This is a genomic window from Pseudoalteromonas xiamenensis (assembly GCF_017638925.1).
Lineage (GTDB): Bacteria > Pseudomonadota > Gammaproteobacteria > Enterobacterales > Alteromonadaceae > Pseudoalteromonas > Pseudoalteromonas xiamenensis.
In genome coordinates this window covers 403699-461369 of record NZ_CP072133.1, presented here as the reverse complement: position 1 = coordinate 461369, position 57671 = coordinate 403699, and the positions used below count along the sequence as shown (strand labels likewise).

Genomic DNA, 57671 nt, shown 5'->3' with positions numbered 1-57671 from the left:
GCAAGAGGAATAAGCATCAACATAGGTAAAAAGCCAACGCCTTTGGTCATGACCCCAATAGCCATGGCGATAAACGCGAGATAAAGCCATTTGTTATTTGGACCTAGAATATAGTGCCTAATCAATCCGTAGCAACCTATGGTCGTGAAGAAACACAAAACCATGTCTATTTGAGCTGCTTTTGCTTGTAACAAGAATTGTGGGCAGATGATCAGAATAAGCAGGGCAGTGATAGCGGTTTTTCTATCATAAAGCCGTTTTGTAATGTCGTAAACGAGGTAGGCAACACCAAGGCCAGCAAGTGCAGAAGGTAATAAAAAGGCGATTTTGAAATGTTGTGTTATTAAATAAGAGACTGAAATTAACCACATGAATACGGGTGGTTTGTCTGGGTAAAACTCGCCTGCACGGGTCGGAAATAACCATTGCCCTGACATCAGCATTTCTCTTGCTATTTGAGCAAAACGAGGCTCGTCTGCAGGCCATGGAAAACGAAGACCTAGGCCGGCGATAAGCGCAAGAACGAGTGCAGCGAAAATAAGTTTAACCCACGTGTCCTCAGATATTTTATTGAACATTTGGCATATCCTGTTGTTTTAACGCTATTATTTTATCCTTTACTCCATGTTTATAGAGGTAACTACCCATCAGGCTGGACACTATAAACAAAACAATACTCAGCCAAAGTTTGGTGGTATCTTCTTGTGCAACTCCTGCACCGATGAAACTAAACAAAAACATTTGTGGCAGATAACCGACAAAGCTGCCGAAGAGAACACTTGGCAGGGGCAAAAAGCTAACAGCAGCGGCAATGTTTGTTAATAGATTTGAACCGACAGGTAGTAGTCTAATTGCGCAAATCCACGCCCACGTGTGACTTTTTAGTAATTCAGAAAGAAACCAGATTTTTCGTTGGTATTTTTTGATAAACCAGTCACCGCCGAAGAATCGGATAAACAAAATGGTCAAAAGTGCGCCAATTGTTGTAAGAAGTGTCGAGATGAATGCGCCAGATACACCGCCAATTAACGCTCCACAGGCAAGAGCGACTATTTGCCTAGCGCCACCAATTGAAGTAAAAACAACACAAACGACGCAAAAAATTGGCCAACCCCAAATGCCTGCTTTAGCTTGTAAGACAAGCAGTTTTTCATGTAGATCAACGTTGCCAATCATGCCAAGCTGAAGAAGAGCAATAATGCTGATTATTGCAATCCCAAAGACAAAACTTTTAAGCAGCATTATTCTTTTGCTCTGTATTGATATGAGTATGTTGTTTTATAACGGGATGTTTAGTTCTCGCAATGAGCCATTTAACGGCAAACATATCAACAATACCAACCCAAACACGGTTCCAAGCGGTATATTTCGAGACTCCTGCAGTGCGGTCTCTATGTGCGACAGGAACTACGCGAATATCACCGCCAATACGTTTAATTAATGCTGGCAAATAACGGTGCATGTGATTGAAGTAAGGGAGTTTCACCCACGTCGACTTAGGGATAAGCTTGAGTCCACATCCGGTGTCTGGAACACCGTCATTCAGAAACCAATTTCGAACCCGGTTTGCAATCCGTGATTGAAAACGTTTCCATGGTGTATCTTTTCGTTTATGGCGATACCCAGCGATACAGAAATCCGAACTACCTTGCAGTAAATTTGCCTCAGACACCATATTTGGTATATCTGCGGGGTCATTTTGGCCATCACCATCGATTGTCACGAGCCATTTTGCTCTCGCATTATGACCCGCAATATACAACGCGGTGGATTGACCTACACTTTGCTCGGTTGAAATCAATTGAGCGGGCACGTTCAATGATTCGCAAGTTTCAGTAAATACTCGTGCTGTTTCATCAGTACTGCCGTCATTAACGAGAACCACTTCGAACGTAACGTGTTGATGCAAACTTTGGTGGATTTCGGTAACGAGAGAAGGGATATTTTCGGCTTCATTTTTTGCCGGGATTAAAACAGAAACCTCAAAATCATTAGAGGGGGTTTCTAAATTGGTCATATCTATATTTATCCTTACTGCACGCTGTAATATTGCGTATCTTGTTAGGGCATTAGTTCAGCAAACTAATGTTAAGTTTTCATGACCTTGATGACGAAGTCAACATAAAAAACCAGACCCAAAGAGGGTACGTTGTTGAAATTGCAATGAATTTCCCTATTTGAGGTATTTGTGTTGCTGATGAGCTATTTTAACTCGTCAGCAACTTCCGCAATTTTTTGCCTCAACCAGATGTGGCTTGCGTCTCTGTGTAATAACGGACTCCAAATCATATCGAGCCTCGAAAGGAGGAATTGGGAATGGAGGTTCCACGATGGCAAGATGTGGATCGTCTTTGTATATGTTTGCGGCCTTAGATGGTAGGGTTGCTACTAAGTTTTGCTCTTTTGCAAGATGGATCGCCACGTGGTAATTTCGCGTGAATGTCGCAATATTGCGATGCTTACCAAAATGCGCAAGTGCCTCATCAACCCAGCCCAGTTTTTGCACATCCGCAGGGTCCATACCAACACCGACTCCAAAGCCTGTTTTACTGACCCAGATGTGCCTAGCGTTTAAATACGCTTCCAAACTAAATTGATGAATAATCGGATTGTCAGCTTTTACCAAACAACAAAAGCTGTCTTTCCAAATTCGTTTGTGATGGAAAGACTGCGGCAAGTTTTCAAAGCGGTTGATGGCCATGTCCACTTTACCATTTTCAACATCGTGAAATGTAACGTCGCTTGGAGTTAAAATATCGAGCGTTGTATCAGGCGCTTCTTCATGCAGTTTATTAAGCAATTTTGGTGCAAGTGTACTCGCCGCGTAATCGCTCGCCATAATCCTAAATACACGTTTACTCTGTGATGGCGAAAATTCTCTATTTGGTGCGAGTGTCTCTTCCAGCGTCATTAATATTCCGCGGATCACGGGCTGAAGTTCTAGTGCGCGTTCTGTTGGTACCATGCCTTCAGAAGTGCGAACTAAAATTGGGTCGTTAAATAGATTGCGGAGTCGTTTAAGACCATTACTCATTGCTGGTTGCGTAATGCTAAGCTGATTCGCAGCTCGCGTTACGTTGCATTCTCTTAACAATGTATCTAAGTAAACAAGTAGATTGAGATCGATTTTACTGATGTTCACAACATTCCTTTTTTATGGTTATTTTGCTCATAAGCAAAAACGTTGCTCTTGAGGATAGGGATAGATGTGTTTCATCACCTTCTGGCGAATATCTGTTTGGGCTTGCTTCCAGAAAGCGACGCCAGCAAGATCTGGGTGGGCTTCTAAAAACAGCGCCCTTAGTTTAGGGTCTGGCAAAACAAAAGTACATAGCTGTTCAGGAAACACATCTTGAGGCGCAGAAGAAACTTCGCTGCATTCCAAATAATTTACCGCACTTTGTCTGGGCATTTCTCTAAAGTTCATTTCCGTTAAATATTGAACTTCGTCATAGTCGTAGAAAATCACGCGCTGATGTTTGGTGACTCCAAAGTTTTTAAGCAGCATATCACCTGGAAAAATATTTGCAGAAACCATTTCTTTCAGTGCTTGACCATAATCAGCCATAACGCCTTTTGCATCTTCATCGCTACAGGTTTGAAGAAACAAGTTAAGTGGTGTCATACGTCTTTCTATGTAAAGGTGTTTGATAATCAACAAGTCATTTTCTATTACCATACTACCGGCAATGCTTGATTGTAATTCGTTTAACAATTCGTCCGAGAAACGAGCTAGCGGAAAGACTACGTTCGAATACTCAATAGTATCCGCCATACGACCAACACGGTCATGGTTTTTAACCAATTGATATCGAGCAAGTACTGTTTCTCGTCCAAATGGTTTGCTTTCAGAAAATTGGTCTCTGATTACCTTAAATACGTAGGGAAACGAAGGCAGGGTAAACACCATCATTACCATACCTCGCGTTCCAGGAGCCGCAATAAACTGCTCTACGTTACTTTCGAGTTGATTTAGAAACTCGCGATAAAACTCGGTTTTGCCTTGTTTGTGAAACCCGATAGCGTTGTACAATTCGGCAGCCGTTTTACTCGGCATGAGTTGGTTTAAAAAGCCAACTAATGCTGACGGGGCATGTGTTTGTACAAAAAAGTAGGCACGTGCAAATCCAAAAATGACGCGCATTTGACTGGATTGAGTAATAAGTGCGTCGATGTGTATGCCACGCTCTTCAGTATTTAAAATGGCGATAATAAAAGGCTGAATACCAGACAACGAGACGACTCGACCAACAATGTAAGCTGCTTTATTGCGATAAAAAGGTGAGTGCAATATGTCAAAGCGCATTTGATGGCGTTGATGATGGGTGTCCGGGGCTTGTTTGATAAATGCTTTGACCAATTTCCGTATATCGCCATCAAGGTCGGTAAAGGGCGCACCAAATCCGAAATGATTGATGATGTTTCGAATTGTAGGCTTTAATCCGTCTGACACAGGAAAATAACTCCGATACTCGGCTTCAACGGGTACCGTGGAGGTTTGTTTCATGGAGGAGACGACAAAGATAAATTCATTGTTAAAATAGCGACGATGAAATAAACGACAAAAAACAGAGTTATAAAAGGTTTCGGCAAGCTCCGCTTGAGGATGAAACACCAAGCGTTCTTGAAATGCCTCTTTGACTGTACGCCAAAGGCACTCATTCAGTGGCTGAATGCGTTGTTTGGTTTTTAGGAGTTCAATTGTTTCATTTACACGCGCATCATATTGAGCGATACGCATCGAGCTAATCGATTGAATAGATTGCCAATCTCGGTTACCGAACGCGATAGGGGCCTTGGCTGTAATTGATTGGAAAATTCGATAATGTTTAGTAAACCCGGCTAAGATTATTTCCGCAATTTCCACTGCTCGCATAAAACAGGTCCTTTTTATGTTTGACTGTATTGCGTCAACAGCAGTTTGTCATGCGTTATCTGCATAAATATCATTTATTTTGAGAATTTTTTTAGCTGTTTTTCGAGTTCCAATAGGTTTTTACTGACCTCCTTCAAATTTCGCATGTATTGCTTATCAATTTGTTGAAGTTCACTTTTTACATCCCGAGTCATTTGGCGTTTTTCTTGGTCGCTCATCATGCGTTCGAGTTTGTCGAGGGCTTTTTGCTTTGCGCGGTCCCGTTCTCTGTCAAGTATGGCAACTTTTTGCTTGCTCGCGCGGATTTTACGCTCGAGTGTATGAATGATTTGCTTACGCTCTAGGGCATTAAGTAATTTCGTGTGTTGATCATCAGGGACAGCAACGTCAGGGTCTTGGTGTTCTAAGCGCTGCGCGATTGCGTTACTGCCACATGGAAACTGGCTATACATCACCCCACGCTCAGTGACACATTTATAATATTCGACTTTTTTGGCAAAACAGGTTGAAGTTAACACTAAACACAGGCAGAGAAAAAAAAGCTTCATTTACATTCCTTGTATCAAAAAGGGCTAAGTTTAGTCTGCGAAAATTACTTTGGAAACTATTGCGATGCACTTGGCCCAAATTGTTTAATTTGTTTAATGCTTTGTATTAAAAAAGGAATATCGAGTTTTTGCTCTATAACAAAGCCTTCGGCTGCAGACATTTGTTGATAGCTACCATCTGGTTTTATTAATGTAATTCTATCCTTTTTGAAGGCGATAAAAACACCTTGAGAATGGTTTACACCATGTGAAGATTCAGGGGAGGTAACTGTGTGTCCGAGCGTGGATTTAGCCGCGCGTTCTACACAATTAATGACCTGAGATAACACAGTCGCTAACAGATCCATTGGCTGAATCAGGCCTTCCGCTTTTTTGAATGCTTTAATATTGCTATAAAACGTAGAGGTCGCCACAACCGATTTTTCGTCATTAGCAAAACTGAGGGCGATAACTGGTGAAGTCGTCTCAATGTTTAATGTATTACCATTTACAAATTGTATTACAATTTTCGCGTCTTGGCGCTCAGGAATGTATTTAAATTCAGGGAATCCATGTACTGAGAGTAAGCCTCCTTTTGCCCATGCAGGCGACCGCTCTTCGTCAATCATAGAGCGTTTATAAATCGCAGGGAGTCCATAGATTAAATTAAATAAGCTATCCTCAATCGACGTTGGGTGCAACAGGGTTGAAAAAGGCTTTAACGTATCGTTGCTGCCGACAAATTCAAGTAGTTGAGCGTTATTGGCGAAAACTAAAATATGGGTTGTCGGTTTATCAACGGCACTACAAGAACCAGTTAATTCTGGTGTAACGAACTCAATATTCTTAGAGTCGAGATCAATTTGTGTTGATTTTTTATATTGATCAATGTCGATTAAGTTGTGTTTTGCCAATAGACTCTTGGCCGTAGTAGGGTAAGACATTGGCAACACATTATCTTGCTTAGTGATGTCAAAGTAAGAATTCGCATCGGCCCATATATGGATGCTGTGACTTGCTGCGAAACATGACACGATACACACGGCCGCATAACTTGGAAATTTAAGTTGCTTTAATTCAGCTAAATGTTTCCATGCAAAATTACTAATCACCAATTCAAAAGCGAAAAATGCACCAATGATTAAGGTTGCAATTGCGCTAACAAAAATGGGTCTAGCACTAAGAGTTTGTACGAAAACAGATAATATTTCACTTAATGAACTGAAATTGATGTGGTAGCCGAGTTGGTAATAAACAAACGCATCAAGACAAAGCCAGCTAAGCCCCAGTGTCGCTATAACAGCTGCCATTCCTCGGATATGGCGAGGATAAGGAAAAACCAGACTCAACGGGAAAACGGTTAACACAAACGCGAGGAATGTAATAAAACTTGTATGGCTTAACCAAGTTACGACCATGTAAAATCGGCCAAGCCACGTTGTAGGGGCACTATCTGCCCACAGATAACCAAGGCTAATTAACAGCACCAATGCAATATTTGCAAATGTGAACCAATGGCCCCAACTAAGAAGTTGGCTCGCTTTGGACGCAAAAGGACTCTGTGGGTTTAAGTTCATAGTTACTTAACAGATTGAATTAGTGCTTTTGCGAAGTTTTCTGCCACAGCTTCACGTTTGTTTGCTGGTACATGTTGGTTTATGATGTGCGTAATAGAATTACCTAAACACATTAGGCTTAAATCAACCGTTGCCTTGTCGTCAGATAGGACCTTTAAAAGCTGGTCTGTGATTTTTTCTACTTGTTCATTACTGTATTTAGATAAAATAGGCATCGATTGTTCTGTAACTAAATGATAATAATCTCAGATTTTAACACCAGAGGCGTGAAAAACAAACATGAGCATCGAGGTTAATAAGTTAGTCGTTCATTATGTCGACAAACAAGACGAAGAAACTCAAATACATCTTCGCAATGATGAAATGAAAGTCAATGAAAAAGTGAATGTTTTCATTGAACAATTGCACCACGCGTACAATGGGAAACCAGGAAAAGGCTTTTGTGCATTTTCTTCTAATAAAAATAGTGTCACAGCAAGCGCGTTGCAAAGCTACCGTAATAATGAATTAGGTTTTTGGCATTTTACGGAACAAGCAACTGAAGTCTTGAAAGAAGAGCTCAATAAGTATGCTTTCAATGAGACGGGTTATTTAGTTTTTTGCCACTATACCTACATTGCAACTGATTATGTGCTCATCGCCCTTATTAATATCAAAGAACATTATGCTATCACCTCTGAATTGGATTTAGCGGCTTCTAAACATTTAGATATTACGCGTATGCAGTTGGCTGCGCGGGTCGATTTAACTGCATGGGATGTCGAGCCTGAGCAAAATCGCTACATTTCTTTTATCAAAGGCCGAGCAGGGCGCAAAGTGGCTGATTTCTTCCTCGACTTTTTGGGTTGTGAAGAAGGCGTTGACGCTAAGCAGCAAAGTACCGTGATGTTGCAGGCTGTTGAAGAATATTTAAGTGAACAGCAATACGACAAGCACGAAAAAGACACTTTGAGAAAAGAGGTTTTTGATTACTGTAATGATTGTATATCGACTGGCGAGGATGCTCAGGTAAGTTCTCTGTCAGATACCTTATCAAAATCAGGTGAAACAGCGTTCAGCGATTTTTATAAAGATCAGGGTTATCAACTGGAAGAATCGTTCCCTATCGATAAGAAAACAGTGACGAGTATGGTTAAGTTCTCTGGCGTGGGTGGTGGCGTAAGTATTAGTTTCGAGCGCAAACATTTAGGAGAGCGAGTCATTTACAACAGCCACACTGACACGTTGACTATTAAAGGTGTGCCACCGAATTTAAAGGATCAGTTAATGCGTTTCTACGAAGACAATGAATCGTAGAGGTAGAATTTAAACTGCTTAAAAAGCCATTTTGAGTCTAATCAAATGGCTTTTTTGGTTTTTAGGTCCTGTCAAAGTAGAGCGTACGATTTCTTATTAAAATAAATATGAGTCGTTTGCGATTCGTTATCAATCTTGGTGTTAGACGTTAGACGTTAGACGTTAGACGTTAGACGTTAGACGTTAGACGTTAGACGTTAGGTATTAGGTGTTGTCTGAAGCTGCAAGTAATGTACGACTAGAAAAATAAAAACCCCGCAAGAAGCGGGGTTTTTCAATTGTATTACTCTTTATTGCATCGTCGATGCCATGGCTGCACTTGCGCGACCACCTTTTGACTTAGAGCCAACGCCCATTGCGCTGTGCACTAACGGCTCTCGTTGCTCGTCAGGCATCGCTGATGGTACTGGAGAATCAAGTTCTACATCTTGACTCGCAGTTGCTTTGGTCATCGGTGCAAAGCTCGTTCTCGTAAAACGAACTCGAGTCATTTTCGCTTTCTCGTCATGTGAATCTACTTTCGGTGCTGGCTCAATGACTGTTTCAACAGCGGTTTCTGAGGTTGCCACGATTGTTTCAGACGTAACTTGCTCTGAAGTGCTTGATAGCTCATCAGCAACATCAGTCGGTTCATTGACTGTTACCGCATCTGAAGGAGCTGCTTCTGAAGGTTCAACCTCTTGAGAAGACGAAACTTCCTCGCTAGTTGTCAGCACAGCGTCCACTTCAACGTCAGGTTCAGCGACCGTTACCGTCACAGATTCTTCAGTTTCGGTAATCTGCGATTCTGCAGTCTGCTCTGACATTTCCTGATTTACTAGAGGTGCTTCAATCGATACCTCAGCAGTCTGTGCGCTGGTCGCTTCAACAGAAGATACTTGAGCAACATCTTCTTGAGATGGACTTTCAAACACATCATCATGATCAGTTGTCTGTGTACGCTTTAACTCTTCTTCGTATTCCGCAGCAGCTTGGTCGGCAACTGGAACAAAAGCCATAGGTGTGTCTTTCTTTTCACCTTCTGGACGACGACGACGTTGACCTGCCGCACGAAGATGACGAGGAGAACGACGAGAACGTGTACGGGTCTCTTTGTCCCCAGATTCATCTTCATCGGATTGAACTACGTCATTTGACAGATCGTTCTCATCAACGGCATCTAAATTGATAGCTTCGTTTGGCGATTCAGCTGAAGCTACAAATTGAAGCTCTTCTTTTTGCTCTTCAAGTTGTTCGTCTGCTTTTTCAACGCGAGGAGTTCGAGGTTTACGAGGACCACGGTTGTTTTCACGGCGACGAGGTTTTTCCACTACCGTTTCAGCTTGAGTAGCGTCTGTAGCTGATTCAACATCTTGAGTTTCAACGTGTTGCAACGTTTCTTCAGATTGTTGAATTGTGGCGACAGTAACAGCTGTCTCTGGCGCTACGTTTGCCGAAGTTGATTCAGCGGCTGACACTTCAGTGTTTACTTCCACGTCGTTTTCAATACGGACCTTTTTACGAAGGTTACGACGTTGACGACGCGGTTTTACCTTCACTTCAGGTGCTTCAGCAGCTTCCGTTTTGACAACTTCAGGTGCGACCGTTTCAGTGTCTTGACGCTTACGATTATTTTGACGACGACGTCTATTCGGCGCATCGCTGTTACGTTCGCTTTGCTTATCAGCAGGTTTATCTTCACGAGCCGTTACATTATTTTGCTCGTCTTTCTGATCGCGTTGCTTGTTGTTACGGCGTTTTTGCTGGTTGCGACGACGGTTTTCGTATGGCTTACGTTGTTGCTTAGGTTTCTCTTCTTCCTTCTTTACTTCCTCAGCAGGAGCAAAGAGTGCCTTTAACCAGTTACCGATGCGTGCAAACAAACTTGGCGATTCTTTCTGCGCAGCGTTTGCAACACGTGAAGGTTGCACTGCTGGTGTAGCTTGTGCTTGTGCGGGGGCCGCAGGTAGGATAACACCTTTTAATGCTGGCTCTTCACGTTGCAAGACCACAGCAGGCTTCGCCATTTCAATAACTTCTGGCTCAGGTGTTTTAATTTGCTCGTAGCTTGCAAGTTCTGAGGTTTCATCTTTACGAACACGAACTACCTCGTAGTGAGGCGTTTCTAAATGTTGGTTAGGAATGATAACAACAGAGCACTCGTGGCGTTTTTCGATACGCTGTACTGCGCGGCGTTTTTCATTTAATAGATATGAAGCAACTGCAACAGGCACTTGCGCATTTACTTGAGCAGTGTTGTCTTTAATCGCTTCTTCTTCAATTAAACGTAAAATAGATAACGCTAACGATTCGTTCGAACGGATCGTACCTTGACCATCACAGCGAGGACATGAATGCTGACTTGCTTCACCTAGCGATGGGCGTAGGCGTTGACGTGACATTTCAAGCAAACCAAAGCGAGAGATCTTACCAATTTGTACACGTGCACGGTCAGTACGAACGGCATCTTTCAAACGATTTTCAACTTCACGTTGGTGACGTGGTGGAGTCATATCTATGAAGTCGATAACAATCAGGCCACCCAAATCTCGAAGGCGCAATTGACGTGCAATTTCTTCAGCCGCTTCAAGGTTTGTGTTCAACGCAGTTTCTTCGATGTCTCCGCCTTTAGTCGCTTTAGACGAGTTAATATCGATAGACGTCAAAGCTTCTGTAGGGTCGATAACAATTGAACCACCTGAAGGAAGGCGAACTTCGCGTTTAAACGCAGATTCGATCTGGCTTTCAATTTGATAATGCGTAAATAGAGGCACATCACCTTGATAAAGCTTTACACGGTTCAAGAAATCAGGGCGAAAGCGTTCAATATGTGCCTTTGCTTCTTCAAAAACTTTAGCTTTATCGATAAGGATTTCACCAATGTCACGACGTAAATAGTCGCGTATCGCACGGAAAATAACGTTACTTTCTTGGTGAATTAAGAACGGGGCTTTGCGGCTATCAGCTGCTTTTTGAATCGCATCCCAATGGATTAAAAGCGCTTTTAAATCATATTCAAGCTCTTCAAACGACTTGCCAACACCAGCAGTACGAACAATTAAGCCCATACCGCGTGGCAAATCTAGTCGACTTAATGTGTCTTTAAGTTCAATGCGTTCATCGCCTTCGATACGGCGTGAAATACCGCCAGCACGAGGGTTATTTGGCATGAGAACGAGATAACTACCAGCAACGCTAATAAACGTTGTTAGTGCAGCGCCTTTTTGGCCTCGTTCTTCCTTGTCGATTTGAACAATAACTTCTTGGCCTTCTTTGATGACGTCTTTGATGTTAGGACGTCCACTAAAAGAATAACCATCAGGGAAGTATTGTTTTGCGATTTCTTTAAGAGGAAGGAAGCCGTGTCGCTCAGCGCCGTAATCGACGAAAGCAGCTTCTAAAGAGGGTTCAATGCGGGTAATTTTGCCTTTATAAATATTGGCTTTCTTTTGTTCGTGACCAGGCTCTCGATATCTAAATCGTACAGACGTTGGCCATCAACCAGTGCAACGCGCATTTCTTCTTGCTGCGTCGCATTGATTAGCATACGTTTCATATATTTACTCTACTTTTTCAATTTTTATCGCTATTTCAACAAATTAAGAGTGTTCAGAGTTCCGTTTTGTTAAATGCAGTCTCACGACTGGGGAGATGGAACACTATTCTTTGCGCGATCTTCACTAAGTCCTCATACGCTCTTAAGCACGGGATGAGGCGTTACTCACGTTCACAAGGAATAATCTATAACGAGGCTTCTTAAAATATCGAACTTCGCGTTACTGTTTTTTTGCTTTTTCTTTATATCAACCGTGTTTGACGGTGGCTGCGACATAGTACGCGCATCGCAGTTGGTCACTCGCACGTGTTAGTGTTGGATTGATGATAAAAGCTTTGGAAATCTATCCTATTGAGCTGTATGATCACCAATTCAATGTGCATCACGATTCTATCAAGGCTTAAAAGCACCTGTTGCAAAAATTTGCAGTCGGATTATCCCACTAATAGCGTCGTGTTAGCAACATAATTATTACTCAAATCAGTGATTAGGCAATGTCAGAAAACACCGGATTAAAAGTTACTTTTGTTACCATCGACGAAGACCAAGCAGGTCAACGCATTGATAACTTCTTAATCACCTTTTTAAAAGGGGTTCCGAAGAGTGCGGTTTACAAGATCCTTCGTAAGGGTGAGGTTCGCGTAAATAAAAAGCGTATTAAACCGTTATATAAACTTCAGCTAAACGATGAACTCCGTATTCCGCCAATTCGAGTTGCTGAGAAAGAACAACAAGTACCAGACAGTATTCATCGTTTAGACAAAGTGGTTCAACTTCAAGACAACATCCTATACGAAGACAATTACTTGATGGTATTGAATAAACCTTCAGGCCTTGCTGTGCACGGTGGAAGTGGACTTAGCTTTGGCTTAATTGAAGCTATTCGAGCTTTGCGACCTGAAGAGCGCAGCCTTGAACTTGTTCATCGATTAGACAGGGATACCTCTGGTTGTATATTAATTTCTAAAAAACGCTCCATTCTAAAGGGACTTCACGAACAGCTTCGTGAGAAAACGATGGAAAAGAATTATTGGGCGTTAGTGAAAGGTGAATGGTCTGCCAAAAATAAGAATGTAACTGAGCCTTTGAAAAAAAATACGCTGCAATCTGGTGAACGCGTCGTGCGTGTTGATGTAGAAGAAGGTAAACCTTCTCATACTCGTTTCAGAGTACTTGAACGTTTTGATGGAGCGACACTCGTTCAGGCTTCGCCAGTTACAGGGCGTACGCATCAAATTCGTGTCCATACTCAGTGTAAAGGTCATCCAATTGCCTGTGATGATAAATATGGAGATGCCGAGTTTGACGGCAATATGAAAGCGACTGGATTAAATCGACTGTTTTTGCATGCTAGAGAACTTCGTTTTATCCATCCAAAACTTGAGACGACCGTTCACGTTGAAGCGCCAATCGATGCAAATTTAGAAATGTGCTTGGTTAATTTAAGGAAAGCCTAATGACTCGCAAACTTGTCATTTTTGATTGGGACGGCACTATCATGGATTCGATAGATAAAATCGTGAATAGCTTACAGTTGGCAGCAAGCTCCTGTGGGGTAGATGTACCAAACGCAGAGCAAGCGAAAAGCATTATCGGTTTATCTTTGGATATCGCTGTTCAAACATTGTTTCCCAATCACGAATCTAAATGGCAAGCGCTGAGTGAGGCGTACAAGCACCAATTCAAATATTTGGATTCAACCCCAACGCCGCTGTTCGAAAATGTCGAGCAAGTGTTAGCCGCCCTAAAAAAGAGTGGTGTCATGTTGGCCGTTGCAACAGGGAAAAGTCGCGCAGGTTTAGATCGGATGATGGAACAGAGTGGGTTAGGTCACTTATTTTCAACATCACGCACCGCAGATGAGGCGCAGTCAAAACCTCACCCGCAAATGTTGCATGATATTTTGGCTGAATTGAATATTGAAGCCGCGGATGCCGTGATGGTGGGCGATACAATTATCGATATGGAACTTGCAGCTAACGCGAATATAGCGGCTATCGGCGTTACCATGGGAGTCGATAAGCGTGAGCGTCTTGCCTCGAAACATCCGATTGCCGTTGTCGATAATTATTTAGAGCTCGCGACGGTATTAGGGCTTGAGCACATCGAGACCAAACTCGCGTAACAAAGAAAAGAGTCGAATTAGTGGGAGGCCGACCAAAGAATTTGGGTCATCTCCTTCTAATTTTTCGAACAAACAGATACCCAATCCTTCGCTTTTAAAACTGCCAGCACATTGGTATGGCATTTCTTTATCTAGATAAACACAAATTTCCTCTAATGAAAGAGACCTAAAATGGACATGAAACGGTTCGACTATAGTTTTGGCTGTATCGGTTGATATGTCGTAAACGGATAAACCAGTGAGAAAAGTGACCTTTTGACCACTGAAAAGCGTCAGCTGCTTTACCGCGTTTTCTTTGTTATGTGGTTTACCCAGTATATGACCATTAAACACTGCTACTTGATCAGACCCGATAGCTAAACCGGATTCATAAAGTTCTTTTGCTGATTGCGCTTTCAATTCACTCAATCTGAGCACTAATTGCTCAGGTGTTTCATCAATAAGTGGTGACTCGTCGATATCCGGTGAAAAAGAATGAAAATTTAATGAAAATTTTTGCAAAATAGACTGCCTAAAAGGCGAACTTGAGGCTAAAATAAGCTCGGTTTTCATACCTACAACCTAGTCGAAATAATTTTTCCGATAGGATAGAGCGGCAATCCGCTTAAAACAAAGGAAAAGTGCATTTTTATTTTGACTAACATGCTAACTATCTATATGATGCAGCCCCTATGCAAAAGGTGAAAATTCCCATCACGCTTGATCCCAGCAGGGCAGCGCGGCGCCGAAGTGATTACGAAGGCGTAGTAATGCTCGAAGAACTTTCTCGTTTAGAGCAAGTTGTGTTGGATGAAGCAGGTGAAATAGCGGTAACTGTCCGTTTCGAATTTGACGAACAAGGCCTTGCGGTCATTCGCGGAAATTTTTCTGCGAAAGTCCACGTGACCTGTCAAAGATGTAATGGGGAGTTAGGGTTGGATTTGGAACAAGACTTTGCTTATACGCCAGTCGGTTTGGGTGCAGAGTCGGATGATCTTCCTGAAAGCTACGATGTTGTGGAACTGGACGAACATGGAGAAATTAATCTTCGTCAATTGATTGAAGATGAATTGATTCTCTCTATTCCAATAGTACCTATGCATGATGAAGCTTCTTGTTCGTTCTCCGATAAGCCTACGCGCTTTGGTGAAATCGACGAGGAAGATAGCAAACCAAATCCATTTGAGATATTGAAACAACTTAAGAAAGATTCTTAGGAGAAGGCTAATGGCGGTACAACAAAATAAAAAGTCTCGTGCAAGACGTGGCATGCGTCGTTCACACGATGCTCTAACTGGTCCAGCGTTAACAGTTGATCAAGTTTCTGGTGAAACGCATCGTCGTCACCACGTAACTGCTGACGGTTACTACAAAGGCGAAAAAGTAATTTCTAAATAAGAGATTATTTGATGCTTACTCATCTAACCATCGCGTTAGATATGATGGGGGGCGATTACGGCCCCCGTTCATCTATTCCTGCTGCTGTAAAAGCGGTAAATCAAAATCCACATCTCTCTTTAATTCTTTGTGGCAATCACCAAGTTATATCTGAAGGACTCGAAAAGCTCGATTCTCTGCATCATCCTCGTTTAAAAATCAAACATTGCAATGAAGTTGTCACGAACAGCTGCGAACCTGCTCAGGCTTTACGTCGTAAAAAAGACGCGTCTATGCGAATAGCACTAGATCTTGTTAAGTCTGGAGAAGCTCAAGCGTGTGTTAGCTCAGGCAACACAGGCGCATTGTTTCTAATTGCTACACATGTCTTGAAAGTATTACCTGGTGTAAAACGACCTGCACTTATTTCTGCTGTGCCTACCGAAACGAAAGATCCTGTTTATTTACTGGATTTAGGCGCAAACGTTTATTGCGAACCTCAAACATTGTTTCAATTTGGCGTGATGGGTTCTGTTGTAGCAAGTCAGCGCTTGGGTATAGAAAGACCACGAGTTAGTTTACTTAATATTGGTTCTGAAGACATTAAAGGCCATGAAGGAATTAAACAAGCGGCAGAATTAATGCGTAAGTGCAATCAACTCAATTACATCGGGTACAGTGAAGGCAGTGACATCTTTACTGGCAAAGCTCATGTTATTGTGTGTGATGGCTTTGTTGGGAATGTTGCGCTCAAAACGTGTGAAGGTATTGCAAAACTTATCATGCATAAGTTCACTAAAGCGCTTAAAAAGCATGTTTTTTATAAAGCGTTGGCCTTTTTGCTCCGACCCGTTATAAAAAAGATGTATAAAAGGGTGAACCCCGACCAGTATAACGGTGCAAGTCTGGTAGGATTGCGCGGTATTGTGGTAAAAAGCCATGGAAATGCTTCGAACAAGGCGTTTTTAGCGGCGATTGAGGAAGCCGCTCGAGAAGTCGAAAGGCAAATCCCCGAAAAGATTCAAGCAGTGTTTGAACAAATTAACGCTGCTGCTGTTTTGCCGTCCAGTTCAAAAATCGAATAAGCGAAAAGTGACTGGACTGCAACGAGTTAAACTAATAAGAGCAGATTATGTCACAAAAAATCGCACTCATGTTTCCAGGTCAGGACTCACAAGCTGTGGGCATGTTAGCCGAACTTCTAGAAACAAATTCAATTGTTCAAACAACCTTCAAAGAAGCATCTGACGCGTTAGGGTATAACCTAACCTCGCTAGTGCTAACAGGTCGTGAAGCGGAACTTAATCAAACACACCGTACACAACCTGCACTTTTAACTGCGAGTGTCGCCATTTATCGTGCGTGGCGCGAGCACAATGCTGATGCGGATGTTGTTATGGCAGGTCACAGTTTAGGTGAATATTCGGCACTCGTGTGTGCTGGCGTGCTTTCTTTGCAAGATGCCGTCCGTTTAGTCGAAAAACGTGGTGAGTTCATGCAAGAAGCTGTGCCTGCAGGAACAGGTTCGATGGCTGCAATCATCGGTCTTGAAGATGAAGCGATTGCGAAAGCATGTGCTGAGAGCGCAAAAGATCAAGTTGTTTCACCTGTTAATTATAATTCTCCAGGCCAAGTTGTTATTGCTGGTCACAAAGAAGCGGTTGAACGTGCGTCTGAAGCGTGTAAAGCTGCAGGTGCTAAGCGTGCACTCCCATTGCCAGTTAGCGTGCCGTCTCATTGTGAATTGATGAAGCCAGCAGCGGAAAAGCTATCAGCATTATTTTCTAGTATTGAGTTCAAGACACCAGTGTTTGACGTAATTAATAACGTTGACGTTAAAGTCGAAACGGATGTTGCTGCAATAAAAGACGCACTGATTCGTCAACTATACAGCCCAGTACGCTGGACTGAAACTGTTCAGCAAATTGCAAGTCAAGGAATCAATCAGTCATATGAATTTGGTCCGGGCAAAGTTATTTCAGGTCTTGTGAAACGTATTGATAAAGCGCTCGCGTGTGAGTCAGTGAATACGCCAGACACCATCGCAGCAGCTAAATAAATAGAGAGTGACAATGAATCAATTATTTTCTTTGGAAGGTAAAGTAGCGCTAGTAACAGGTGCGAGTCGTGGGATTGGTAAAGCAATTGCACAAGCGTTAGTTGCGCAAGGCGCGATAGTTGCTGGCACCGCGACAAGTGAATCGGGCGTCTGCGAAAATTTCAGAATATCTTGGTGAAAAGGGTAAAGGATTCGTTTTAAACGTGTCTGAAGCAGCCTCTATTGAAGCTTTATTAGAAGCAGTAAAAGCAGAAGTAGGCGACGTTGATATTTTGGTTAATAATGCAGGTATCACGCGCGATAATCTTTTAATGCGTATGAAAGATGAAGAATGGGATGACATTATCACGACCAATCTTTCTTCAATTTACCGTTTGTCAAAAGCTGTACTTCGTCCAATGATGAAGAAAAGAAATGGCCGTATTATTAATATCGGCTCTGTTGTTGGAACAATGGGGAATGCTGGTCAAGCGAACTACGCAGCTGCAAAAGCGGGTGTAATAGGTTTTTCTAAATCACTTGCTCGCGAAGTTGCATCACGTGGCATCACCGTTAACGTTATTGCACCTGGTTTCATCCAAACAGATATGACAGATGAGTTAACTGAGGAACAAAAAGCGGCAACACTCGCGAACGTACCTGCAGGACGTTTGGGTCAACCGAGCGAAATTGCAGCTGCAGTGGTTTATTTGGCCTCTGATGCTGCAGGCTATGTTTCTGGCGAAACTTTGCATGTAAATGGCGCGATGTACATGGTTTAAGGCCTTGTCTTCGTACAATATTTTAATTGAATTTTTTGTGATCTTGCCGTAAACATACTTGAAATCGCACCTAAAATGAGCGATAAAAGAGTGAATTTGGGCCTCAGAGGTTTGACCAGACAAAAAAGTCTGCTCAAATAGTTGAATCACAGAAATATGCGCCGTAAACTACGCCGCAATCTGAAAATAACGCATTGCGTTTAAATAAAGGAAAGAAGAATGAGCGACATCCAAGAACGCGTAAAGAAAATCATCATTGAACAACTAGGTGTTAAAGAAGAAGAAGTTAAAAACGAAGCGTCTTTCGTTGACGATTTAGGTGCAGACTCTCTTGATACAGTTGAGCTAGTAATGGCGCTAGAGGAAGAGTTTGACACTGAGATCCCTGATGAAGAAGCAGAGAAAATCACTACTGTTCAAGCAGCGATCGATTACGTAACTGCTCACGCTGAGTAAGCAACGTATCATTAAGGGCAGCGTACGCTGCCCTTAATCTATCTATTCCCCTCAAAAAATTCAGAATTCCGTTTTGGAGGATACCGTGGCTAAACGTCGAGTCGTAGTAACAGGCTTAGGTATGTTGACGCCGCTAGGTAATGATGTAGCTTCTACCTGGCAGGGTTTGTTAGAGGGCCGTAGCGGCATCTCGAATATTACACATTTCGATACTACCAATTTCAGCACTAAATTTGCGGGCTTAATCAATAACTTTGATGTAACTGATTACATTCCAGCAAAAGAAGCCAAGAAAATGGACTTGTTCATCCAGTACGGTGTTGCTGCAGGTGGTCAAGCTCTTAAAGATTCTGGACTAGAAATTAACGAATCTAACGCGCACCGTGTTGGAGTTGCGGTAGGTTCAGGCATTGGCGGTTTAACGCTTATCGAAGATAACCATGTTAAGTTACTTAACAGCGGTCCTCGAAAGTTATCGCCGTTTTACGTGCCATCCACCATTATTAATATGATTTCAGGTCACCTTTCTATCATGCATGGCCTTCGTGGTCCGAATATTTCTATTGTAACGGCGTGTACAACAGGCCTTCACAATATCGGTCACGCTGCACGTATGATAGCGTATGGTGACGCAGACGCCATGCTCGCAGGTGGCGCAGAAAAAGCCTCAACACCTATCGGTATGGGTGGCTTCTGTGCGGCAAGAGCACTTTCTTCTCGCAATGACGACCCGCAAGCTGCGTCTCGCCCATGGGATAAAGACCGCGATGGTTTCGTCCTTGCAGATGGCGCAGGTGTTATCATGCTTGAAGAATATGAGCATGCTAAGGCGCGTGGTGCGAAGATTTACGCGGAACTTGTTGGTTTCGGTATGAGTGGCGATGCATTCCACATGACCTCTCCACCAGAAGATGGTTCGGGTGCAGCACTTGCGATGGAAAATGCGTTAAATGATGCACAAGTTAATGCAGAAGCAGTTGGGTACATCAATGCGCACGGTACCTCAACTCACGCAGGCGATAAAGCTGAAACACAAGCGGTTAAGTCTATTTTCAAGGACTCAGCTAAATCTGTCATGGTGAGTTCATCAAAATCAATGATGGGTCACTTACTTGGTGCAGCGGGTTCTGTTGAATCAATTATCACTATTTTGTCGTTACAAGAACAAAAAGTTACACCGACAATTAACTTAGATAATCCAGATGAAGGCTGTGACCTAGACTACGTACCGCATACAGCACGTGATGCTAAACTTGAGTATGCGCTATGTAACTCGTTTGGATTTGGCGGAACAAATGGTTCGTTGCTGTTTAAACGTGTATAGTTAGTCACAAGACTATGTAAATCAAAAGCCTGGCATAGCCGGGCTTTTTTATTGGGAGCGAACGAATGCAAATAGTATCGAGCGTCTCTGCGACGGACAGAGGCCTTGCCTACGGCGATGGTTTTTTTACAACGGCAAAAATTGAATTTGACGCTGTGATTGATTGGCCTTTGCATAAAGCAAGACTCGAAGAATGTGCAGCGCGTTTGTTTTTCCCTTCACTAGATTTCACGTTGATCGAACCTGAAGTCCAAAGATTAATAGCAGGGACACCGCTAGGTGTATTGAAAATCATAGTCACGCGTGGCTGTGGTGGTCGAGGCTACAGTTTACCAGCGCATGCCAATCCTCATCTATTGCTGCAGTTGCTTCCTTTTCCTGAACATTATCTATCGCTTCGTGATAGAGGTTTGAAATTGGGGACTAGTAGCGTCAAACTTGCGCCTCAACCCCTGCTTGCGGGATTAAAAACCTTAAATCGATTAGAACAAGTCTTCATTAAGCAGGAACTGGATCTTTTGCCTTTTGATGATGTTGTTGTTTGTGATAATAACGATATGGTCGTTGAAACAAGCATAGGCAACTTAGTTTGGATTGAGGGGAGCCGTGTCTTGACCTCGACACTCGATCTGTGTGGTATCAAGGGCGTTTACTTACAATCCCTAAAAAGTAAAATGGACATTACCGAGGCCCAAATTACACAAGAGGCACTGTTGAATGCGGACGCGGTATTTGTGTGTAACAGTTTAATGGGGGTTGTACCTGTGTATGCCATTCAAAACAAAGTGTGGAACAAAAACACCGTAACCCGATTTGCTCTGGAACATGGGTTGTATGATTAAGAAAATTTTACTCGCTGTCGTTTGCTGTGTTGTCTTGACGCTGATTTATCTTTGCCTCCTGATTAACACCGTTAAAACCGAGCGACTTAATGCCCCTCAAGGTTCATTATTTGACGTGCACGCAGGACAAGGTGCTTTATCAGTGTGCGAACGTTGGGAAAAGTTGGGTTGGATACAGCAATGCTGGCGATACCGCGTGTTTTTCAAGCTTTTTCCTTTGGAAGGTGGAATGCAAAAAGGCTTATACGAATTATCATCTATGCCCGTTTTTGAGGCGTACAATATGATTTTGAAGGGTAAGCAAAAACAATTTAGTTTCACCATCATTGAGGGAGAAACCTTTTCTCAAGTTTTACACAAGATGAAAAGCTCGCCATATTTAGAATTTGACTTTAATCCAGATGAAAGCGCGTCGGAATATGAAGGGTGGTTGTTACCTGAAACTTATCACTATGTTGCTTACACTAAAGCAACTGAGCTTGCCAAAAGAGCACATCAACAGATGGATAAGTTGCTCAAAACTACTTGGGCGAATAAAATGGATGACTTGCCACTCGCGACGCCCTATGAAGCATTAATATTGGCTTCAATCATCGAAAAAGAAACCGCGTTGGCTGACGAACGAGCGACAGTGGCATCGGTTTTTGTCAATCGGTTACGTAAAGGCATGCGTTTGCAAACGGACCCAACCGTGATCTACGGATTAGGTGAACGTTTCAACGGCGATATCACTCGGGCAAATTTGAAAGAAAAGACACCCTATAACACGTATCGAATTGATGGGTTGCCACCGACACCAATAGCAATGCCATCGGCAGGCGCGGTTACTGCGGCATTAAATCCTAGGCAAACAAATTATTATTATTTTGTTGCGGACGGAGAAGGTGGACATACGTTTTCGACAACGCTTGAAGAACATAATCAAGCGGTAAAATTATTTTTAGAAAAGAGCAAACATGCAGGGTAGATTTATTGTAATTGAAGGGCTGGAAGGCGCTGGAAAGTCAACCGCTATGGGTATTTGTGAGCAAGCCCTTAATTCTCGAGGTATCGACTTTGTTAAAGTTAGGGAACCTGGAGGTACACCGCTTGCGGAATCACTTCGTAGCCTTGTTAAAAGCCATCATGAAGAAAACGTTGCACCAGAAACAGAATTGCTCATTATGTACGCCGCGCGTGCACAGCTGATACACAACGTGATTAAACCCGCGTTGTCAAAAGGTCAATGGGTGCTTGCCGATAGACACGACTGGTCGTCACAAGCGTATCAAGGTGGTGGTCGCCAACTGCCTCAGACACATTTAGACGCATTGGCAACGATTGTGCTAAATGGACTCACGCCTGATTTAGTTCTTTATTTGGATATTGAGCCAAGTCTAGGGCTTTCCCGTGCAAGAGGGCGAGGTGAGTTAGATAGAATTGAACAAGAGGCTATAGAGTTTTTTGAACGAACGAGAGCTAAATACCTTTCATTGGTCGAAAACGCTAGTTTTGGAGTCAAAATTGATGCAAGTCAGTCAATGACGCAAGTGCATGACGACATTCACAACGCACTCTCACAATTTTTGGACAAGGTATGTTAGCCCCTTGGCTTGAACAACTTCAGCAGCAATTTAATCATACTTTTCAGCAAGGTCGGTTACACCATGCGATAATGCTACATGGCTTAAGAGGCACTGGAAAAAGTTTACTAGCAAGTTCACTTTCAGATGGTTTACTTTGTGACAAGCCAAGTAGCTTGGTAGCCTGTGGGACATGCAAAAGTTGTTTACTGATAAAAGCGGGTAATCATCCTGATAGACTCGATATCGGTGAAGCAAATTCATCTATTGGCGTGGACCAAATTCGAGAGTTGGGTGAATTTATTTATCATTCTGCACAGCAAGGTGGTAATAAAGTTGTTGTTATCCGATTTGCTGACTCAATGACGTCATCCGCTGCTAATGCGTTATTGAAAACATTGGAAGAACCAAATGCAAATCGATATCTCATTCTATGCTGCGATGACGTATCTCGTTTACCCGCAACAATTGCCAGCCGGTGCTTTAAGCAATTAGTTGTCGCAGAACAAAGTGCTAACTGGTTATGCAACCAGCTTAATTCGCATGAAATTGAACCTTGGCAGACTCTGTTTTTGCAGCAACCTTTTCTTGTCCTTGATTGGCAAGAAGAGGAAATAGAATCAAATATCAAAACGTTATATGATTGTGCCAATAGTGACGTAACTGCATGGCAATTAAACGAGCTGAATTCCATGCTGGCTAAAAGAACTGAACTTGTCGACACATTTTGTTTATTCTTAACTCAAAGAATCAAACAAGTAGCGTTGGCAGGCGCGCCCTTTGAGCGCATTTCAGAACAACTTAATTCAGTTACCTTGTTTGTAAAAAAGACAAAAACGTTAGCTGGTACGAATATGTTGTTAAGTTTAGCCATGTTACAACAATCACTACGCCAGTTATCGTAATAGGAGAACCGAGTGCAAGAATTACTCGCGGATTTTGAAGACCTAGATGAGCTTTACCGTTGTTATATGGCTTTCCTAAGAGAAGGTGGGCTATTTGTTAAAAGCAACATGCGTTTTGAATTGGGGACGACAGTATCGTCGCGCGTAACGTTACCTGATGCGTTGGAAGAAGATGTGATCCAAGGTAAAGTCGTGTGGGTTTCACCACAAGGTGCTCAGAATGCGAATCCGCCGGGCGTTGGCGTAGCGTTTGGAGAAAACAGCCAGCCTTTTAACGACAAAATTATTAAGCTTTTAGGCACGAGCCTAAATTCTGATAAGCCAACCTACACCATGTAAGAGAAGTTATGATTGTAGATTCGCATTGCCATCTAGACCGTTTAGATTGGGACAAACTCGGTGTTTCGCTTGATGAAGTACTGGATAATGCTCGTGCAAAGCAAGTTGAGCACTTTTTATGCGTGAGCGTTACGCTTGATCAATTCCCAACGATGCTTGAAAAAATCCTATCGTATAAGGATGTCTCCGCTTCGTGTGGCGTTCATCCACTGGATCAAAAATTTGAATTAGATAAAGAAAAACTAATCTCGTTGGCGTCGCATGAGAAAGTTGTTGCTATAGGTGAAACAGGACTCGATTATTATTATTCGCAAGACACGAAGCAAGTCCAACAAGACAGTTTCGTTGGCCACATCGAAGTTGCGAACCAGTTAGATAAACCGCTCATAATCCATACGCGTGATGCGAGAGAGGATACCATTGCATTAATGAAAGCGCATAATGCAAGCCAATGTGGGGGCGTGTTACATTGCTTTACCGAAGATTTAGACATGGCTAAACGAGCGCTTGATTTGGGTTTTTATATTTCTATTTCCGGTATTGTGACGTTCAAAAACGCGAAAGAGCCTCCAAGAGGTGGTGAAATATCTGCCGTTGGATAGGTTATTGATTGAAACAGATTCACCGTACCTTGCGCCAGTGCCACACCGAGGTAAAACCAATCAACCAGCCTATGTTCAAGATGTTGCCTATTTCATCGCTGATCTTAAAGGATTGAGTTATCAAGCTCTCGCTGAAGCCACGACTAACAACTTTTATTCGTTGTTTAAAGGCGTAAACAGGTAGAGGTCCGTGTTTGCAAGGAGCTAACCTACCAAAAATCCTTTTGAAGCCAATGGTGAGACGATTAGAAGCTCACCAGCTGTGCTTCCAACTGGTGACTACAACACGTTGTAAGCCAAAAATCGTTATTGCGGGATACAGCGTTCAACAGCATGACATCGAACTTCAACTCGGTGAACGTTGTGTGCTGTATATTTTGAGGCTTGTGCCGACCAAACAACCATTTCCTGTCGACCTTAAATTGCGCTATGAGCTTTTAGTTGACGATGAGCGAGTCGATTTGAGCCATCTCGCCTACGAAAATGATTATCTTGAAATTGTTATTCCAAATCGATTGGAAGAAGTTTTACATGGTTCATGTCGTAACCCACATCACGAAAGCCGCGATAGTTTACGTACCGCAGACGAATATTTAGAAACAGCAAGACAACGAGGCGATTTAGGACCGCAACTGCTTTTGATGTCCGGCGATCAAATTTACGCAGATGACGTTGCAGGTCCCATGCTACTTGCCATCACGCAATTGTCGGTACTTTTAGGTCTATATCCAGACAAACATGCAACGTTGGCGCTACCTGTGTCCATTCAGGAGCAACTGTATCATCGGCCGGACTATTTACCTAAAACGCCATGGCAAAACAGATCTAAACTATGCGTAGGGTATTGGTTTAAAAAAGATGAACCTCATTTCACAAGCATGAAAGCAGGTAATCATCTGATTTCACTTGCTGAGTTTATCGCGCTTTATTTACTAACATGGTCCTCTGAGGCGTGGCAATTGATTGATTTTTCTAAACTCAATTACATCGGCTCAAATGCAAAACATGCTAGTCAATTCAACCATGAGCTAACGTGGATAAAACGGTATGTCGACGATTTACCACGCGCTGAACGAATATTTGCCAACGTATCGACACTGATGATGTTTGATGACCATGATGTCACAGACGATTGGAATCTAACAGCAAAATGGGAACAGGCTGTATATCAAACCCCACAAAGTGCTCGGATCATCAACAATGGCATGACTGCCTATTGGTTATTTCAGGGATTAGGTAATGATGCAGGAGAAACAACGAACCAACTTACCGTAAATTTTGTCGAAGCACTAAAAGACCGATTTTGGGACTGGCAAACTTTTTCGAAACCGTTACAACGTTTTAATAGTTGGCACTATTGTCTTAACACGACGCCTAAAGTGGTAGTCCTTGATACTCGAACTCATCGATGGCGTAACGATGACCATTTCAACGAACCATCTGGTCTTATGGACTCGGATCGTTTGCTTGAACTCGAACAAAATTTAGTTAGTCACGATCAAGTCATCTTAGTGTCTCCAGCGCCCGTGTTTGGTGTTAAAGCCATTGAAGCAATTCAAGCGCTATTTAATGCGTGTGGCGAGCCATTGCTCGTTGATGTTGAGAATTGGATGGCGCATGAAGGTGCTGCGAAAAAACTGCTCGATATCTTTAGGCGTCCTGATACACCAAGTGAAACAATAATCTTGTCCGGAGACGTACATTACTCTTTCTGCTTTTCCGTGAAAGCGCGTTTTGGCAAGCACGATAATCGAATTTGGCAGTTAACGGCATCTGGAATCAAAAATGAATTCCCTAAAAAGCTTATTAAGGTTTTAGATAAACTTGATAGTTGGTTGTATGCCCCATATAGCCCGTTAAATTTATTTACCAAGCGATGGCAAATGAATGTTGGAAAACACTCTATTGTAGGTAGCAAAAAGACATACCTTGTCAGTGATTCTTCGATAAGCCTTGTATCTCTGCATAACGGAACGCTCGAGAAATACCAACTGTTACATGGTAACGGTGGATGGAGCCAATTCGACTTAGAAGAATAAGCGAGGCTTTTAAAGCTTAAGTGAGGCCTGTCATTATTGCTCATATTTGAGCAGAATAATTTCCGCTTGCTATAGTTATTAAAGGGTTAACTAGTCCTTTAAAACTTATGCGCCTAATCATCACCATCTTACTTACGATGCTGACGTTGCAAGCTTGGGGTACACCTAATTTTTCGGATACGTCTCAAGTTATGAAACGGTACGACTACGACTCAGGGCTTAGTCAGGTCAGCGTAACCGCACTTGCACAGGATCAGTTCGGCTACATTTGGATAGGGACGCAAGCGGGACTCAATCGCTTTGACGGACATGAATTTAAGCAGTTTGTTTCAAAACAACAAAATAAAAACAGTTTGGCGGGTGGTTTTATTACATCGCTTTGCCACGAAAGTAACAAATTGTGGATCGGAACTAGTACTGGACTCAGCGTTTACCATACAGATTTAGGTATTTTTCAAACCTTTTTGGCGTCTGAATATGAGGCTATCGCATCAGACCGCGTTGCACATATTGATTGTAAAACGAATAAAGTAATTGTGAGTACGGAAATTGGATTCCCCTACGTACTCGATGTGAAAACGCTTCAACCAGAAGTATTGCCATTCGAAAAGTTACAAGTCAAAAATGTCGTTCGCAAAGAATCCCAATACTTTTATTTGACCGACGATAGCTTGAGCTTTTTTGATTCTGTGTCCAACAAACATGAAATAGTACTCGAGGGAAATTTTCGCCGATTTGAAATCTCCGCGAGCCGAATTTATCTTTTTAATCAGCATAGTACGCTTATTGTTCTTGATACGAACTCTAAGAAAGTGGTTTGGCAAAAAGAATTCGATCCCGATGAAGGAGCAGTCTTAAACGACCTAACTGTGTCTGCAGATCAAATAACACTTGCGACGGAGAATGGCGTCTACTTGCTCAATCTCAGTGGTAAAGTAATTCGCCATTGGAAAAAAACGGAACAATATCAGCAGGGGCTACAAGACAATAACATTCTATCTGTCATGCGTGACAGCGACGATGACCTTTGGATAGGAACCGAAACACGTGGATTGCAGTTCTTATCTAAACTCAGTGATTCATTTGGTCATGTAGGTGAGTTCAATTACAACGAAAACCCAATTGGTTCCCCTGATGTACGAGGATTTGCTTTAGATGGCGACGGAACGCTTTGGATAGCAACATCAGATGGGCCGAAAATCTTTGATGGCTTTGGGTTTATAAAGCCCGCACAAATTTACCCGCAAATGGCTACATTGGAAAATGTATTTATCACCAAACTGTTTATTAACGGACATCATTTATGGATAACGACTCGAGGTGCGGGAATATACCGTTTAGATTTAAATTCCAGTGAGTTGTCAAATTGGCGACCAGAAATTGAATCAGCAACGGAATTAAACTTCAATGATGTCAATGTATACGATGGCGCTATCGTGACGAGTTCGCGAGGTAGTGGTTTACTCTTATTTGATGAGCGAACTCAACGTTTTGAACCATTTTTTAAAAATTTATCTATCAAAGCGCCAAATCACGTCACTTCTATTATGGTTCAAGGTCGTACTCTCTGGTTTGGTTCTGTTGGTGATGGTCTCTACCGTTTTCAAGATGGTCGAATTGAACACCTAACGACAGAACATGGTTTAGCGTCAGACATTGTGTTTATGATCATCGCCGATGACAAAGGTAAAATTTGGGTTGCAAGTGAAGCGGGCCTTTCCATTGTTAGTAACAGTTTTAGTGTTGAGCGAACGTTACGTCAAACGGACGGACTTGCAAATGATGCAATTTGGTCGGTCATATTTGATGGAAAGTCACATGTTTGGGTTGGCACTAGTGGTGGTTTAAGTCAAATAGACGTTAACGACTACACCATTTATAACTTTTTACCCGTTGATGGTGTACAGGACTATGAGTTTAATTACAACGCGGCGTGGCTTTCACCAGATGGCCGTGTTTTTATGGGGGGATCAAAAGGATTTAATCAGTTTTACCCAGAAAAAATCAACATAAAAGAATATCAAAACCCACTTATTATCAGCGAGATAGCGGTGCTTGGGGAACAGCTTCAACCCAGTGAAGCAGGATTAATTAACAGAGCGCCAGAATTAACGTCCAATATTGAGCTGCAGTATGATCAAGATATTATCTCTCTCCAATTCTCAAGTTTAGAATTTACTTCGGATAGACAACTTAAATATTTCTATCGAGTTATCGGGTTAAGTGACACTTGGTTGCGTTTGGCAAATGGTACTCGTCAGGTGAACTTACTTAAGTTGTCCGCCGGCGATTACCAAGTGGAGGTTTATACCGTCAATCGCTTTAATCAACATTCTCCAACCAAACGATTTGCAATCAAAGTGTATGCACCAATTTGGTGGAATTTTTGGTCCAAATCGCTCTACTCGATAGTTTTACTAGGATTAATCGCAATTTTCCTTCGTATGAGGCAAAAACGTTTCAAACAAGTAGTAGACGACAACAAGAAAATGACAGAGTTGCAAGAACGTTTGGAGTTGTCCCTTTGGGCCTCAGGAGATGAGCTTTGGGATTGGCATTTAAAAACGAAACAGATATTCAGGCACAGGGTAACGCCGCGTATCGAGTATGGGGATTCTTTCGAACGCCTAGAAGTAGAAGATATGAGCCGATATGTACATCCGAAAGATTGTATTTTGTTGGAGGATAAGCTCGAGTCTTGTATTAAAGGCATCGTAGATAGTTATGAAGTGCCATTGAGAGTTAAGGATATTGCAGGTAACTGGGTATGGGTGTTGGATAGGGGGAAAGTAGTTACTCGAGATAGTAACGGAATTGCAATTCGTATTGCTGGTGCACTCAAAGACATCACGGAATTAAAGTCGCATCAAGATGCATTGCAAAAACTCAATGAGCAATTGGAAATCAAAGTCGCGATGAGAACGGATGAACTGTATAAGAAAAACCAGAAACTTGAACAGGCTATGATGGAGTTAAAACGTACACAGCAAGATCTGATTGAAAGTGAACGAATGGCTTCTTTAGGTAATTTAGTCGCGGGTGTTGCGCATGAGATAAATACGCCGCTTGGCGTTGCCATTACTGCGTTAACTTACAACATGGAATGCCTCTCACAAATAGAGAAAAAGCTTGAAAACAAAACGCTAAAACAAAGTGATTTAGAGAAGTCTATCGTTGAGCAAAACAGCGGGTACGGACTTGTGATGCGCAACCTTGATCGTGCCCAAACACTTATCACAAACTTCAAGCAGGTAGCTGTCGACCAATCCAGTGAGACCGAGCGCGTTGTAAATATTAAGAAATACATCATGGATGTCTTTGATTCGTTGAGTCCAATGATTAAAGGTAAAGGCATCGAAGTCGAAGTGACCGGAGAAGATGGGCAAGATCTCCTTACTTATCCAGGTGCAATCTATCAAATTCTGACGAATCTGCTTAATAACTCAGTGATCCACGGTTTCGAGAAACAGGATAATGGGAAAGTAACGACAGAAATAAACCTAAACAACAAATATGTTGAAATTATCTATCGAGACAATGGCGTTGGTGTCAAACCAGAAATAATCGCCAATATTTTTGATCCTTTTGTCACCTCAAAACGCAATCAAGGTGGATGTGGGCTTGGTATGCACATTGTGTATAACCTAGTTACGCAACTCTTAAAAGGAGATATTAAATGTCACTCAAAACAAGGACAAGGTGTCGAATTTGTCATTAAGCTACCGATCCAAAAAGTTGAAGGTGAAGAAGTTGCTTAGTCCGCTAGTCTAAACATCCTGACCGCGAAAGCCTATTTCTGATCCAAAGCGGTCATTTCCATGTAGGTAAAGTGTAAGGTCTCTTTGACCTTTTATCTTGTACCTATCTTTATGTTTTTACGCATAAAAAAGACCCAGAATATAGATTCTGGGCTTAGGGGAAGGCTCAATGGAGCCATGCGCTAACTTAAACACCTTCAACTTTAAGGGAGAAGTAGAAGTTCTTTAATTGTAGTAAACAGGTCAGAAAATATACAAATATTTGAAACCTTTTAAACTTAAGTAAATTCAAGTAACTAAAATTTATTTTGAAATTTTATTCAGAATTTATCAAAAACTTGTATCCAAGTTATCCCCAGCTTATTAAGTTCCCATTTTGTACTAGGTCTCTTGGTAACGAGTTCTTAATTTTATGACCTTGCCATTTTCCTAAGCCAATCGGTGCTCCACAAAGCGTTAATATCACTTCGCCTTTGTTTTTGGTATTTTCTTCTAAGGTCACATCTTGACCTTTAAAGTATTCGATCGCCTGTGATTGAGACAAGGCATAGGTGTTTTTAGTGGCAAGGTGCCCGAAAGTGGTTGCCAACTCGTGTTCTAGTCGAATCCCATTCTTATGCGTCGTGCCGACGAGAATACCGATTCTTTGATATTTGATTTTTTCGAGCAATTCTGTCGCTTCATGTGGAAACAGCCACACTTCTTTATCACGCACGTATAAATTGCCGGAATAGGATTTTAGACCAAATTGATTTGATATAAGATTATCAAAAAACTGCTTTTCTTTTTTTGGCGCTGGTGAGAAGGGGAAGTTTCCCTTTTTAGTTTTTTGATTGCTATTTTCTACCCTTTCGAGTTTCTTGAATTTTGCAATAAAAAATCCTTCACTATCGAAAATTTGAGGCCATACGTGTAAGTAGCCTTCGTCTGTAGTTGCTTTCTCAGCGCCTTCAAACAGCGTATGCAAAGAAACTATCTCAACGCTCCCTGGAAATGAATCCAGTAGATATTGGCAGACTTGCTGATTCTCTATCGGCGTAAGCGTGCAGGTTGAATAAACTAGGTGCCCACCTGGTTTTAGGGCATGAAAAGCACTTACAATAAGCTGCTTTTGAACCGCCGCGATGTCTATGTTGGATTCGATAGACCAATTTTTTAAAGCGTGTTCGTCCTTTCGGACCGTTCCCTCACCAGAGCAAGGTGCATCCAACAATATTTCATCGAAACATTCCGACATGTAATCGCCAAATATTGCACCATCAAAGTGGGATAACGCCGTATTTACAACGCCCATTCTTTTTAAATTGGCAGCAAGTACTTTTACACGAGATGAAGAGAACTCGTTAGCGATGAGTAAACCTTGATTGTCCATAAGTGCGGCAAGTTGTGTCGTTTTTGAACCAGGTGCAGCTGCAACATCGAGTACAACTTTTGGATTGCCTGATAGCGCTTCTCTGAGTGCCATGGGCGGTAGCATCGAGCTTGCTTCTTGAACGTAAATACAACCACTTAGGTGCAAGTCGGTATTACCGATTGGAAGGGTTTGTTCTTCTTCTGCGGTTCTTTCAAGCCAAAATCCTTCTTCACACCAAGGTATGGCAGCAATAGTCCAGCCGCGTTCAAGACAAGATTGTTTGAAATCGTTTACTGACATTTTTAACGTGTTGACGCGAACGGAACGCCTCAAAGGGCGTTTGCAATATTCAATGAAATCGTCGATAGCCAAATGAGATGGGAGATAAGATTTAACGTCTTCAATAAAGTTATTCGGAATATAAAGCTTGTCGTTCACGCGTTTAGAGCCTCAAAAATCGTAAAATGAAATTTTAACATCTAATGAGCTCTAAGGATAATGTTGTGAAAACTAAGACTGCGTCACCTGTACCATATGGATCATAAGCCCAATCCAGAGCGTAAAAACACTGCAAGCGTTTAGGGTAAAAGCGAAGGTTCTTCTGCGTAAATTCATCGCAATAACATGCTCATAGGAATGCCAAAGTCGAGTAACAACAAATATCCAAGCGGAAACTTTCCAAAATGCTCCATCTAACAGCTCCAACTCTACAAAGAACAATCCAAGCAAAAAGAGCAGAGGTAATTGAAATTGGTTATCGTAGTTTTTTCCAAGCAAGATAGCGCGTTCGGACAAACTTTGGGTGTTTGCAAAGAAAAGGTCGTGCGGTGTGATCTGTCGACTTAGCACGGCCTTTAGTCGCAATTTAAATGTGGTTAACCATAGTGTTATCGTTAAGCAGAGTAGAACTAAAATTGGGTATTGAATCCACATTGTGTTTCTCCTTTGTTTGATGTTGTACATAATTTACATTGCTTATTACTCAGTCTAAACTGGCACTAATGACAAAAATATAGGTAATAGTGACAAGTGAAGATCGCGCTTATCGCATTGGATGAAGTCGTTGCGACATCAATCGCAGGGATCATTGATTACTTTAACTTCGCCAACCTCATCGCGAGGGATAAGAATTTGGCCGTTACGGTGACTTTATACAGCCCTCAAGGTTCGCAAATAAAAACGAGTATGGGTGTATCAATTCCTTGCGAACAGTTAAGCAATCTTGGAATAGATAACGAGGTTATTTGGTTTTTAGGTTCTCGTTATAGAGGTTCCGAGAACTTGATATTGGAAAGTCAGTCGGTAAGCCTCTGTAAAACGTCTTTAAATGACGCAATCAACAGTGCTCAAATTGTGGCTGGTTCTTGCACAGGCGTCGCGTTGATGTTGGCTTGCATTACCACGTTACCTGATACAGTCACGACAAGTTGGTGGTTAAGACGTTTCTTTGCGAAGCACTACCCGGGCGTAGAACTGATGCTAGATAAGCCAATTGTGCGTTCAGGTAAATTTATCACTGCAGGCGCGACCCACTGTTTCCAAGCGCTCGTCTTTTTCCTTGTTGAACGTCATTTTGGTCGGGATGTACTTTTACAACTTAAAAAATGGTTAGTGATACCCGACATAATGGTGAATCAAGAACAATTTATTGATTTGAATGTTTTAGACTTACATGCAGGTAAACGTTTGCATCCTGTCGTTCAGTTTATTCGTACTAATCTTGGCGGTGATTTGAGTAATGAATCTTTGGCAAATGTAGGCTCGATGAGTGTGCGTAACTTAATACGCACATTTAAATTATTGTATGGAATGACGCCATCTAAATACGTGTTAATCGCTCGATTAGAAGCTGCTATTCACGAAATAAAAGCATCACCGCACCGTAAACTGTACGATATTGCTTACGAAGTTGGCTACCAAGATGTCAGTGCATTCAGTCGTCAATTTCAAAAACATTTTGGCTTTTCTGCATCAAGTTTAAAACACAGTTGAACGTTTAGTTATTGCTATCAATCGCATAATTGCCATATTCAGCCTATAATTTGGGTTACAAATGTATCCCAAATTATCGTATCGCTGGGGGAGGGAGTTACTGATGATTAAGCTAAAACTCGTTATTTTAGGAACGCTACTCGTATTTATAACAGCATGTGGTAAGGGAAAAGGCCAACCAAAGCCGCCTGAGGATGACAATGTAGGTGGGGCAAGTTCAACCGTACTTGGCGAAATAACATTGATACAGCAAGTGGGCGATGAACAAACGCAAATTTGGATTCGACAACAATAACGTGTAGGTCAACTCCCACACATACCAAAGCGGTATAGTCTTTAGAACATCAGCTATGCTATATTTTCGTGAAATTTCACGAACATTATAGCTATACGATGAACTCACCATTAAAACAATTCTTATCTGACCCTGAAATTTTATTAAATTCAGTCGGTGAGGGCATATATGGCTTTGATTTAGAGGGCAATGCCGTATTCGTTAATCCTGCCGCAGAGAAAATGACAGGTTGGATGGCGTCTGAGTTGATAGGGAAACGGATACACGAATATCATCACCATAGTCATGCCGATGGTTCGGTATATCCGGCAGAACTCTGCAAAATATATCAAACACTTAAAGATGGAAAAGTCCGAAACGTTAAGAATGAAGTTTTCTGGCGAAAGGATGGTTCTCGTTTTCCCGTGGAATACACGACTACCCCAATAATGAAAGACAATACGCTTATTGGTGCGGTCGCGATATTTCGCGATATTTCAATTCAAACACAAACCGAACACGCATTGCGTGATGCTTTAACAAAAGTTCAGCAGTTGTCTGAGCAGCTCCAAGAAGAAAATGAATATCTGACCAACGAATTAAATGCAGATTGGCGTAGTTCCGGTATGGTCGGACAAAGTGAGCGCTTTTTAAAAGTACTGCAACAGGTGGAACTTGTTAGCAAAACGGAAAGTACGGTGCTAATTCAAGGTGAAAATGGTACTGGTAAGGAACTGATTGCTAGAAGTTTGCATCGTTTAGGTAATAGAAAAAATCAATCTTTTATCAGGGTGAATTGTGCGGCTTTTTCGGATTCCTTACTAGAATCGGAATTATTTGGCCATGAAAAAGGGGCTTTTACGGGGGCCGTGGAGCGACGGAAAGGGCGCTTTGAACTCGCCCATGGCGGCACTTTATTTCTAGATGAAATTGGTGAACTTTCTCTTGCAGCTCAAAGCAAACTTCTGCGCGTTCTTCAAGAGAGTGAATTCGAACGAGTTGGCGGGCAACAGACAATTAAAGTAGATATACGCTTAATTGCTGCAACAAACCGAGATTTACTGGATATGGTCGGTTCAGGAAAGTTTCGGATGGATTTGTTCTATCGGCTAAACGTATTTCCAATAATGTTACCGCCACTACGAGAAAGAATAGAGGACATCCCTTTACTTGCTACTGAAATTTTAGCGCTCACTAACCATAAACTTGGTACTAAACTTCGCGGGATTTCAAAGTCAGCATTAAAGAAATTCATGCAATACAGCTGGCCTGGAAACATTCGGGAATTGCAGAATGTTATTGAGCGTGAAGCCATTTTAAATCATGGCGGTATTTTAAAACTTTCAACGCCTTTGCTTGAAGCGTTCTCTGAACATGTTGTAACCAATCAAACGTTAGACGAAGCGATTGCACAACATATCATAAATGTTCTTAAATATTGTGATGGCAGGATCTCTGGACCGAAGGGGGCCGCGACAATATTAGACATGCCAGAAAGTACGCTGCGTTCAAAAATGAAGAAATTAGGTGTCAAATCGCGAAATATGGCGAATTCGTGATATGTCACGATCCAATATTTCTTGTTCTTTGATTAACCTTTTGAAATATAACAACATAAATAACATTTAGATTTGGCTTAAAACTTGCCATTAGGAGGTAAGTCTTTGTAGAAAAAGTAAAGCCAATGAAATTTGATATTAAAGAAGAAAACCTAATCATAAAGCCCTACAAGCAAGATTCGGCAATTTATGTACGCGAGCAAAAGGGTAAGTTCCAAAAAATACGTCGTTATTTAAGTTGGATACTTATGGCAAGTTTTATTTTAATCCCCTGGAAAAACTACAACGGTAGTCAAGCGTTCTTACTCGATGTGAGTTCACAACATTTCCGCGTGTTTGGCGCAACATTTTTACCACAGGATCTGATGATTCTCGCTTGGGTGTTTATGGCATCCGCATTTGGTTTGTTCTTTATTACAAACTGGCTTGGTCGAGTTTGGTGTGGCTATGTGTGTCCTCAAACCGTGTGGATGTTACTTTTTACTTGGGTTGAACACCGAGTAGAAGGAAATCGAAACCAACGGATTAAACTCGATAAATCAGGTTGGGATACAAAGAAAGTAACTAAAAAAACCATAAAACACGTCGCGTGGTTGTTAATATCGTTTTTGACAGCAACTACCTTCATGTCCTATTTCATACCGGTGCGAACTTTGTATAGCGAATTGCTCCATTTTGAATGGTCAGGTCTTGTCACTTTTTGGGTGGGGCTATTCATGTTTTGCACATATGGAAATGCGGGATTTTTACGCGAAAAAATGTGCACGGTGGCATGTCCATACGCACGGTTTCAGTCAGTGATGTTCGACAAAGACACGAAGCTTGTGACTTATGATGTAGCAAGAGGTGAAAATCGTGGCCCGCGCAAAAGAAAAGCTGATCATAAAGCTCAGGGTTTAGGTGATTGTGTTGATTGTAATTTATGTGTTGAGGTTTGTCCTGCGGGAATAGACATTCGAAATGGATTGCAATATGAATGCATTAACTGTGGCTTATGTATTGATGCGTGTAACGACACGATGGATAAATTCGGCTACGCGCGAGATCTAATTGCCTACTCAAGTGAAAACAGTGCGTTAGGTATCAAGAGTCGCAGTGGTAACTTAAAACTTATTGGCTATGCCAGTCTGACGGTGTTGACTTTGGTAGTCATGTTCGTGTGGTTAAGTTTACGTACGCCAATTGAAGTTTCTGTGATCCGAGATAGAAACGCACTTTATCGAATGGATTACATGGGGTATGCGGAAAATCCATATACACTTAGCATCGTGAATAAGACGCAACAACCGATGTCCTATACGGTTTCTGTAAGGGGATTGGAAGACGTTGAGGTAAGCGCGCCAAAACAAATTAATATTGATGCAGGCGCTATGGTGCTCGTACCTGTAACTTTGAAAGCAGATGCTAGTTTTATAAAGAGTAAAGCGCATCCAATCGAATTTATCGTTGAATCTCAGCAAAATGCTGAAATACAGATGGTTAAAAAAAGCTATTTCTATTCAAAGTAGCAAAGAGGAGTAAAGCGACTAGTGAAAGCTTGTTGCTTTACTCTAACCTTACCTTAAGTGGGTAAAGGAATACGCCAAAAAATAGCTTAGGTTACTTTTCTAGATGATAGTTCAGATTGGATTTCAAACCTTCTGGAAGCCAGCGCAACATAATTTCATGAAACCGATGATCATAATGCAGCTTGCGCAAAACTTCGTCTACTCTATTTAAATATTCGACAGAATCTTCATGACGCGAACATCCAACATAACCAAAACTGAGTTCAGGTGTTTCTGTAAGTGAAAGTTGGGTTAGCTCATCATCAGGGTCTTGTAGCTGCTTGGCATAAAAATGCTCACTTGCATAACCAAGCACGAGGTCTACACGGTCTTTTAACAACATCATTGTCAGACTTCTAAGGGCATCGCCACCAGGACGAGCTTCGAGTTGAGATTGTTCTGCTGACTTTAGTACGTTATCAATTTCTAATCCAAAAGCTCTGTTTTCGGTGAAACCCAAATGCAAGGCGTCATCTTTGAGGAGCATTTTTAACGAAATAGAGTTACTTTCTTTCAGTTTAAGTTTGTTCAATGTGGTTCGCTTTAATGCGACGGTAATTGGTAAGCCAACTGTGCTGTACTCGGAAGAAAAATTTAAATATTGGAACTCGGTCACGCGTTTTGTATAACGAGATTAAACAACGTAATTTATCAGTATCTCTCAGCGCATAAATGGCTCTACTTGCGGGCATCATAATTGTGCTAACGGTGTAGTCCTTCAAAGCCTGATTCAAAAGTTGGATCACGGCTTCATCTCGACCTAAGCCTTCACGTTTGTCATCTACAATATAGTACGGTGGAAAATCGAGCATGATCCACTCGACACTGTGTGCAAATGAAGAACGTGATAGTAGTAGGAGGAGAAGTAGTAAGATTACCCGCATAATACCGAGGAGTTTGAACGCATTTCCTCAGTTTAGCAGATTTAAAACAAACGGTTAGAATTCCAACATGAGCTGTAGCGATTTGGCATAGTTGCGAGCATCTTTTGTACTGGAAAAAGTGATGTTTTTAATGCCAAAATGATCTCGAACAATAACTTGTGACTTGTTCACCGATATATATTGTATCGGCATAACGTAATGGTTGTGTGGTTCAACTTTTTGTAGATTCATATTTATCTCCATAATTTGAACACAGTTTTGTGTAGCAATATGATCTTTTGATGACTATAACAAGAAAATTTTCCGAACTTCGCTTTTCATTTCGATGTGACCTGAATTCGATGTTTAAAAATTGTTATTAATTTGAAATAAAAACTTATTCTGCTAAGTTTTAGGTACTAATTAAAATAATAAAAAAGAGCACCCAAAGATGATGCTACTTGTTTCAGATCAATATGGTGACACAGCCGCGCTGAGCGCATTCTCGTCGCAGTTTCAATGTAAACTAGAAGTGTGTTCACCATTCAATGAAATTCTACATTTTAATTCCGAATCCGATGCAATAGACGCCTACAATCGACTTTGTGGTCACGATACCTATTGTGAGAAAGTCAAAGAAGCAATCATGCGGTTTCAGCCTTCGGCGATAGTTGCATTTGGTACTGGTGCGCTTGCGACTTGGCGGGCACTGTCTGAGCTCCCTCTAAAGCGTGTGCAACATTTCACGGGGTTTTATCCAGACCAAATTGAGAACTTTACGAATCTTAAACCAGCCTGTAAAACCGATTTGTATTTCGCTTATGATGAACCGTCAAATCTACAAGAAGTCATTTGCAAGCTTGGCAAAACGGCTGGTGTTCATTGTTATCGCACGCGTTATTCTGCAGGATTTATGAATCCTGAATCCTCTAAATTTGATGCAGCTGCATCTAAACATTTTTCCGAAATTTGCAAATGTTCAGCAATATTGCATTGCGAATCAAAAAAACATCATCAATTTGAACTAGCTTAACGATAAAGCCATCTCAAGGAATTCAAATGAGTGAAAATCCTCCATTTCAATACCAACATTTTTTAGGTAACCCTGTAGCGAAACCACCATGTAGAATGCTTAATGCATTGATGTATGGTTTCTTTGTGAAAGGTGACCTTGACGTGATCCAACGCTACATTGATAACACACTCAATGTTGTTCAATCGCCAGACTTCGAATTCAAAGCGATGTCTGATAATTTAATGTTGACCTTTACTGATATTGAAAACATTGCATCAAAAACACCGCCTTTTTCAAACTATGGTTGGATGCAAGAAACGGACATCATTTTTTGGCTTCCTGTTGCACAAGTGGACAAAGTTGATAACCGCATAACGAGATTATATTGGTTCCCCGCGTTTATTACGGTAAATAATATAAACGCGCTTATCAACGGGAGAGAGACGTGGGGTTACAACAAGTATTTGTGTCGATATGAAATGCCAAATCTATCGCAAGTGCCAACGCGTTTCAGCCTTTCTTTGGAAACCTTTCAACCTTTTACACCGGAAACCAAAATGGATTGGCATACTTTACTGGAGATTGATCGGATTGAAGGTGACGAATCTTGGTTTTCAGAAATTGCCGACCTGGGTGCGCACATTGCTGACTTTTTGCATGACGCGAACAAACAGGTTGACGTTTCATTGGCGTTTTTAAAGCAATTGTTGTCCGGTTTTGTTCATCCACAAATGGATCAAATTCTATTCAAGCAGTTTCCAGACGGAGAGGGCAAGAATGCAGTTTATCAAGCTGTTATGCATTCGCCTTCGGATGTTAAGCGAGTTCATAAGCTTGGCTTGTTAAAACATGACTTTAACCTAACGGTGAATCAAGTGGATGCCTATCCATTAAAAGATATGTTTGGAGTTCAATTAGGCACTCAGAAACTCGATTTTGGCTTTTATGTATTAATGGACTTTGACCAGCAAAGTGCGAAAGAAATCATTGAGCGAGGCATCTAGCCATGGCGAAAAAAATTGCTATTTTAGGTGGTGGTGTGTCAGCAATGACAGCCGCAGTTTATTTAACAACAAAACCAGACTGGCAAGAACACTACGAATTGACCGTTTACCAAATGGGTTGGCGACTAGGTGGTAAAGGAGCGAGTGGACGAAACGCTCAGTTTGGACAACGCATTGAAGAACATGGTCTTCACGTTTGGTTTGGCGCTTATGTGAACGCTTTTCGTACGATGGAATATGTCTATGATGAGCTGGCTCGACCTGCAACAGTACCGCTTGCGACTTGGCAACAAGCATTTCGACCACACAGCTATGTAGTCCTAGAAGAGCCAATCAACAGTGAATGGAAAACATGGCCTATCGAATTCCCTCTAATTGATGGTAATCCCGCCGACGGTACACTGGACTTACACTTTTGGCAAATTCTCAAAATGCTTCACGCATGGCTTCACCAATTCGTCAGTGAATTGGAGTCAAAAGCCAAAACTTTGAACAAGAAGACAAAAGTACAGACCAAGAAAGCACGAGATAGATCGTTGTTGCAGCATTTAGTCACAGAGGTTAAAGCAGCCTATAACCATTTTGAAGATGATGTTCATGGCTGGTTTGACTCTGTAAAAGACGAAGCTCAGGAAATTTGGAGTAGCCCGTCGATTCTAATGGAACAGCTTAACAATGTTGTCTCATTACGCGCACAAGATAAGCAACAAAAGAAATTAGACAATCTCAGTGTTTGGTATTTGGTCAGAAAAATACGTCGATGGTTAAAATCTGAAATTGTAGAACATCTTGATGATAATGATGACCTGCGTAGGTTGTACATTTGTGCAGACTTGGCAATAGCCGTCACTGTGGGTTTAATCCGAGACAAAGTCTATGACCGCGGATTTGGGTATTTAAACCAGTACGATTTTAAAGAATGGTTAGCACGAAATGGCGCAGATAAGCAATACGCCGTCGATTCCGCGCCAGTAAGAGGATTTTATGATTTAGTGTTCGGTTACGAAGACGGCAATTTCGATAAGCCGAACGTCGAAGCGGGCGTTTCTATCCTCGCCATGTTACGTATCATGCTGTGCTATCAAGGCGGTGTGATGTGGAAAATGCAAGGCGGTATGGGCGATGTGATCTTTTCTCCAATCTATGAGCTACTAGAAAAGCGTGGGGTTACATTTAAATTCTTCAATGAAGTTGAACAACTTCGTTGTGCTCAAGATGAATTTGGGCAATGGCAAGTTAATGAAATTGAAATACTAGAACAAGCACCATTAAAACACGATTCCTATCAACCGCTTGTGGATGTAAAAGGTTTGCCTTGCTGGCCCTCGGAGCCTGATTACAACCAGATTAGAGAGGACGTGGCTGAGTTTTTACAAAGTGAAAATATTAATCTCGAGTCTTTCTGGTCGGGTTATCGCGAAAAGTATCAAGCTTATTTTGATAAGGAAGCTCAAAGTAAAACACTCGTTAAGGGCCTCGATTTTGATGAGGTTATCTTTGGTATTTCGGTTGCTGCGATTAGGCATTTATGCCCCACATTATTAAATGTGGATCCTAAGTTTGAAGCACAGGCTACTCAAGTTAAAGCCGTTGCAACACAAGCGTTCCAATTGTGGTTAAATAAAACTGATTATGAACTGGGTTTTCAGAGTTCTTCAACCGGCGAACATCCAATTCTAAGTGGATATTCAGAGCCGTTTGACACGTGGGCAGGCATGGCTAATTTGCTCGATAAAGAACAATGGCCACAAGGAAACGAGCCAAGAAACATCGCGTATTTTTGTAGTGCACTTCCTTGCAGCGAGTATCCGCCACAAAATGATCTTAATTTTCCTAAGAAAATGAAAGAAATAGTAAAAACAAACTGGTTAAACAAAGTACACAATGATATGGCGCCACTGTGGCCAAACGCCTATGTTAACGGCGATTTTGATACGACTGTGCTGTTTACAAACGAAAATTCAACTGCGTTGGATTCACAATATTGGCGAGCGAATGTCGATCCCACGGAACGCTACGTGTTGTCAGTCAAGGGGTCAAGCCAATATCGGCTTAAAACCGACGGCACAATTTTCAATAACTTGTTTATAACTGGAGACTGGATTTCTACAGGGGTAAATGCAGGTTGCGTTGAAGCAGCTGTAATGGCAGGTATGCAAACGGCGCGTTTAGTTGGGGGCTTGGAGTTGGAAATATCAGGTGAAAACGGTTTTGAACCTTTTTCGTAGCCAAGTTGTTCTAAAATGAGCCAAAAACACTTAAAAACCTAAAAAATAACGACAAAATTGCTTTCATAAAATGCAATTGGTCTATAATCGAAAGCAGACAAAGTGATTAGGATTTCCTAATTTTAATAAAGAGGTGCATGATGCACCTCCTTTCTCAGCTGCGCGAGGGGGTACAATGTTTAAACTTTCTGCAATAACACTTGGTTTACTTAGTGTTTTCGGTTCGTTTGGTGCGTCTGCAAATATGGAAGCAGACAAATCAGATACAGCTCATGAACTTGAAGTGATTGAAGTTTATGCGCAAAAACGAAATCAACAGATTAGTGACGTGCCAGTTACCGTAACGGTAGTTAAAGGACTAATGCTAGACGACAATGGAATAAAAGACGTTACTGAACTTGGTCGTTTTTCATCAAATCTTAAGATTAGTCAAAATGCTGCTGAGGGTACAACCCCCACAATCAACATTCGAGGCGTAGGTCTCATCGACTACAACACGGCGAATACAGCACCGATTGGGATATATGTCGACGGTAACCCCGTTGGTTCAGGTAACAATCAATTGGTCAATTTGTTTGATGTTGAGCAGATTGAAGTATTAAAAGGCCCTCAAGGAACCATGTTCGGACGCAATAGTACGGGCGGTGCAATTTTGATCCGTTCAGTCAGGCCAACGTTTGAAAATGAAGGGTATTTTCAAATAGGTGCTGGTACCGATGCATATAAAGAAGCGGAAGGTGCGGTAAACCACGTTTGGTCGAAAGATCTTGCCATGAGAATGTCTTTTTCCCACAAAAAGTACGAATACACAACGGATAATTTATATGCAGCTTCGCCAGAAGCTGGTATGGAACAAAACAATGTTCGCTTGGGTATAAAGCAAGTTTGGGATAATTCAGAGCTGTATGTGCAAGCACGATACGGTCATTGGAATGGCATTGTTCAGCCGGTCGGAAATATAGGCGTTTATGCGGATCCGGTTAACTTGGTCTTGTGTTCGCCTCAAGATGCAGGCTCTTCGAAGTGTTATGACAGATTCGGTTTCAATGATGGCAGTGACTCATTTTGGGATGTTGCGGTAAATAATAATTCTCCACATCATACTCGGTCTAAAGGTCTTAGTATTGAATATCAGTGGTTTTTCAGCGATAGATCAACCGTTACGCTGCATTCGCAAATCTCAACGTTAGATAGGTTACACCATTTTAATTGCGATGGAAGCCCTGCAAATCTTTGTGAAGGGTATCTTGGGCTTGATAACGACTTTTACAGTAATGAATTACTGTTGCAGAGCCAGTTTGAATCAGGACATTTAACCGTTGGATTATTTCAGCAACACGAGGAAATTAATCAAGACAATGAAAATGACATACTAAGAGATTTACGTGGCATCGCGCCAGCGTCGCTTACCGCAACATTTAAATATGACAACGAAATTAAAAGTTCAGATTTTGGCGTTTTTACTCAGTATGATTGGTCGTTTAGTGAAAATGATGTCGTCACAATTGGCGCTCGTATCAGTCATGAAACGTTAGACTATGACAGTGTCGCAGACCTAAATGTGGTGCCAGTTCCACAGATGATAGAAGGTGTTTGGATTCCTTTCTATCACGTCAATGGCGATGAGAGCGATACAAAACTATCGGGCAAGCTTGCATGGAATCATCATTTCAACGAGTCGTTGAGTGGTTTCTATAGTTTCTCAACGGGCACAAAAAGTGGTGGGTATAATGGAGGATTTTTATCAAGCCTTGAGCAAGCTGAACTCGCGTATTATGGCCCAGAGTCGTTAAACGCCCATGAACTTGGTTTTCGATTCAACAGTCAAGATAAACAAACAAGCGCGAATGGTGCTGTATTTTGGTATGACTATAAAGACCAACAGGTCTTCATGAATCAACCATCTTCAGATCCTAATCAGTTACCTCTACAACTACTGGAGAACGTCGGTACATCGACGATTTACGGTGCGGAGTTTGAACTCCGTAACCAGATAACACCTCAACTGCAAACGGCATTAACACTTGGCTATATTCCTAAAGCTGAATTCGATGAATTTGTTGACCCAGCTGGAGTCGTGTTAACAAACAATCGTCTTCCATTTACTTCAAAGTTTAATGGCACGGCGGATTTGTACTATACATTAAGTATGTACCCAATAAAGTTTAACGTTGGTGTTGATTACCAGTCGGAGTACTTTTTCGATCAGAAAGAGAGTGACTATGCAAAACAAGACGGATTCGCGCTTTGGCATGCGAATTTGTGGTACACGAATGACAATTGGACTGTCGGTGTTTGGGGGAAAAACCTGTTAAATGAAGAATATAGTCATTTAAAGTTCGACTTGAGCAACTTTTTAGGTATGCTTGAAGACTTTAAAGGAGAAGGGCGCAGACTAGGGATAAGTGTGAAATATGCCTATTGATTATGTCGTTAAAATAAGAAGTTAATAACAAGGCGTCACATGCGAATTTTTTTATTGGTCTTTTGTCTCTTTTTGAGTGGAATAACATGCTTTTCAGAGGCGAAAGAGTTTGTCTACACCGAAGATAAACAAAGTGAAAATCTTCATACTGTGGCGACACTTTATGCGTCCGCTGAACATACGCGGTTTCCAAGCCAGTTTGAAGATGTCGCTACGTGGGCGTCTTCACTGCCTAAACTCCAGAATACAAGTTTGTTTGGCGGCCGATATTGGTTAGTTTTAGATTTAGTTAACGCGTCACCTTACGACGAACTCGTTTTATATCCCTACAATACTGTTGTATCAAAGATTGAAAGCCGGATTTATTCAAAGACTGGTGTTGAGCGATATGTGACAGGTGGGAATACACCAAATGAATTTGCTTTCCACTATGGAAACACGATTCGGTTAAAGCCAGGTGAACGTTATACCCTTGTCACACTTCTTGAAAGTGACTTCTTTTACACGCCAACCAAGCTGGTTATTATGCCAGTGGAACAGTTTAAGCAGCAGGTTATCGTTGAAAATCTCATCATGACGCTATGTTTTGGCGTAGGGATTGTGCTTGGACTATACAACTTACTAATTTACATTGGCTCAAAAGACACAACTCACCTGTATTACGCGGCATTTACCGCCTGTTGGGTTTTTGCGTGGAGCCACTTTTTCCATATTTCAGATCAACTCTTTAATGTTTACTCCGCCCATCTTCACTGGTTGGGTTTTGCGCTGACGCCAATCACCAATATCCTGTTTTACAATAATTTGCTTCGTTTGAAAGAGTCGCACCCAAATCTAGCGCAAGCTTCAATGCTGGTGGGTATTGTCGCTACGATGGGCGTTCCGTTTTGCATTTTATTCCCAGGGTTTGGCTTTTTATGGTCAACTTTGGTCACCGGCGTTGCCCTTTGCCTAGGTCTGTATATAGGCGTGCGCTGTATTTTAGATGGCTTTAAGCCCGCGCGTTATTTCGTATTGGCATACGTGGCGATGATGATCCCGAACATGGTCGGAAATTTGACTAATTTAGGTATTTTGCCACCACTAACCGTTAATTTGTATTTACTTGGTCTGATAGGTACAGCACTAGATGCCATGCTACTTGCATTCGCGGTGGCGGATAAATTCCGATTACTACATGATGACAATTTGGAATTAAATAAAAACCTCGAAGCAAAAGTTTTGAAACGCACTTTTGAACTTGAGCAGTTGGCCTCAGAACTGCGAGATGCGAGTGAAGCAAAGAGTCGCTTTTTGGCCAATATGAGCCATGAAATCCGTACCCCTATGACGTCAATTATTGGTTATGCAGATGGGATAGTGCTCGGAGACATAAAACCGAACGAACGTAACAATGCCATCGGGATTATTTTACAAAATGCTCGTCATGTACTCGGATTGATTAATGACATTTTAGATATGTCGAAGATTGAAGCGAATAGACTTGAAGTCGAACTAATAGAATCGAACCTTTTTGATACGATTGCTCAGGTAGAATCTTTATTGGGTAAACAGATAAGAGATAAAGGACTCGAGTTCGAGTTGAAATATCATTTTCCATTGCCTGATTACATCGTGATTGATCCTACACGTCTTCGCCAGATTTTATTGAACCTAACGTCAAACGCTATGAAATTTACTACTGTTGGGAAAATATCCATCGAAGTCAAACAGGCTGAGAATAGGTTGTTCATTAGCGTTAAAGACACCGGTATCGGCATGACCTCTCAAGAGCAAAAACAGCTATTCACTGCCTTTTACCAAGCCGATTCGTCTACGAGTCGTAAGTACGGCGGAACAGGTCTTGGACTTAATATTTCGAAGAGCTTAGCGCAGAAATTAGATGGCGATATTGAGGTTAAGAGCGAGGTTGGTTCAGGAACAGAGTTTACATTGACCTTGGGACTTTACCCAACAGATAAAACGCGTTGGATCAGTAACTTTGAAGAAATCCATCGAGATTATCAGGACCAGCAATACCATCGTGCAGAAGAACATAATACGGATCTGGAAGGCAAAGTATTATTAGCGGAAGACCATGAAGATAATCGCAAGCTCATTTCTAGGATTTTAGAACGAATGGGTCTAGAGGTTACGTGTGTTGAAAATGGTCAGTTGGCAGTTCAAGCGGTGTTAGATGATGAGTTTGATCTGATCTTAATGGATATTCAGATGCCCGTGATGGATGGCGAACAGGCGTTAAACTTTATCCTTGCCACAGGAAGCAGTACGCCAGTGATTGCTTTGACTGCAAATACGATGCGACATGAAATAGAACGCTATTTAAAACAGGGATTTATCGACCATTTAGCTAAACCAATCGATCGAGACGTTTTTGCTAAGAAAGTAAGCCATTATTTGAATGCGCCAGCTCCGAAAGAAGTTTCCTTACCGGAAGACGAGTTCGCTCGTTTGCAAGAAAAATACATTAGCGGATTACATGAACAAAAGGTTCAAATTCAAAATCAAGCAAAGTACCAGGATTATGAAGGTCTAGGACGTTCAATTCATGCCGTGAAAGGCACTGCGGGTATGTTTGATTGCAATGCAATCCAAGAAAAAGCGACTGCATTAGATTCTGCATTAAAAGAACAAGATTTAGCGCGTATCGACGACTTGGTGTCACAATTACTCAAAGCAATTGACAGCGCAATTGAACTTGGTTGTGAAAAGGCAAGCTAATGAGGTTTGCCTAAAAGACGGTAAGTGCGTAAAGGTCTAAAGACTTGTTTGACGAATTTGCTCTAGGGAGATTCTAGGGAAATCGGTTCTATTTTTGTATTTCACAAATAGCGTGGAGAAAACTGCGCTTTGGCTTAGGCTATCCAGTTGTTCGATAAAATGGGACTCCAGAATCGAATTTACGGCGGCAGCATGTTTGGTACTTCTGAATTACGTCAACTAATGTCAGATTGGTTTTAACTCGAAGTGCTAAATCAGCTTCTAAAAAGAAGGCTGCTCCACTCCAATAAACACGTTGATAGGCTTTGGTTGACCACATGCCGTCAGAGACTTTGTTTAACGCTCCTTTATGTTTGAGCATGGATTTTTCACCACGTTGAAAACCATCATTGAGTCTTTTTTGGTATTCTTGATTTGTCAGTATATTTGCTTTCAGCATTATGATGTTTTGCAAATAGGTCGCCAGTCCTTCACTTAACCAGAAATTTTTAGTTTCCAGACGAGGATGGTATAGGTGAACAATTTCATGGTACAAAGTCCAATCTTTCTTTAACCGTTCTAATGAAGCGTAGCGGTAAACTTGAAGCTCAATACTTTCGATGGGTTCCCTTTTTACAAATGCCCAAGGAACAGGTTCAGTTGCGAAATAGAGTCCTTTGACTGTTATATTTAACTCTTTAAGGTTTAGATTTCCGAGTACGGATTGATTTGTGTCCAGCGCAGCGTTGACCCAGTTCTGAAAGGTAGTTTTTTGCGTTGTCGATAAGTTATCTAATCCTTGCCAATTTAGTTCAACTGCCTGAGTAGACATGGATATAACTAAGAGGAGCGTGGAGAATAACTTCATGTAATTTCCTTTATGAATTAAGAATGTCGAGAACCCCTCGATGTAATAGCCAATGAAAATACTGAGGTGAGTTCGTCTACTCCCATGTTAAATATGACCTGAGATGTAGATTTTTAATTGCACCTTTTAACATCTTGATACATTTCTAAATTGGGCATCCTATACCGTTATGTTAGGTTACTGAAAGCAGACGCAAAATAAGTAATACGCAGTAATCCAAAATTTGGGCGAAAGATGATTTTTAATGCTAGCTGAAATTTGATGTTTTGATGATTTATAAATCATTATGCTCTTGTTTATGGAATGAGTTAGTTAACTGACCAAAACGGTGAAAGTGCACAACCCATTCGGCAGATCTGATTCGCGCAGAAAATAGGTTTGGTAAAATACAGCACTCACTACAAATAATGGACTTTATGCAAAGTACTTTGTGTTGACTGATTGGCCAAGGTGCTTAGGCCATCGTTCAGTTAGGCATTAATCGCTTTTAATGTCGAGACGACAAATTATCATTTTAAGGTGTTTCTAATGACAGAAAATCAGAAAAACAATGCCAAAAAATCCAAGTTGAACAACGTGGGGCTAGCAATTGCGATGGGGGCGGGGATTGGTATTATTTTTGGTCAATTTGTATTTGGAAGTGTAGGTACTGGTTTAGCTTTAGGCGCAGGGCTTGGCGTTATTGTGGGTAGCTTGAAATAAGCCGATTTATTCCCGCTAACATAAATGGCCGAATCATTTAGAGTTAAGCGGATTCTCTGCTTATTTTGTTGGCGCACCCAGTTGCAAAAAATGCAACGAAGAATTGGTTTTATTATACTCGTCAGTTATCTACACAAACCTTTCGATTTTAAATTCAAAAGTACAATAAAACGAAAGGGCCATTCGGCCCTTTCGTTTTATCGTGTTAGCACGCTCAATTACATAACGCGCATGCCAGGTTGCGCACCCGAATCAGGATTAAGGAGATAAATTTCTTTATCACCAGGGCCTGCAGCGAGCACCATGCCTTCAGACATACCAAATCTCATCTTACGCGGCTTTAAATTGGCAACCATGACGGTGAGTTTGCCTTCAAGTTGCTCTGGTGAGTAAGCGGATTTAATTCCCGAGAATACTTGACGAGTTTCGCCTCCTAAATCAAGCGTAAGCTTGAGAAGTTTCTCAGCACCTTCCACGTGCTCTGCTTTTGCTATTAAGGCAACGCGCAAATCAACTTTTGCAAAATCGTTAAATTCAATTTCGGCTTCAATAGGCTCTTTGGCAAGTGGGCTATTTGGGTCAATTGCAGGCGCTGCGTTCAAGCTATCTTTTGATTCATCAAGCATCGCGTTTACTTTGTCCATTTCTACACGTTGCATAAGCGCTTTAAACGCAGAGATTGGATGTGATACAAGCGGTGCGCTGACTTCGTCCCAGTTAAGCGTAGTACCAAAGAATGTTTCAACATTTTGCGCCATATGCGGTAGCACAGGTTTCAAATAGGTCATGATCACTTTAAAGAGATTTAAGCCCATTGAACAAACATCGTGTGCTTGTTTTTGAGTTTCGTCATTTTTTACTAAAACCCAAGGTGCAGCGGCATCGATATATTGGTTAGCTTTATCAGCTAAAGCCATGATTTCGCGAATTGCTCGGCTGTACTCTCTATTTTCATACATATCTGCAATAGTTGACGCTGCTGCGGAAAATTCTTCAAACAAGGCGGGTTCCGCAACATCTGCACTTAGTTTTCCATCAAAACGTTTGCTGATGAAACCGGCACAACGGCTTGCAATGTTCACAACTTTGCCTACTAAATCAGAGTTTACGCGCTGAGCAAAATCTTCAAGGTTAATGTCGAGGTCGGTAATACCGCTGTTTAACTTGGCTGCGTAATAGTAACGCAAGTACTCTGGGTTCAAGTGATCTAAATACGTACGTGCTTTGATAAACGTACCTTTAGATTTTGACATTTTGGCGCCATTAACCGTAATAAAACCGTGAGCAAAAATATTAGTCGGTTTTCTGAATTCAGCACCATCCAACATGGCTGGCCAGAAAAGACTGTGGAAATAAATAATGTCTTTACCGATAAAATGGTAAAGCTCAGCGTCAGAGTCTTTCGCCCAAAACGCATCAAAGTCGATGCCTTTTTTATTACATAAATTTTTGAAACTGGCCATGTAGCCAATCGGAGCATCTAACCAAACGTAAAAATATTTACCTGGTGCATTCGGAATTTCAAAACCGAAATACGGCGCGTCACGGCTAATATCCCACTGTTGCAGACCTTCAGCAAACCATTCGTCGAGCTTGTTAGCCATTTCTTGCTGAATACTGCCGCTACGTAACCAGCTTTTCAGCATGTCTTCAAATGCGGGCAAATCAAAGAAAAAATGTTCTGAATCTTTTAGTACTGGTTCTGCACCCGACATAACAGAACGTGGGTTAATAAGTTCAGTCGGTGCATAGGTCGCACCGCAAACATCACAGCTGTCACCATTTTGGTTTTCAGCTTTACAGCTCGGGCAAGTACCTGTTACGAAACGATCGGGTAAAAAGATGCTTTTTTCTGGGTCGAAAAGTTGCGAAATTGTGCGCTTCTTAATGTAGCCCGGCTGCGTTTAAGCGGTTGTAAATTAATTCTGCAAATTCGCGGTTCTCTTCACTGTGCGTTGAGTGATAGTTATCGAATTCGATGTGAAAGTCAGAAAAATCACGTTGACGCTCAACACTGACTTTAGCCACCATTTCTTCTGGGGTAATGCCTTGCTTCTGTGCATTAAGCATAATCGGCGTACCATGCGCGTCGTCCGCACAGACATAATAAGCTTCATGACCACGCATTTTTTGAAAACGTGCCCAAATGTCAGTTTGAATATATTCTAATAGGTGACCAAGGTGTGTTGGTCCATTAGCGTAAGGTAGGGCGCTAGTAATGAGAATTTTTCTCTTTGTCATACGAATTGTCCGTCGCTCATAATTTTGTGGGTTGCGTCTAATGTCTAATACCTTAAGACGTACGTCACAGATGACTGGTTTTAATGTGTTGAATGTTACATAATTCCCGTGCCTTTTTCACCACGAAAACGTGTTTTATTATCATGTTCAATATTAAAAAGTGGTTTTCGAGTGATGACTCGACAACTTCCGAAATTTATGCCGCACTGAGCGAGTTCAAAAGCGCTGAATGTCCCTTAGGAATTCCAAAAGAATGGGTGACTAATGTGTCTGCCAAATCGGATAGCGTCGAGATAAAATTAACTTTGCCATTTGCCGCGAAATCGCTCTCAGAGACGCTTTCTTCGTTTTTAAGTTCAACACTCGCAAAATCTACTTCAGTAGCCACAGTGGTTCACTTGCCAGACGCTCCCAAATTTAAACAAATTCAGCATATCGTGTTGGTTGCCTCTGGAAAAGGGGGCGTTGGAAAGTCAACGACGGCCATAAATTTAGCGTATGCGTTGAAACAGGAAGGCGCAAAAGTCGGTGTTCTTGATGGCGATATTTACGGGCCGTCTATTCCCAAATTGCTGGGTTTGGAAGACGCAAAACCAGTTGCGTCAGATGACAAAACACTGCTTCCGCTGCAAAAACACGGTTTGGTAGCTCAATCAATCGGGTTTCTGGTTCCAGCGAGTGAAGCAACGGTATGGCGCGGGCCAATGGCTTCTCAGGCTTTAAATCAATTACTAAATGAAACCGCGTGGGGCGAACTCGACTATCTTATCGTTGATATGCCACCTGGGACTGGTGACATACAGCTAACCATGTCACAAAAAGTGCCCGCGAGTGGTGCTGTTATTGTAACGACTCCACAAGATTTGGCGCTTGCGGATGCGCAAAAGGGCATCGCGATGTTTTCAAAAGTGAACATGCCAATACTCGGTTTAATTGAAAACATGAGCTACTTTATATGCGGCCATTGCGGACAAGAGTCAGACGTGTTCGGTCGTAACGGTGGTAAGCAATTGGCCATGCGCCATGGCGTACCGTTGATCGCCGAAATTCCACTTCATACTGCGATTCGAGAGCAAGGGGAAAAAGCGCAGGAAGCGCTCGCAGAAGTCCCTGATATCGAGCTAAACTACCGGACATGTGCGCGCATTTTGGCAAGTACACTTTATTATCAAAACTTGGCGAGTAACCAAGTAGAAATTCTTATAACGGATGACTAATTAGATGAGACTCTCAGATACTCATATCAAAGAAGCGATTGCGACAGACCGAATCATTATTACCCCAAGGCCTAGTGATGATATGGTTTCGGGTATTACGGTGGATTTAAGACTTGGTAACAAATTCAGAGTTTTCCAAGATCACGCAGCACCTTATGTTGATTTGAGTGGTAAAAAAGAAGAAATCAACGCAGCGATGGAAAACATCATGAGCGATGAAATTGAAATTGCAGAGGGGCAAGCTTTTTTCCTGCATCCGGGCGAACTTGCGCTGGCCATGACGTATGAATCTGTGACATTGCCAGATGATTTGGTGGGATGGTTAGACGGTCGCTCATCTTTGGCTCGCCTTGGGCTTATGGTGCATGTGACTGCTCATCGAATTGATCCAGGTTGGTCAGGAAACATTGTTTTAGAATTTTACAACTCAGGCAAATTACCTTTAGCTTTAAGACCCAAAATGAAGATTGGTGCGTTAAGTTTTGAAACGATGAGTAGTTCAGCTGAAAATCCATACAACAAACGTAAAGACGCAAAATATAAAGGCCAAAATAGTGCCGTTGCAAGCCGAATAAGTGATGATAATTAAGAATTATGACTGGGCTAGGGCGTTTGTTGTTTTAATTTAATGAGTGTCTTGCCTTAGAGAGAAGTGTGACGAGAGTTGCACTTTTTCCTCCTATCAAATGAGTAATTGCTCTATATTACAGCACCTTCCTTCCTAAATGGTTGAGTTAAAGTTAGGTTCACTTTATCTCTTATAGCGTAAAAATTTACTGCCTTACTAGATTAATCCTTTGTTTAACTCGATTACTTCCTAAATTCTTTGTTGTTTTTTCCACGTAATCTCCCATACTTTTAACTGGCGGCAGTTCAATACTCAAGGAGGTGGGGATGCGATTGCGCTCAGTACTGTGTGTGCTGTTTTTCTTTGTGATCAGCCTTTCTATACTTTCTAGGGCACAGCAATCTGTTCCATATTCCGTTATGGTATGGGAAAGTGGATTACAAGAATCTCATATTGAAAATGCTATTGGCGCGCCGGATCTTTCTCCTTTGGATGAAGAAGCCTTTTTTATCGATTCTACATCGGTCGATTATTGGCTTATTGTTAAAACCGAAGAATCTAGTCCTGTCATCTTTACCACCTCGAAACCAATCGGTGTCTCGTTGGTGCTTTTCTTATATGAAAATGGAAAGGTGGTAGAAAGTAACGAGGTAAACGCCAGTTCTAGCTCGACTCCATTCATTGTTATCGAACGTCCCGAATCTCAGCAAGTTGCCGTGAAACTCACAAGTAAAGCGAAAACAAAAATCACGTTTTCTGTTGTACCTCAAAATGTATTTGTCGATCAAAACAATATACGAATAGCGTGGAACGGACTTCAAGCTGGTCTAGTCGCAATGATTGCGTTGATTATGGTTGGCTTCGCAACAGTCCGTAAAGGAGAGCGCACTATCTATGGTGCAATATACTTTGTGGGTGTCGCATTGCTTTCTATGTCTTTAACGGGGATTTCCGAAGTCTTAATCGGCCCGTTACCCGCGCAAGTAGTCAGCGACAACAATGGTTTTTGGTTAATCATCGCGCTGTTTTCGAGTATTTCTTATTACCGTCTTACGTACCAAGTAAGAGATTTTGAACCGACAATCGATGCATTTATTCAAGGACTCAGAATAGCATTTGTTTTTCTCGCATTATTGGAACTATGGAAAGGTGTACCAATCACTTTGTTATTCCTTTCTTTAACCGTCACGCTTGTCCTAAACCTTGGTCTTGTTATCCGATTCAGTAAGACAACGTCAATCAAGAAAGTTGTACTGATGGCTTGGTTTACTTTGGTTGGCTTAGTCTGTTACTGGATAGCCTCACAACTTTTTAATTCAATGCCTTACCGATTAGTTAACGTGACTCAAATTGCGGTTACCGTTCATGTCATTTTATTGTGCGCGGCTATGCTATTACGCGAAGTACAGCGTCAGAAAACATTTGTTTACTATTCGCTACACGATGATGAAACGGGTAGCCCAAACAAAAACTTCCTGTTTCGCGTACTTAGACAAAAAATGGAAGAAAACAAAGAACACTCGTTATTGCTTTTCAAAGCTTTTGTGGTTGAGCAAACGCGCATTAATTTTGGTATGGATTACGCACAGAAACATCTAAAGATACTGATTTCAAAGCTTAATGAACAATTATCGGTGTTGTCAAAAACACCCATTGAAGTAACAGACTCTGGTCCTTCCTATTTATTTAGATTGGAAGACAGTGTGTTCGCTATCATTATTGAGGGGAAATTAGAGCTTTCAACCGTTGAACAGTTTGTTTGTTTACTGTCTTCAGTGTTCGAAGAAGGTGTGAAGTATAAAGGAGCGCAGCTTGTTGATCAGCTTGAAGTCGGTGTGGCTAACTATCCAATGCATGCGACGTCACCTGATCAAATAGTACAACGTGCGTTACAAGCGATGTCCGTTAAAACAATGAGCGCTGATCGGTGGCATATATTCGATGTGGCCAATTCGGTAATCTCAGAAAGAAAACTCAAGATTTCTGCTGCACTTCGAGATGCGCTTGAAAGTGAGCAGTTTGAATTGTACCTGCAACCTCAAGTTTGCTTGAAGACAGGACAGGTTTATGGTGCTGAAGCCTTATTGCGCTGGCATCACCCAATTTTAGGGCAGATCCCACCAGACCAGTTTATTCCAATAGCCGAATCATCTGGGATTATCCATTCACTGACGGAGTGGGTGGTCGAGAAAGGCCTTACTTATCAAAAAGTGTTAAGTGAAATCTATCCTGAACACGTATTGTCACTCAATATTTCGGGTAAAGATTTAGCTCGAAGAGAGCCTCCCTGTCCACTTAATTACTTTATTGACTCAACTTGATTTATCGCCGTCAAAAATAACCTTAGAAATTACTGAATCCGCTACGATTGGTAATATGAATACCATTCGCGGTGTATTTGAAGATTACCGTCAAATAGGCGTGAAGATGGCAATTGATGATTTTGGTACTGGCTACTCTTCGTTAGCGTATTTGACTCAGCTTGGGTTTGATGAGTTAAAAATAGATAAGCAATTCGTGATGAATATGGAAAACATACCTAGCAATCAAACGATTTGCAACGCAACGTGTGATATGTCGCACAGTTTAGGATCTTCAGTGGTCGCCGAAGGAGTTGAAAGTCAAACAGCGTATCTCTTACTAAAGAAATACGGTTGTGATTATGGGCAAGGGTACTATATTGCGCGTCCTATGCCTTTCGATGAATACGTACAGTGGCTAGGAGAATCCATCACAAGCTACGCTGCAACAAGCAACCTAAGTCGTTAAAGTATTTCAAGTAAAGCGGTTCGATCCGTTTTGCAAGAGCACGATCAGGAAAACCGCCTTGTTTTTCTAGACAGCTTCCGAACACATCATTTACTAAAAATGGATTGATAATCTCGGTGTGTGAAGCAATGAAATGTTCAAAGGCACGAGCCGAAAGTTCTTCTGGTTTAGCGTAATAAAATTGCTTTTGTTGTCGGTCAAGTGATGTCGCTTTATTCACATACAGACTGATGTTTCGTTGGTCTGCTGATAGAAATAACTGTCTAAATAAGTTGTCTAAATATTGATTCAGTGGATGAGTGTTCGATATCGCATCGTCTAGCCAACGGCTTGATGCAAAATGAATAGCGTGGGCGTCTTTAAAAAGAAATTTACAGATATAGTGGTCAAAAGCGTGCCACCACTCATGAGCAAGAGCGCCTTTTCCTGCGTTTTTAGCCAATGCGAGCGTTCTTGAATGAGCGGCGTAATGAGCTTGAACCCCTAGCTGACCGCCGGTGCCATAAGCTAGATTGAGCGTTTGTCGCAAGCCAAGTAATTTACTTGGTACATTTAAAATTAAACTTAAGTCAGCAAAAGCATCGTAAATTAAATTAGCGGCAAACAATCGTTCTTCTTTGGTGACCCAATGTCCGATTTTTATCGTATTAAAGCCAAACGTTTCTTTAATATCCGAAAAATCCACTTGGTCATTAAAGCGATAGTCAGGCCCCATTCTGTACATTTACGGTTTACCTTGATAGCGACTGTGAAGGGACTCAGGCATAAGTTGAATTTGTTTTTCGATGAATTTTTGGAAAAAAGACACATGTCCCGTTAACTGTACTTTTTCTAAGCACTCTATAGCATATACGCTTGCTTCAAACGAAGAGAGGCTATAGCTAAGTTCTGTAGAACGAATACGATATAGATTTTGAGGTACGGTCTTAAAGCTAACACAAGGTAAAGTTTGCAGCGTCTGTACTGACATGTAGAGCTTGAAGGCTTTTTTCCAACTGCCATCGAGGATGATTAGCGTGTTTATCTTTTGTGGTGCAGATTTAGTATCGTCTAATATTAATGCGCTTTGTGAAGGATAAAGGATTGCTGAATTTTCCAAATTGATTTGCTTTAATTCCTCAGCAATTGTCTTTGCATCGCCATCAATGATAGTCGTATTTGAAAACACCAAAGGTAACAAACATGCGGTGTTTTTCGCATGGTTAGTTTCTGATTTGTCGCGTAACACCAACAAATGTATCGCATTTTCAAATTTAGGGATTAAAGCGTCGCAAATACAGCGCTTTTCTATAAATCCACATTGCTCACAAAAGGCTCTAGCCAAGTCGATACTCCAAATGTGTTTGGCGATTGCGAATTGTTTGCGGTATAGCTAATCACGCATCGAAAATAATTTGAATGCGAAAAGGCTGATTGCAGTTTTAATGTTACTTGAGCAAACAACTCTGAATTATTCGCAGTTTAACATACTGAGTCGTGTATAATTAAACCTTTGCTTAATTCCCAGTTTTAGCTAGCATTAAAAGAGCAGTAAAAAATCACTGGAAACGGTTTTTAGATAAGGAAAAAGTATGAATGTCACCATCGACGAAAGTGCACTTTTAAGCATGCAATCCCTTTTAGGAGAGCAGTTTAACGATACACTGGTTTTTTGTTGTAGTGAATTCGAGCGACTAGAATCAGAAGTGATGTTGGCGCTGCATGGTGACATGCAAAGTGCAATTCGAAATGCGCATAGCTTGAAGTCAAACGCAGCTCAATTTGGTGCGCTTAGCCTCAGCAATACTGCAAGAGAGATTGAACAGGCGTTAATTAAAGATGAGCATGAATTGGCAAAAGAAATTGCTCAAGGTCTTGCGGAGCAGGTTGCAGGTTCAAAGGCCAAACTAAACGCGTGGCTTGATGCAAATGGCTAGTCGAACTTGAATTAATTTCACTTTCAACGATTTCAAAAGCTACTATTTTTCCCTCTTTGACTGAGCTATTCTAGCTCTCTACAGAGGGGGAATATGTCTAGAATTTCAAAGAGTAACAAATTACATGGCGTTTGTTACGACATCAGGGGTCCTGTTCTTGCACAAGCAAAGAAAATGGAAGAGGATGGCCTTAAAGTTTTAAAACTCAACATCGGCAATCCCGCCGCATTTGGGTTTGATATGCCTGAAGATATGCACCGAGATATCATCCGCAATCTTTACTCCGCGCAAGGTTACTGTGATTCTAAAGGCCTTTATTCAGCGCGCGTTGCTGTCTACCAACATTATCAGCAGAAAAAATTACCAAACATCAGCGTTGATAACATCTACATCGGCAACGGTGTTAGCGAACTTATCCAAATGGTTACGCAAGCGCTATTGAATGATGGTGATGAAGTATTAATTCCTGCGCCGGATTATCCACTCTGGA

The 57671-nt window shown here is 41.6% G+C and carries 48 protein-coding genes and 5 pseudogenes (2 of these 53 only partly in view); 34 read left to right on the top strand and 19 right to left on the bottom strand.

Annotation, left to right across the window (positions count from 1 at the left end):
* From J5O05_RS02350 to J5O05_RS02315, 8 genes and pseudogenes are all read right to left on the bottom strand, one after another.
* Positions 1 to 578, bottom strand: the 5' end (the start) of a protein-coding gene (locus tag J5O05_RS02350; protein WP_208843438.1) for an ArnT family glycosyltransferase. 1129 nt of this gene lie to the left of the window's left edge; only the first 578 of its 1707 coding nucleotides appear in the window; it begins with the start codon at positions 576 to 578; its stop codon lies beyond the left edge, outside the window.
* A complete protein-coding gene (locus J5O05_RS02345; protein WP_208843437.1) occupies positions 568 to 1242 on the bottom strand; it encodes a TVP38/TMEM64 family protein in 675 nt (224 codons plus the stop codon). The genes J5O05_RS02350 and J5O05_RS02345 overlap by 11 nt, the downstream gene beginning before the upstream one ends.
* Entirely contained in the window at positions 1232 to 2017 is a 786-nt protein-coding gene (locus J5O05_RS02340) for a glycosyltransferase family 2 protein (protein ID WP_208843436.1), read from the bottom strand. Before J5O05_RS02340 ends, J5O05_RS02345 begins: the two co-directional genes overlap by 11 nt.
* A 185-nt stretch (positions 2018 to 2202) precedes the next feature.
* A pseudogene (locus J5O05_RS02335) lies at positions 2203 to 3142 on the bottom strand (LysR family transcriptional regulator).
* A 27-nt stretch (positions 3143 to 3169) separates the two neighbouring features.
* Complete coding sequence (gene aceK, locus J5O05_RS02330; protein WP_208843435.1) at positions 3170 to 4876, bottom strand: bifunctional isocitrate dehydrogenase kinase/phosphatase; 1707 nt, start codon at positions 4874 to 4876, stop codon at positions 3170 to 3172.
* 74 nt (positions 4877 to 4950) lie between these two features.
* On the bottom strand, positions 4951 to 5424 hold the full coding sequence (locus J5O05_RS02325; protein WP_208843434.1) for a DUF4124 domain-containing protein: 474 nt from the start codon (positions 5422 to 5424) through the stop codon (positions 4951 to 4953).
* A gap of 56 nt (positions 5425 to 5480) precedes the next feature.
* Positions 5481 to 6980 (bottom strand): DUF3413 domain-containing protein, encoded by a 1500-nt coding sequence (locus J5O05_RS02320; protein WP_208843433.1) that lies wholly within the window; start codon positions 6978 to 6980, stop codon positions 5481 to 5483.
* Positions 6981 to 6982: 2 nt separating this feature from the next.
* A complete protein-coding gene (locus J5O05_RS02315; RefSeq protein WP_208843432.1) occupies positions 6983 to 7195 on the bottom strand; it encodes a YejL family protein in 213 nt (70 codons plus the stop codon).
* Positions 7196 to 7259: 64 nt separating this feature from the next.
* Here J5O05_RS02315 and yejK point away from each other — a divergent pair, with 64 nt between their 5' ends.
* Entirely contained in the window at positions 7260 to 8276 is a 1017-nt protein-coding gene (yejK, locus tag J5O05_RS02310; protein ID WP_208843431.1) for a nucleoid-associated protein YejK, read from the top strand.
* Positions 8277 to 8566: 290 nt separating this feature from the next.
* On the opposite strand, the pseudogene rne reads toward yejK, so the two are convergent.
* Positions 8567 to 11811 (bottom strand): annotated as a pseudogene (gene rne / locus J5O05_RS02305) (ribonuclease E).
* A gap of 494 nt (positions 11812 to 12305) precedes the next feature.
* Between rne and rluC the strand changes: the two are divergent.
* A complete protein-coding gene (gene rluC, locus J5O05_RS02300) occupies positions 12306 to 13268 on the top strand; it encodes a 23S rRNA pseudouridine(955/2504/2580) synthase RluC (RefSeq protein WP_208843430.1) in 963 nt (320 codons plus the stop codon).
* On the top strand, positions 13268 to 13936 hold the full coding sequence (locus J5O05_RS02295) for an HAD-IA family hydrolase (RefSeq protein ID WP_208843429.1): 669 nt from the start codon (positions 13268 to 13270) through the stop codon (positions 13934 to 13936). Before rluC ends, J5O05_RS02295 begins: the two co-directional genes overlap by 1 nt.
* Here J5O05_RS02295 and J5O05_RS02290 read toward each other — a convergent pair.
* Positions 13901 to 14488 carry a Maf family protein gene (locus tag J5O05_RS02290; protein ID WP_208843428.1) on the bottom strand — a complete coding sequence of 196 codons (588 nt, stop codon included), beginning with the start codon at positions 14486 to 14488 and terminating at the stop codon, positions 13901 to 13903. The genes J5O05_RS02295 and J5O05_RS02290 overlap by 36 nt on opposite strands.
* A 119-nt stretch (positions 14489 to 14607) precedes the next feature.
* Between J5O05_RS02290 and yceD the strand changes: the two genes are divergently transcribed.
* The 15 genes and pseudogenes from yceD to J5O05_RS02215 all read left to right on the top strand — a co-directional run bounded on the left by yceD (position 14608) and on the right by J5O05_RS02215 (position 29939).
* Complete coding sequence (yceD, locus tag J5O05_RS02285) at positions 14608 to 15132, top strand: 23S rRNA accumulation protein YceD (protein WP_208843427.1); 525 nt, start codon at positions 14608 to 14610, stop codon at positions 15130 to 15132.
* Between the two features lie 10 nt (positions 15133 to 15142).
* Complete coding sequence (gene rpmF / locus J5O05_RS02280) at positions 15143 to 15313, top strand: 50S ribosomal protein L32 (protein WP_208843426.1); 171 nt, start codon at positions 15143 to 15145, stop codon at positions 15311 to 15313.
* An 11-nt stretch (positions 15314 to 15324) separates the two neighbouring features.
* Positions 15325 to 16377 (top strand): phosphate acyltransferase PlsX, encoded by a 1053-nt coding sequence (gene plsX / locus J5O05_RS02275; protein ID WP_208843425.1) that lies wholly within the window; start codon positions 15325 to 15327, stop codon positions 16375 to 16377.
* Between the two features lie 47 nt (positions 16378 to 16424).
* A complete protein-coding gene (gene fabD, locus J5O05_RS02270; RefSeq protein WP_208843424.1) occupies positions 16425 to 17351 on the top strand; it encodes an ACP S-malonyltransferase in 927 nt (308 codons plus the stop codon).
* A gap of 13 nt (positions 17352 to 17364) precedes the next feature.
* Positions 17365 to 18112, top strand: a pseudogene (fabG, locus tag J5O05_RS02265) (3-oxoacyl-ACP reductase FabG).
* A gap of 219 nt (positions 18113 to 18331) precedes the next feature.
* Positions 18332 to 18568, top strand: a complete 237-nt coding sequence (gene acpP, locus J5O05_RS02260) for an acyl carrier protein (RefSeq protein WP_208843423.1) — start codon at positions 18332 to 18334, stop codon at positions 18566 to 18568.
* Between the two features lie 85 nt (positions 18569 to 18653).
* Positions 18654 to 19892, top strand: a complete 1239-nt coding sequence (gene fabF / locus J5O05_RS02255; protein WP_208843422.1) for a beta-ketoacyl-ACP synthase II — start codon at positions 18654 to 18656, stop codon at positions 19890 to 19892.
* Between the two features lie 65 nt (positions 19893 to 19957).
* A complete protein-coding gene (pabC, locus tag J5O05_RS02250) occupies positions 19958 to 20734 on the top strand; it encodes an aminodeoxychorismate lyase (RefSeq protein WP_208843421.1) in 777 nt (258 codons plus the stop codon).
* Positions 20727 to 21701, top strand: a complete 975-nt coding sequence (gene mltG, locus J5O05_RS02245; protein ID WP_208843420.1) for an endolytic transglycosylase MltG — start codon at positions 20727 to 20729, stop codon at positions 21699 to 21701. The genes pabC and mltG overlap by 8 nt, the downstream gene beginning before the upstream one ends.
* On the top strand, positions 21691 to 22317 hold the full coding sequence (gene tmk / locus J5O05_RS02240; RefSeq protein WP_208843419.1) for a dTMP kinase: 627 nt from the start codon (positions 21691 to 21693) through the stop codon (positions 22315 to 22317). The genes mltG and tmk overlap by 11 nt, the downstream gene beginning before the upstream one ends.
* A complete protein-coding gene (locus tag J5O05_RS02235; protein WP_208843418.1) occupies positions 22311 to 23201 on the top strand; it encodes a DNA polymerase III subunit in 891 nt (296 codons plus the stop codon). Before tmk ends, J5O05_RS02235 begins: the two co-directional genes overlap by 7 nt.
* Positions 23202 to 23213: 12 nt before the next feature.
* Positions 23214 to 23540 carry a PilZ domain-containing protein gene (locus J5O05_RS02230; RefSeq protein WP_208843417.1) on the top strand — a complete coding sequence of 109 codons (327 nt, stop codon included), beginning with the start codon at positions 23214 to 23216 and terminating at the stop codon, positions 23538 to 23540.
* An 8-nt stretch (positions 23541 to 23548) separates the two neighbouring features.
* Positions 23549 to 24326, top strand: a pseudogene (locus J5O05_RS02225) (TatD family hydrolase).
* 49 nt (positions 24327 to 24375) lie between these two features.
* Positions 24376 to 26181 (top strand): alkaline phosphatase D family protein, encoded by a 1806-nt coding sequence (locus J5O05_RS02220; RefSeq protein WP_208843416.1) that lies wholly within the window; start codon positions 24376 to 24378, stop codon positions 26179 to 26181.
* A 107-nt stretch (positions 26182 to 26288) separates the two neighbouring features.
* The gene (locus J5O05_RS02215) at positions 26289 to 29939 is read left to right on the top strand and encodes a sensor histidine kinase (RefSeq protein ID WP_208843415.1); all 3651 of its coding nucleotides are present in this window, start codon (positions 26289 to 26291) and stop codon (positions 29937 to 29939) included.
* 349 nt (positions 29940 to 30288) lie between these two features.
* Here J5O05_RS02215 and rsmF read toward each other — a convergent pair whose 3' ends face one another.
* Positions 30289 to 31731, bottom strand: a complete 1443-nt coding sequence (gene rsmF / locus J5O05_RS02210; protein ID WP_208843414.1) for a 16S rRNA (cytosine(1407)-C(5))-methyltransferase RsmF — start codon at positions 31729 to 31731, stop codon at positions 30289 to 30291.
* Positions 31732 to 31803: 72 nt separating this feature from the next.
* A complete protein-coding gene (locus J5O05_RS02205; RefSeq protein ID WP_208843413.1) occupies positions 31804 to 32226 on the bottom strand; it encodes an MAPEG family protein in 423 nt (140 codons plus the stop codon).
* Positions 32227 to 32322: 96 nt separating this feature from the next.
* Between J5O05_RS02205 and J5O05_RS02200 the strand changes: the two genes are divergently transcribed.
* The 4 genes from J5O05_RS02200 (at position 32323) to ccoG (ending at position 36626) form a co-directional block, all read left to right on the top strand.
* Complete coding sequence (locus J5O05_RS02200) at positions 32323 to 33285, top strand: GlxA family transcriptional regulator (protein WP_208843412.1); 963 nt, start codon at positions 32323 to 32325, stop codon at positions 33283 to 33285.
* A 103-nt stretch (positions 33286 to 33388) separates the two neighbouring features.
* Positions 33389 to 33580, top strand: a complete 192-nt coding sequence (locus tag J5O05_RS02195; protein WP_208843411.1) for a hypothetical protein — start codon at positions 33389 to 33391, stop codon at positions 33578 to 33580.
* A 98-nt stretch (positions 33581 to 33678) separates the two neighbouring features.
* A complete protein-coding gene (locus J5O05_RS02190) occupies positions 33679 to 35118 on the top strand; it encodes a sigma-54 interaction domain-containing protein (RefSeq protein ID WP_208843410.1) in 1440 nt (479 codons plus the stop codon).
* Positions 35119 to 35243: 125 nt separating this feature from the next.
* Complete coding sequence (ccoG, locus tag J5O05_RS02185) at positions 35244 to 36626, top strand: cytochrome c oxidase accessory protein CcoG (RefSeq protein ID WP_208843409.1); 1383 nt, start codon at positions 35244 to 35246, stop codon at positions 36624 to 36626.
* 91 nt (positions 36627 to 36717) lie between these two features.
* Here ccoG and J5O05_RS02180 read toward each other — a convergent pair whose 3' ends face one another.
* The 3 genes from J5O05_RS02180 to J5O05_RS02170 form a co-directional block, all read right to left on the bottom strand.
* Positions 36718 to 37197: a hypothetical protein gene (locus tag J5O05_RS02180; protein ID WP_208843408.1), complete on the bottom strand. Its 480-nt coding sequence runs from the start codon at positions 37195 to 37197 to the stop codon at positions 36718 to 36720.
* Positions 37184 to 37477, bottom strand: coding sequence for a hypothetical protein (locus tag J5O05_RS02175; protein ID WP_208843407.1), 294 nt, complete (start codon positions 37475 to 37477; stop codon positions 37184 to 37186). Before J5O05_RS02175 ends, J5O05_RS02180 begins: the two co-directional genes overlap by 14 nt.
* A 126-nt stretch (positions 37478 to 37603) precedes the next feature.
* Positions 37604 to 37780: a hypothetical protein gene (locus J5O05_RS02170; protein WP_208843406.1), complete on the bottom strand. Its 177-nt coding sequence runs from the start codon at positions 37778 to 37780 to the stop codon at positions 37604 to 37606.
* A gap of 199 nt (positions 37781 to 37979) precedes the next feature.
* On the opposite strand from J5O05_RS02170, the gene J5O05_RS02165 reads away from it, so the two are divergent.
* From J5O05_RS02165 to J5O05_RS02145, 5 genes are all read left to right on the top strand, one after another.
* Entirely contained in the window at positions 37980 to 38561 is a 582-nt protein-coding gene (locus tag J5O05_RS02165) for a hypothetical protein (protein ID WP_208843405.1), read from the top strand.
* Positions 38562 to 38587: 26 nt separating this feature from the next.
* The gene (locus tag J5O05_RS02160; protein ID WP_208843404.1) at positions 38588 to 39547 is read left to right on the top strand and encodes an acetoacetate decarboxylase family protein; all 960 of its coding nucleotides are present in this window, start codon (positions 38588 to 38590) and stop codon (positions 39545 to 39547) included.
* 2 nt (positions 39548 to 39549) lie between these two features.
* The gene (locus tag J5O05_RS02155) at positions 39550 to 41775 is read left to right on the top strand and encodes an NAD(P)-binding protein (RefSeq protein ID WP_208843403.1); all 2226 of its coding nucleotides are present in this window, start codon (positions 39550 to 39552) and stop codon (positions 41773 to 41775) included.
* A 175-nt stretch (positions 41776 to 41950) separates the two neighbouring features.
* Positions 41951 to 44200, top strand: a complete 2250-nt coding sequence (locus J5O05_RS02150) for a TonB-dependent receptor (RefSeq protein WP_208843402.1) — start codon at positions 41951 to 41953, stop codon at positions 44198 to 44200.
* Between the two features lie 39 nt (positions 44201 to 44239).
* A complete protein-coding gene (locus J5O05_RS02145; RefSeq protein WP_208843401.1) occupies positions 44240 to 46921 on the top strand; it encodes a 7TM diverse intracellular signaling domain-containing protein in 2682 nt (893 codons plus the stop codon).
* A gap of 139 nt (positions 46922 to 47060) precedes the next feature.
* Here the strand turns inward: J5O05_RS02145 and J5O05_RS02140 are convergent, their stop codons facing one another.
* Positions 47061 to 47768: a M61 family metallopeptidase gene (locus tag J5O05_RS02140; RefSeq protein ID WP_208843400.1), complete on the bottom strand. Its 708-nt coding sequence runs from the start codon at positions 47766 to 47768 to the stop codon at positions 47061 to 47063.
* A 528-nt stretch (positions 47769 to 48296) separates the two neighbouring features.
* Between J5O05_RS02140 and J5O05_RS02135 the strand changes: the two genes are divergently transcribed.
* A complete protein-coding gene (locus J5O05_RS02135; RefSeq protein WP_208843399.1) occupies positions 48297 to 48470 on the top strand; it encodes a hypothetical protein in 174 nt (57 codons plus the stop codon).
* Between the two features lie 218 nt (positions 48471 to 48688).
* On the opposite strand, the pseudogene metG reads toward J5O05_RS02135, so the two are convergent.
* Positions 48689 to 50711 (bottom strand): annotated as a pseudogene (gene metG / locus J5O05_RS02130) (methionine--tRNA ligase).
* Positions 50712 to 50854: 143 nt separating this feature from the next.
* Here metG and apbC point away from each other — a divergent pair.
* The 4 genes from apbC to J5O05_RS22310 all read left to right on the top strand — a co-directional run bounded on the left by apbC (position 50855) and on the right by J5O05_RS22310 (position 55265).
* On the top strand, positions 50855 to 51928 hold the full coding sequence (gene apbC / locus J5O05_RS02125; protein ID WP_208843398.1) for an iron-sulfur cluster carrier protein ApbC: 1074 nt from the start codon (positions 50855 to 50857) through the stop codon (positions 51926 to 51928).
* Positions 51929 to 51932: 4 nt separating this feature from the next.
* A complete protein-coding gene (gene dcd, locus J5O05_RS02120) occupies positions 51933 to 52517 on the top strand; it encodes a dCTP deaminase (RefSeq protein WP_208843397.1) in 585 nt (194 codons plus the stop codon).
* A gap of 305 nt (positions 52518 to 52822) precedes the next feature.
* On the top strand, positions 52823 to 54817 hold the full coding sequence (locus J5O05_RS22315; protein ID WP_208843396.1) for an EAL domain-containing protein: 1995 nt from the start codon (positions 52823 to 52825) through the stop codon (positions 54815 to 54817).
* Positions 54804 to 55265, top strand: coding sequence for an EAL domain-containing protein (locus J5O05_RS22310; protein WP_208843395.1), 462 nt, complete (start codon positions 54804 to 54806; stop codon positions 55263 to 55265). Before J5O05_RS22315 ends, J5O05_RS22310 begins: the two co-directional genes overlap by 14 nt.
* On the opposite strand, the gene J5O05_RS02105 is transcribed toward J5O05_RS22310, so the two are convergent.
* Together J5O05_RS02105 and J5O05_RS02100 are read right to left on the bottom strand one after the other, a co-directional pair.
* Positions 55228 to 55989, bottom strand: coding sequence for a CLCA_X family protein (locus J5O05_RS02105; RefSeq protein ID WP_208843394.1), 762 nt, complete (start codon positions 55987 to 55989; stop codon positions 55228 to 55230). The genes J5O05_RS22310 and J5O05_RS02105 overlap by 38 nt on opposite strands.
* On the bottom strand, positions 55990 to 56589 hold the full coding sequence (locus J5O05_RS02100) for a tRNA-uridine aminocarboxypropyltransferase (RefSeq protein ID WP_208843393.1): 600 nt from the start codon (positions 56587 to 56589) through the stop codon (positions 55990 to 55992).
* 247 nt (positions 56590 to 56836) lie between these two features.
* Between J5O05_RS02100 and J5O05_RS02095 the strand changes: the two genes are divergently transcribed.
* A complete protein-coding gene (locus tag J5O05_RS02095; protein WP_208843392.1) occupies positions 56837 to 57181 on the top strand; it encodes an Hpt domain-containing protein in 345 nt (114 codons plus the stop codon).
* Between the two features lie 93 nt (positions 57182 to 57274).
* A protein-coding gene (locus J5O05_RS02090; RefSeq protein WP_208843391.1) for a pyridoxal phosphate-dependent aminotransferase crosses the window boundary here: on the top strand, positions 57275 to 57671 show its 5' portion. Its footprint extends 821 nt past the window's final position; only the first 397 of its 1218 coding nucleotides appear in the window; it begins with the start codon at positions 57275 to 57277; the stop codon falls past the right edge of the window.

Bases quoted from the DNA above. Each gene is read 5' to 3' on its own strand.
- ccoG (WP_208843409.1), top strand. From the start codon at position 35,244: ATGAAATTTGATATTAAAGAAGAAAACCTAATCATAAAGCCCTACAAG.
- dcd (WP_208843397.1), top strand. From the start codon at position 51,933: ATGAGACTCTCAGATACTCATATCAAAGAAGCGATTGCGACAGACCGA.
- J5O05_RS02220 (WP_208843416.1), top strand. From the start codon at position 24,376: ATGGTGAGACGATTAGAAGCTCACCAGCTGTGCTTCCAACTGGTGACT.
- J5O05_RS02190 (WP_208843410.1), top strand. From the start codon at position 33,679: ATGAACTCACCATTAAAACAATTCTTATCTGACCCTGAAATTTTATTA.
- rpmF (WP_208843426.1), top strand. From the start codon at position 15,143: ATGGCGGTACAACAAAATAAAAAGTCTCGTGCAAGACGTGGCATGCGT.
- plsX (WP_208843425.1), top strand. From the start codon at position 15,325: ATGCTTACTCATCTAACCATCGCGTTAGATATGATGGGGGGCGATTAC.
- apbC (WP_208843398.1), top strand. From the start codon at position 50,855: ATGTTCAATATTAAAAAGTGGTTTTCGAGTGATGACTCGACAACTTCC.
- J5O05_RS02295 (WP_208843429.1), top strand. From the start codon at position 13,268: ATGACTCGCAAACTTGTCATTTTTGATTGGGACGGCACTATCATGGAT.
- J5O05_RS22315 (WP_208843396.1), top strand. From the start codon at position 52,823: ATGCGATTGCGCTCAGTACTGTGTGTGCTGTTTTTCTTTGTGATCAGC.
- J5O05_RS02095 (WP_208843392.1), top strand. From the start codon at position 56,837: ATGAATGTCACCATCGACGAAAGTGCACTTTTAAGCATGCAATCCCTT.
- yejK (WP_208843431.1), top strand. From the start codon at position 7,260: ATGAGCATCGAGGTTAATAAGTTAGTCGTTCATTATGTCGACAAACAA.
- J5O05_RS02325 (WP_208843434.1), bottom strand. From the start codon at position 5,424: ATGAAGCTTTTTTTTCTCTGCCTGTGTTTAGTGTTAACTTCAACCTGT.
- aceK (WP_208843435.1), bottom strand. From the start codon at position 4,876: ATGCGAGCAGTGGAAATTGCGGAAATAATCTTAGCCGGGTTTACTAAA.
- J5O05_RS02340 (WP_208843436.1), bottom strand. From the start codon at position 2,017: ATGACCAATTTAGAAACCCCCTCTAATGATTTTGAGGTTTCTGTTTTA.
- rluC (WP_208843430.1), top strand. From the start codon at position 12,306: ATGTCAGAAAACACCGGATTAAAAGTTACTTTTGTTACCATCGACGAA.
- J5O05_RS02205 (WP_208843413.1), bottom strand. From the start codon at position 32,226: ATGTGGATTCAATACCCAATTTTAGTTCTACTCTGCTTAACGATAACA.
- tmk (WP_208843419.1), top strand. From the start codon at position 21,691: ATGCAGGGTAGATTTATTGTAATTGAAGGGCTGGAAGGCGCTGGAAAG.
- J5O05_RS02175 (WP_208843407.1), bottom strand. From the start codon at position 37,477: ATGCTCGATTTTCCACCGTACTATATTGTAGATGACAAACGTGAAGGC.
- J5O05_RS02290 (WP_208843428.1), bottom strand. From the start codon at position 14,488: ATGAAAACCGAGCTTATTTTAGCCTCAAGTTCGCCTTTTAGGCAGTCT.
- mltG (WP_208843420.1), top strand. From the start codon at position 20,727: ATGATTAAGAAAATTTTACTCGCTGTCGTTTGCTGTGTTGTCTTGACG.
- J5O05_RS02140 (WP_208843400.1), bottom strand. From the start codon at position 47,768: ATGAAGTTATTCTCCACGCTCCTCTTAGTTATATCCATGTCTACTCAG.
- J5O05_RS02150 (WP_208843402.1), top strand. From the start codon at position 41,951: ATGTTTAAACTTTCTGCAATAACACTTGGTTTACTTAGTGTTTTCGGT.
- J5O05_RS02105 (WP_208843394.1), bottom strand. From the start codon at position 55,989: ATGTACAGAATGGGGCCTGACTATCGCTTTAATGACCAAGTGGATTTT.
- J5O05_RS02315 (WP_208843432.1), bottom strand. From the start codon at position 7,195: ATGCCTATTTTATCTAAATACAGTAATGAACAAGTAGAAAAAATCACA.
- J5O05_RS02165 (WP_208843405.1), top strand. From the start codon at position 37,980: ATGATGCTACTTGTTTCAGATCAATATGGTGACACAGCCGCGCTGAGC.
- J5O05_RS02235 (WP_208843418.1), top strand. From the start codon at position 22,311: ATGTTAGCCCCTTGGCTTGAACAACTTCAGCAGCAATTTAATCATACT.
- pabC (WP_208843421.1), top strand. From the start codon at position 19,958: ATGCAAATAGTATCGAGCGTCTCTGCGACGGACAGAGGCCTTGCCTAC.
- yceD (WP_208843427.1), top strand. From the start codon at position 14,608: ATGCAAAAGGTGAAAATTCCCATCACGCTTGATCCCAGCAGGGCAGCG.
- fabD (WP_208843424.1), top strand. From the start codon at position 16,425: ATGTCACAAAAAATCGCACTCATGTTTCCAGGTCAGGACTCACAAGCT.
- J5O05_RS02215 (WP_208843415.1), top strand. From the start codon at position 26,289: ATGCGCCTAATCATCACCATCTTACTTACGATGCTGACGTTGCAAGCT.
- J5O05_RS02155 (WP_208843403.1), top strand. From the start codon at position 39,550: ATGGCGAAAAAAATTGCTATTTTAGGTGGTGGTGTGTCAGCAATGACA.
- J5O05_RS02160 (WP_208843404.1), top strand. From the start codon at position 38,588: ATGAGTGAAAATCCTCCATTTCAATACCAACATTTTTTAGGTAACCCT.
- J5O05_RS02170 (WP_208843406.1), bottom strand. From the start codon at position 37,780: ATGAATCTACAAAAAGTTGAACCACACAACCATTACGTTATGCCGATA.
- J5O05_RS02320 (WP_208843433.1), bottom strand. From the start codon at position 6,980: ATGAACTTAAACCCACAGAGTCCTTTTGCGTCCAAAGCGAGCCAACTT.
- J5O05_RS02135 (WP_208843399.1), top strand. From the start codon at position 48,297: ATGACAGAAAATCAGAAAAACAATGCCAAAAAATCCAAGTTGAACAAC.
- J5O05_RS02195 (WP_208843411.1), top strand. From the start codon at position 33,389: ATGATTAAGCTAAAACTCGTTATTTTAGGAACGCTACTCGTATTTATA.
- J5O05_RS02345 (WP_208843437.1), bottom strand. From the start codon at position 1,242: ATGCTGCTTAAAAGTTTTGTCTTTGGGATTGCAATAATCAGCATTATT.
- acpP (WP_208843423.1), top strand. From the start codon at position 18,332: ATGAGCGACATCCAAGAACGCGTAAAGAAAATCATCATTGAACAACTA.
- J5O05_RS02145 (WP_208843401.1), top strand. From the start codon at position 44,240: ATGCGAATTTTTTTATTGGTCTTTTGTCTCTTTTTGAGTGGAATAACA.